Raw genomic sequence first — 56,176 nt, 5'->3', positions numbered from 1 at the left:
CCGCGCTCGCGTTTCTTCTCACCGTCCCGGCCCACGCAGCGGGCTCCGGCATGCCTTGGGAACAGCCGCTGCAGCAGATCCTTGAGTCGGTCCAGGGACCGGTCGCCAAGATCGTCGCGGTGATCATCATCATCACCACCGGCCTGACCCTTGCTTTCGGCGACACGGCAGGCGGTTTTCGCCGGCTGATCCAGATTGTCTTCGGCCTGTCGATCGCCTTCGCGGCATCGAGCTTCTTTCTCTCCTTCTTCTCCTTCGGCGGCGGGGCACTCGTCTGATGGCCACCGGAGAGCAGCATATCGAGGGTTTCGAAGTCCCCGTTCACAGGGCATTGACTGAGCCGATCCTGCTGGGCGGCGCGCCGCGAGCGGTGGCGATCCTCAACGGCACGGTGGCCGCCGCCATCGGACTTGGCCTGCAGCAGTGGATCGCCGGACTGGCGCTCTGGATCGCCGGCCACACGCTCGCGGTCTTTGCCGCTCGCCGCGATCCGGACTTCGCCAGCGTGCTTGTCCGTCATCTTCGCCTGAAAGGGTGGCTTGCATGCTGAACCTTTCGGAGTATCGCGGCAAAGCCGATCGGCTGGCCGATCATCTGCCCTGGGCCGCTTTGGTGGCGCCCGGCATCGTGCTCAATAAAGACGGTAGCTTCCAGCGAACCTTCCGGTTCCGTGGCCCCGACCTTGAAAGCGCGACCGAAGCCGAGTTGGTCGGCATCTGCGCACGAGCCAACAATGCGCTACGAAGGTTGGGCTCCGGATGGGGGTTGTTTTTCGAGGCCGAGCGCGTTGAAGCGCTGGGCTATCCGAGCTCGGCTTTTCCCGATGCTGCCTCATGGCTGGTCGATGAGGAACGGCGCGCGGCCTTCGAGGGCAAGGTCGCGCACTTCGAGAGTCGCTATCATCTGACCTTGGTCTTCATGCCGGCGCCAGATGGCCAGGCGCGGGCGGAAAGCGCACTGGTCGACTCGCATCACTCGGGAGGGGCTAGAGACTGGCGCCAGGAGCTGGCGTGGTTTCGCGACGAGACCGACCGCGTCCTGGATTTGCTGTCCGGCTTCATGCCGGAAGTGCGCGCCCTCGATGATGCCGAGACGCTAACCTATCTGCACGGCACAATCTCGACCTACCGCCATCCGGTCGCCATGCCGGAAACGCCAATGTATCTCGACGGTGTTCTGGTTGACGCGCCGCTTACCGGCGGCCTGGAGCCGATGCTGGGTGAGCAGCATCTGTGCACCCTCACCGTTCTTGGTTTCCCGAACGTCACCCGGCCAGGGATCCTCGACGCGCTCAACCATCAGGATTTCGCCTACCGCTGGATGACGCGCTTCATCCCGCTCGACAAGACGGAAGCCACAAAGACACTGACCCGGTTGCGCCGTCAGTGGTTTGCCAAGCGCAAATCGGTCGCAGCCATCCTGCGCGAGGTCGTGACCAACGAACCCGTCCCTCTCGTCGATAGTGACGCCGACAACAAGGCGCTCGATGCGGATGCCGCCCTTCAGGCATTGGGCGGCGATCACGTCGGCTTCGGCTATCTCACCACAACGGTGACGGTATGGGACCAGGACCGGCAGGCCGCCGCGGAAGAGCTCCGAGCGGTTGAGCGCATAGTCAATGGGCTCGGCTTCACCACGATCCGTGAAAGCATCAACGCGGTCGAGGCGTGGCTCGGCTCGTTGCCCGGTCATGTCTACGCTAACGTTCGCCAGCCGCTCGTTCACACGCTGAATCTTGCCCATGTCATGCCGCTGTCGTCGGCGTGGGCCGGTCCGGTGGACAACGAGCATCTCGCCAACGTGACTGGGACCGAATCCCCGCCGCTTCTCTTCGCAGAGACCAACGGGTCGACACCGTTTCGGCTTTCCACCCACGTCGGCGATGTCGGCCACATGCTGGTCGTTGGGCCGACCGGTGCCGGCAAGTCGGTTCTGCTCGCGCTAGTCGCTCTGCAGTTTCGACGCTATGCCGGGGCGCAGGTCTATGTCTTCGACAAGGGCAATTCGGCTCGTGCGGCAACACTGGCCATGGGCGGAGAACACCACGCGCTGGGCGCGGATGGTGCGCTTGCCTTCCAGCCACTGAGCAATATCGGCGACCAGACTACTCGCAGCTGGGCGGCGGAATGGATCGCCGGCCTCGTTGCCCATGAGAATGTCAGCGTTACGCCGGAGGTAAAGGAGGCGATCTGGTCGGCACTCATCAGCCTTGCGACTGCGCCGGTGCAGGAACGCACGCTGACGGGCCTGTCGGTTCTGCTTCAGTCCAATGGGCTCAAGGCCGCGTTGATGCCCTACACGCTCGACGGTCCCTTCGGCCGGCTGCTCGATGCCGATGAAGATCGGCTGGCTTTGTCGGATGTGCAGTGTTTCGAGACCGAAGAGCTGATGCACAGCCAAGGCGCTGTGCTCCCGGTGCTCACCTATCTGTTCCATCGTCTCGAGGAGCGGTTCGACGGACGGCCGACGCTGCTGATGCTCGACGAGGCGTGGGTCTATCTCGACAACCCTCTCTTTGCCGCCCGCATCCGCGAATGGCTGAAGGTGCTGCGAAAGAAGAACGTCTCCGTCATTTTCGCCACGCAGTCACTTGCAGACATCGCTGCCTCGTCGATCGCGCCGGCAATCATCGAGAGCTGCCCACAGCGCATTTTTCTTCCCAATGACCGTGCCGTGGAACCGCAGGTGCGGGCAGCCTATGAGTGCTTCGGCCTGAACGAGCGGCAAATCGAATTGGTCGCCCGTGCCACACCGAAGCGCCAGTATTATCTGCAGTCGCGCCGCGGCAACCGCCTCTTCGAGCTCGGGCTCGGCCCGATCGCTCTTGCGCTCTGCGGCGCCTCTGATCCGGCCACGCAGACCCTAATCGACAAGGTGCTGTCAGAGCACGGACAGGAGGGCTTTGCCGCCCGGTTTCTGATTGCGCGCGGCCTCGATTGGGCTGCCGAGCTTCTCCAGCAATTCCCTCAACCAGACAAGGAGCAATCGTCATGATGCGGCGCCGCCTTCTCACCAGCCTGATCACCGTTTCCCTGATCGCAAAACCAATGGCCGACTACGTCCAGCCGGCCCACGCCCTGATCGTGTTCGATCCGTCGAATTATGCGCAGAACGTGCTGACAGCGGCACGTTCCCTGGAGCAGATAAACAACCAGATCCAGTCGCTTCAGAACCAGGCGACGATGCTGCAGAACATGGCGCGGCACCTTCAGCGCCTGGATTTTTCTTCCGTGGGCCAGCTCACAGGTTCGCTCCAACGGATCGACGGCCTGATGACCCAGGCCAGCGGCCTGAGCTTCGATCTCGACAAGCTTCAGAACCAGTGGCGTGTGCAATATCCGGAAAGCTACGACGCCACAATCGAGGTCAACGATGTGGCGAGCGCCGCGCGCGAGCGCTGGCAAAACGCCATGCAGGCGTTCCGCCAAACCATGAGCGCGCAGTCGCAGATCGTGGAGAACGTGCGGGCCGACGGCGACCTGCTTACCGATCTCGTCAACCGCAGTCAGGGCGCGGCAGGTGCCCTTGAGGCAAGCCAGGCCACCAATCAGCTGATCGCGCTTTCGACCAAGCAGCAGATGCAGATCCAGACGCTGCTCGCGACCCAGTTCCGGGCTGAAGCCGAAGATGCTGCCCGCAAGGCGCAGTCCGAGGAAGCCGCCCGCGAGACGACGAAGCGTTTCCTGGGCACCGGTACGGCCTATCCCGGCAACTGATCAGCAGTCTTCAAGACAACGAGGAAGACGGCGACATGAATGACCTCGGCGTCATCGATCGCTTTATGCAGACCTTCATCCGCTATATCGACAGCGGGTTCGGTCTGCTTTCGGGCGACGTCGCCTTTCTCACTACCATCCTGATCGGCATTGACATCGCGCTGGCGGGCCTGGTCTGGGCGTTCGGCGGCGAACCCAATATTCTCGGTCGGCTCGTCCGAAAGGTGCTCTATGTCGGCGCCTTCGCATTCATCCTGAACAATTTCAGAAGCCTTGCCGACATCATCTACCGCTCCTTTGCCGGGCTCGGCATCAACGCTTCGTCCGGCAATTTGTCCGCCGACAGTCTCCTGCGGCCAGGCCGCATTGCCGCGGCCGGCTTCGAGGGCGCCTGGCCGCTGCTCAATCAAGCGAGCCAGCTAGTCGGCTTCCCCGAGATCTTTGGCAACGCGCTGACCATCTTCGTGCTGCTTCTCGCCTGGTTCCTGGTCCTCATCGCCTTCTTCATCCTTTCCATCCAGCTTTTCGTCACCATCCTGGAGTTCAAACTCACCACATTGGCCGGCTTTGTTCTGGTGCCCTTCGCGCTCTGGAACCGCTCGGCGTTTCTGGCCGAGCGCGTGCTCGGCAATGTGATCTCGTCGGGCATTAAGGTGATGGTGCTTGCCGTCATCGTCGGCATCGGCTCCACGCTCTTCGGCGAGTTCGCTTCCGCCCTGCAAGGCAAGGAGCCGGACTTGGCCGCGGCCATGTCACAGGTACTGGGCGCGTTGGCGCTGCTTGGGCTCGGCATTTTCGGACCGGGAATTGCCTCGGGTCTTGTTTCCGGCGCGCCGCAGCTTGGCGCGGGAGCCGCACTCGGAACCACCGCGGCGGCCGCCGGATCAACGCTCGTTGCCGGAGGTGCGGCGCTTGCCGGCGCGCGCATGGCAACCGGCGGCGGTCTCGCCGCCGTTCGAGCCGGCACGGCCATGGGATCGGCTGCTTCCACAGCTTGGCAGATGAGGCGTGCAACATCGCCCGAGTCCGGCCTCTCCGGGGTAGCTGCTGGACTGCAGGGCGTTGCCGGCGCAGCTGGCGGCGCCGCGATTCGGGGAATGCGATCTGCAACAGAACCATTCCGGCGCAGCGCCGATGCCGGCCGCGATGCCGCCTGGACCGCGACGGGCGGCACGCCGACCGCATCAATGACCGGAAACCCTGCCGCGTCAGGTGCCAATGCCGCGCCGGCGTGGGCGAGGCGCTTGCGTTCCGAACAGACCGCGCGCGCCCATCGCCACGCCGCCACGCAGGCCGTCCGCGATGGCGATCGGGGTGGAAGCGGCGCCAACCCCTCTCTCAACGATAAGGAAGACTAGATGCTCTTCAAGCGACCTGTTCAGCGTTACGGGAAGACGCCCCACCCCGTCACACCATACCAGAAGGCCGCCCAACTTTGGGACGAGCGCATCGGCACTGCGCGCGTGCAGGCAAGGAACTGGCGCCTGATCGCCTTTGGCTGCCTCGCTCTGGCCATCGGGCTCTCTGGTGGACTCTTGTGGCAGTCGATGCAGGGCCGCGTCGTGCCCTATGTCGTCGAGGTCGACCGCTTCGGTGAGACACGGGCTGTCGCGCCGGCAATCCAAACCTACGAGCCCGACGATGCCCAGATTGCCTGGCATCTCGGCCGCTTCATCCAGAATGTCCGCTCCGTCTCCACCGATGCGGTGTTGGTGCGGCAGAATTGGCTCTCGGCCTACGACTTTGCCACCGACCGTGCAGCCCTCTTTCTCAACGAGTACGCTAAGGCCAATGATCCGTTCGGCAAGATCGGCACGCGCAGCGTCTCGGTGCAGGTGACGAGCGTGGTTCGAGCGTCCGAGAGCTCCTTTCAAGTCAAATGGACCGAGCAGGTCTTTGAGCGCGGCAGCCTCGCCAGCACAACGCGTTGGACCGGGATCCTCACCATTGTGATCCGGCCGCCGAACAATACCGATCAGCTGCGCAAAAACCCGCTCGGCGTCTTCATCAATGCCATCGACTGGTCGCGCGAGCTCGACAGTGCCGCGCAGACTTCCGTTCCCCTAAAGGAGTCCGCCAATGATAAATAGACTCTCGTCGCTCCGCACTGCGCTGGTCCTGTCGACGTCGGCTGCGGTCATCTCCGCCTGTGCCTCGAAGCCGGTGCCGCCACCTCAGATTTCCTATGATGCTGCCAAGTTCCAACCGGCGGCAATCGAGAAGGCGCCGGAGAAGCCCGTCAAGGTCGTGGAAGTGCCGACACCGCTGCCGCTGCCCGGCCAGTTGCAGCCCGAGCCGGGCAAGGCTGCTGAAGACAGGCGCTCGCCTGAAGAACGTGTCGCCGATGCCAACAAGGCGGCGACGCAGCAACCCACCAAATATGGCTATGTGAATGCGGTGCAGGTTTACCCTTTTGCCGAAGGCGCGCTCTACCAGCTCTATGCCGCACCGGAGCGCGTCAGCGATATCGCTCTGCAGTCAGGCGAGAAACTCCAATCCGTGTCGGCCGGCGACACAGTGCGCTGGGTAATTGGCGACACCGTCAGTGGCTCCGGCGATGACCAGCGCACCCATGTGCTGGTGAAGCCCTTCGCGCCAGGACTTGCCACCAATCTGGTGATCACCACGGACCGGCGAAGCTATCACCTGCAGCTTCAAAGCACGGATAAGACCGCCATGGCGGCCATCTCCTGGACTTACAGCGAGGACCAGATCATCGCGCTACGCCGGCGCAATGCGCAGGCCGACGCCGCTATGCCAGTGGCGTCGAATGTGGCTCTCGAAAATATTCGCTTCCGCTATTCGATTACCGGCGACATGCCGCCCTGGAGGCCGACGCGCGCGTTCGATGATGGCAGCAAGGTCTACATCGAGTTTCCGCGCCGCATCGATCAGGGCGAGGCCCCGCCGCTCTTCATCGTCGGTGCTGACGGGGACAACCAGCTCGTCAACTACCGCGTACGGGGCAACTATTACATCGTCGATCGCCTCTTCGCCGCGGCCGAACTGCGCCTCGGCGCCAAGCAGCAGCAGGTGGTGCGCATCAGGAGGACCGACGGCAGGCAAGCGCCGCGGCGGATATTGCTCTTTTCGCGTTCCAGCAGGTGAGGGACGGCCCATGACGGATACTTCCCGCTCCGATGCTCCACCGAAACTCGATCCAGAACAGCTGCAGCTGCGGGCCTCGCCTCGCCGCGCTGTGCGCTTCAAGCGCGGCATTATTGTCGCCATTGCTGCTGTTGGTTCCGGGACCGTTCTAGCCGTCACCATGATGGCGCTGCAAGGACCGGCACTGCGCATCAAAGAGCAGGCTGAAGAGCTTTACAACACCGAGCGGAAGCCAACCGCGGAGGCAATTGAAAGGCTGCCTAAGGACTATTCCGGGATCAAGCCCAAGCCTCCGGTGCTTGGACCACCGCTGCCCGGCGACCTCGGCCGCCCCATCCTTGAGCACCAACGCCAGCTGGGCATCGCGCCGGGCCAGGAGGTTTCGGCGGAGGAGCAGCGCCTTGCACAGCAGGCGATCGAGGCGCGCGAATCGCAAGTCTTCTTCCGGATCGAAAATCGACCCCGGCAAGCGGATGCCGCCGGCAACGGGCAGGGCGGGCGTCCACCCTTTGATGGAACGGCTCCACAATCCGATGCCGCACGCGATTCAGCTTCCGTTGCACCGGCCGAGGGCGACCAAAACAATCAACAGCGCAAGCTCGATTTTGTCAGCCAGCGGAACACAAGTGGAATCTACAATCTGCATGCACTGCAGACGCCGGCTTCGCCGTATCAGCTGATGGCCGGCAGCGTCATCGCAGCGAGCCTGATCACTGGCATCAATTCCGACTTGCCCGGCCTCGTCGTCGCACAGGTCACCGAGAATGTGCACGACACAGTCACCGGCAGCACCTTGCTCATTCCGCAAGGCTCTCGCCTGATTGGCACCTATGACAGCGTTGTTGCCTTTGGACAAAGGCGCGCGCTGCTGGTCTGGCAACGGATACTGCTGCCCGACGGCTCTTCGATCGAAATCGACAATCTGCCGGCGACGGACACCGCCGGCTATGCCGGGCTTGAGGACAAGGTGGATTTCCACACCTGGCAGCTGATGAAAGGCGTTGCGCTGGCCACGTTGCTAGGGGTCGGCACCGAGCTGAGCCTCGGGGAAGACGAAAGCGACCTGGTCAAAGCAATCCGCGAATCCGCTCAGCAGAACGTCAGTCAAGCTGGCCAGCGCATCACCGAGAAGAACCTCAATATTCAGCCCACGATCACCGTCCGCCCTGGTTGGCCACTGCGCGTCATCGTGCACAAGGATCTTGTGCTACGGCCGTACCCGAATTGACTGGAGTCATCATGACCAATCTGAAACTCGGCAAACTTCCGGATCGGACACCTTCGAAGATCACCATAAGCGTAAGTGCAGACCTGAACCAAGCACTGAAGGACTATGCGGCGCTTTATCGTCAGACCTATGGCGAGTCCGAATCGGTAGCGGAACTGATCCCGTTCATGCTGGCGGAGTTCCTGGAGAGCGATCGAGCGTTTGCCAAGGCCAGAAAGGAAGGGCTCCCTGTCGTCGACAAGTCAGAGAAATCGCGGCGGAAGGCAATTTCAGGGTCCGAATAAGTCACAGCGACCAGTGAGTCCGAGGGGGCACCTTTCTAGGCGGGCGAATGCATTCAAGCAACTTGCCGGCGGCAAGCCGAAACATAGGGCACAAAAGACGAGCTGATCTGCCCCGAACCAATGCCGGCTCTGCGCCTTTGACGGCCGTAAAGGTCCACTTCACAGCTTCTTAAAAGCAGATGAGGTGGATGGCTCCCGCTCTAGGCATCTGAGTGCCACAGTGGGTTTGCTGTCAGGCAACCCGAGCAAAGGAGCCATCCGCCATGCAGATTACTACCGTGGGCCTTGATCTGGCCAAGCGCATTTTTCAGGTTCATGCCGTCGACGCGTCTGGGGGCGTTGTCGTGGGCAAGGCCCTGCGGCGGTCGCAAGTCCTGCCGTTCTTCGCCAAGCTGCCGCGCTGCCTGATCGGAATCGAGGCCTGCGGGACGTCACATCACTGGGCTCGAGAACTGACGGAGCTCGGCCATGAGGTCCGCTTGATGCCGCCGAGCTACGTGAAGCCTTATGTGAAGCGCGGCAAGAATGACGCGGTGGACGCGGAAGCGATCTGCGAAGCGGTGACACGCCCGACCCTGCGCTTCGTGGCGATGAAGTCGGCCGAGCAACAGGCGGCCCTTTCGCTTCACCGCACACGCAATCTTCTGGTCAAGCAGCGCACGCAACTGGTGAACATGATCCGCGGCCTGTTGGCCGAGTTCGGCATCGACATTCCCCAAGGTTTGGAGCGGGCGCTCAGGCTGGCGCGCCAGATCGCCGCGAAGGAAGTGGAGCCGGAAGTGCCGGCAATGGCAACGCAGGTTCTCGATCTCCTGTGCGACCAGGTGCTCGACACCCATGCCCGGCTCCAGACCATCGACCGGTCGATCCTTGCCCAACAAAGAACGAATGAAGTGGCACGGCGTCTATCGACCATACCTGGCATTGGCCCGATCGGTGCCACAGCGTTGGCGGCCTCGGTTGCCGATCCGGGTCAGTTCCGCTCGGGTCGAGAGTTTGCCGCCTGGCTCGGGCTGACACCTTCGCAAAACTCGAGCGGCGGAAAGGACCGTCTCGGGCACATCACCAAGATGGGCGACCGGTACCTGAGAAAGCTCCTTGTGATCGGCGCGACCTCCCTGATCCGACGGGCAAGGCATAAGCCCGAGGCTGCGGATCCGCGCCTCCTCGCGTTGCTCGCCAGGAAGCCAGCGCGCGTGGCGAGCGTAGCGATGGCAAACAAGATGGCCCGCGTGGTGTGGGCTATCATGGCGCGCGGCGAAACCTATCAAGCGCGTCATGCTCCGAACCTTGCAGCGTAAGTTGCGCAGAAGACGAGACATTGAAGCAGAAATCAGATCGAGCCGATCAATCGGCTCCATGAGGTTGTAAGAGCGACGCGATGTGATGGCGAGACCGGTCAGGCCGGGAACAGGGATAACCCATGCGATGTCGGAGCATCATAGCCTGCAAAGCAGATTGGGACCTTGTTCGCCGACCCCATCAGGGCCAGCAGCTTCAAACGGCTGCATGAACAGGCCGGACAGAAGACTGCACCCGACCAATGCGCCAGAACGACGAATTACCTCTTGCAATACGGGAGCCATCCACAGAAGACATCGCTGGCGATGCCCTCGAAGTCGACCATGCCCACTTCCGGACGTTGGCTTCTTGTTGGAAGCGGGCATTGGTTGGCAGGGCCAGAACTGCCGCTTGCGGCCCGTCGCGCTTGCCTTCATCAACCACAGATCGAGGCATTTGCGCCTCATGGCGTGCTCGCTTTGTCTGTCGCCTACTGACACCAACAAAACAGGCAGGCCGGGATCAGCCTGCCTGTTACGAGGGCTACTGCGGCGGCCCAAAGGAAGTGAACCGGGTCCAGACACGGCCCAGCGCAGACAGCACACGCTTCAGGAAGGACAGACGCGCGGGGTCGCCGTGCGCGTGGCGTTCGATCTGCTTGCGCATCACCGCTTGCGACGTGGCTGGATCGAAGGCGCGCAGCCACTCAACCTCGCCGACCGTAATGAAGTAATGCGAATTGCAGGGTGCATCGCAGACGGCAATCGAAGGGCGCACCGTCGCCATACCGCCTTGTTCAGTGACCTGGTGGCTGTCGGGCACCAGCAACGAAACACGATGACCACAGCCGCAAGCGCACAGCAGGGCCCCGATCTCGAACTCCTCGCTGTGATAGACGACGCCCGGCACCAAAGGCTTGGGCATGCGCTCGACCGCTTCATAGCGAAATCTCATCTAGACTCCCCCCGCCCGGTCCATTTCGAAGGTTACGGTATCGAAGATTATCGAGGTCGCATCACTCTCCCGGTCCAGCAACCCGAAATGCTGCTTGAACCGGATCACGGCCATGTTGGCATTCAGCGCATTGAGCTCGGGAATCTGCGCCTGCTTGCGATATTCGTCAGCCTTCGCGTTTTCGACCGGCAGACGCACCGTACCCCGATTGTTGTCGAAGGCGGCACGGTCGGTGCCCGTAATGCGCACGAAGCCGCTGAGCCCGACGGCCGAGCGGTTCAGGCCCATGCCGCAATCGACAAAGGGAATGTTGTTCGCACTCAGCCAGTCCACGATCAACAGGCGCGCCGGCCCCTCATCAACCGAGACGAAGACGAAATCGAACTCGCGGAGGCGAATAACATTGTCGGCCGTGATGCGTTCGGCGACCGGCACAATGCCCGCATGCCATTGATCATAGTGCATGGCAAGCGCCTCGACTTTCAGCTTGCCGATGGCGCCGGGGATAAAGCCCGGCCATCTGAAGATCGTGTGGAGATGGACCTTGTCATCATCGAACAGCGCAATCTGCTCAAGATGCGTACGAGCCACTGAATCGAGAATGAAGGAGCCAGTTCCGCCAAGGCCGACGATGGCGACCTTCTTGCCGCGCATGAGCGCTGAGAGATCATTGAGGTGATAGCGCGCGGACATGGTGTCGGGAAAGCGCAGCGGCGAACCCTGCGCGGCCGCCTTGACGGCGATCCCACGTAGGGGTGTAGCCTGAGGATAAGCATTGACCGCCGGCGTCGTGATCGTATCGATGTATGTCTGTACCTTTTCCTCGAACGACTGGTACGCGCGCAGCGCGCCCTGCTCATCCATCAACTTGTAAGAGAAGGAGCAGCTCATGACGAGATCAGGCGTCACCTCAACGGGATTGGGACCGCCGCCAAGCCTGAGCTCGCGTCCCTGCTGGTCGTGGGGTCGGCTGCCGCGCCACCAGGCTTGGTGATCGGCGGGGGGGCCGATGACCGGGCCGGTCAGACCAAGTGGGCAGGCCCAATCGCCGTGCTGCAAGCCGGCCTCGCTGTCGAGGTAGGGCAGACCGTATATAACGAAATAACCGCCCACGAAGTCGATCAGGTATCCCGTCTCGTCCAGATCACGAAGGAAGGGGTTATGATTCACCAGTTCCGGCAACTCGAAAGCGCATTCCATCCTTCACCTTCACCTTCTGACCCGGTGCGAGCGTGCCGCTCGGGTTCTCGACCGGACCGTGGGAGTATTTGACGAGATATTCGTTCGAGGGCTTTCCGCCCTGCCCGAGATAGAGATCGACCACGCGGGCGTAAGTGATCTGTTTGGTGTCGATCTCGTGGTCATCGCCATTAACCAGAATGTCGAAGACCTTCTGGCTGTAGAAATGCTGATCCTGCGTCAGATGGATCGGCGTGTCATCGCGCGGAATGCGCTCATCTTCCTCGTCGCCCGCGACCTCGCGGTAGAGCCTCTCGTGCTGCTTAATGTCGGCCAGCGCATAGAGCGCTTCACCGGTCGTTGGGTTGGGCGAATTGATCGCCACTCGATTGATGTGGATGCGCACGATGTGCGACGCAGCAATGTCCAGCATGACTTATATCCTTTCCCGCCTCTGGCGGCGCTTGCGTTTCGCCCCGACCGGTGGCATTTTGGTGTCCGGCCAGACAACAGAAGGGGTTCGAAAAAAGCCCTGGTCTAATTCACATCAGATCAGAGCCTGTTGTCCACACAGACAACAAATAGCGATTGAAAAAAATTTGTCAAGGAGGGCGAATGCCGGAAACAGCACTGGGTGTGTGGTTGAAAGGCCTAAGGGAAGAAAGAAAGCTGAGCCTAAGGGATCTCGGCCAGCGCAGCGAGGTCGATCACGCCTACATTCACCGGCTTGAAACGGGCGTAAAGGAAGCCCCATCCGAAGACGTTTTGGACAAGCTAGCGACTGCGCTGTCAGCCTCAAAGCGCGATCGCGAAGTTCTGCGCCACCTCGCGCGCCAGGAGAACGTTAATCCGAATATCTTGGAATTTGTCCGTCAGGATCAGAGTATCAGCGCCGAGGAGCTGCAGATGCTTTCCACCGTTGTGAATCGCGGCACGCGCGCGGATTACGCGACCTCGCTCGCGCGCATCAGGCGCATGATGATGGAAGACGATGATGGATGAGTTGTCAGTCGTTTCATCTGCACGGGCGTTTATCAGCAAATGCGGGCCGCTTGCGCAGCCGGTCTCAGTCGATATCTATGCGGCAGCAATCGACGGCACGATCAAAAAGGAAGCCTTGAACGACGGCGAAGATGGCTGGTCGTTCAAGACGCCCAAGGGCAAATACAAGATCTGCGTGAACTGCAATCAGAACAACAGGCGTCAGAGGTTTACCGTCTGCCACGAGGTTGCCCACGCGGTTTTAGACATCGCCCCCGATCATAGCCAGCCAAGCTGGAGTCTCAGCAAGCGGCCCCAAGGCGAGATTTTCTGCGACATTTTCGCCGCCGAGCTACTCCTACCATACAAGCTCTTCAAGCCGCAGGTTGACATGTCGGAAATGGGCATGGCGGCCGTCGGCACGCTGGCCGATGATTTCGATGCCTCGCTTCTTGCCGCCGGCTCGCGTTTCGCAACCTTCTCGAAAAATCTCTGCGCGTTCGTCGTCTCCGAAGGCGGCAAGGTTCGCTACAGCGCCCGCTCGGCAAGTCTACGTCAGGCAAAGGGCTGGGTCAGGCCCGGGGCGCTCCTGCCCGAGGGTTCCTACAGCGCACGAGCACGAGCGGGCGAGAAGCCATCAGGGCCTGAAGAAGCGGAGGCCGATGAGTGGTTCGAAGACTGGGACCGCGATGGCGGCCTATTCGAAGACGTCTTGCATGTTGGTCAATGGGATCAGACCATGACGCTGCTGTGGTACGAAGAGGACGACGCCCCGCCCGCGCGTCTCGAGCGCAAGCAATGGGAGGAACAGACCTACGGCCTGCGTGAGCTTGACGGCAATCTGCCCTGGCCGGGCGGCAGGAAGCGGCGATAGGTGGAGACCTGAGTTTGCTAGGCCAGCGGATCGATCGCCCAATATGCAGACCTTTTCAGCGTCCGGGCAGGATCATTCCCAGACTTTTTGCGCTCCCAATCGAGCGGCCGATATCTTTCTTTCGAGAGAAAAAGCGGTCCGTCGGGTCACGGCCCCATTTTGACATTCAGTCAGACGGTCCCGCAATGCGCCGACGACAATTCTTTCTCTGAGATGCCTCAGTTGGCTCCACTTTGCATTCTGCTGGAGCTTCGTCGAAGAACATTCCTGCCGCTAACCCAAAGGTTATCGTGGAATTTTGCTAGCCACTTTCTTTGACAAGCGGCTTGGTTTCAATCGCTCCTTGAGGATAGGTTCTTCGCTTCAACTTTAGTTGGCGACGCTCTTGATGCCAGATGCGACCGCTGCGTTATCAGCGGATTGGGTTATGCTGTTGAAAAGGACACACGCACTTTCTTTTTTGCGGAAATTGAACCCTAAGCAGGATTTGTCGTTTGCACATTGCAGTATGCAGTCTGGATATCGGAGCGGAGAGGTCCAATAGGCGTTGCCAGAAATTTCCGTTTTTGTGGCGAACACCAAATTCGAGTAGCGCAAATTGCTCTCGACCACTTTTTTTGCGGCCATGATCGACTCTTCGCTTTTGACCAGTAGCGATGCGTCCCCTTTCATGAAACAAGCTCGAAATTTTGTGTTATAAGTAACCGCTAGACACCTGAAGTCGGTGTCGCAGGCGGTTTGACACTGCTCAGAACTCACGTTCCTAATTGGCATATCCGGCAGGTCGTTTCCGATCGCGTCCCACCCGGACACGACAACAAATCCACTATCTGGATCGACCTCTGTCGCAGGAGTTTCTGCGGGGACAGTTGCGGCCTGCTCTCGTGACGAGTCAGGAATGATGTCTGAAGACGCAAATGTGCGACCATCCAGCCACGCGCATCTTGTTGCAAGATCGACGGCGGATGAATCATTAAGGCCGACCAACTGAAGCGTCTGAGCAGCAGCGCCAGGCCCGGCTGGTGGCGCTGTCGGTGCAGAACGAGCTGCCAATGATACATTTACGTCTACGCCGTTCACACTCCGCCGAGAGTAACACCACGCTCGGTCCCAGGTTTGGTCGTTCTCATCCTTGAAGTGGTGACCTGTGATTAACTCCCAAGTGGTGCCTTGGAACTCGACGTTCTTGGTGGCGAACTTGTTGAAGTCGACGGTCACCACGTCAGGCTTGGTAGGGACGTCAGCCTGGGGCGCCTGCTCCTGAGTTGGCTTTGGAGTTGGAACAGGAATAGGCGGCTCATCTTTTGGGGAGGTGAGATCGCTTGGCTGCTCTATGGTCGGCAAAGCCGCCGGCTCCGATTTGTCCCATAGACCAAGATTGATGCCCAGCCCAATCCCGACCGCCGCCACTGCAATGGCTCCGCCAGTCGCCATTCGGCGAAAGGCGGTCGCTCGGGCTGTCTTCTCTTGGGCCGCGGCTTGAGCCTGCAAGGTTGGAATCGCTGACCTTTTGACGGCGAGATCGACGGCTTGCTCAAGCAGGGTGGTATTATGCCGGACGAGCACTTTTGCGACCCTTCATTGATACCGTCACGAGGTCTGAGACCTCAGGCGGCAAATCCTGGTCGAGGGCCTTGCGAAGGACTTCGGGATCATCGGTGAAGAGCGGAACATAGAGGATCTCTTTGACCACCTTTTCCACAGGCACCTCAACCCGCTTCTCAACCTCTTTCTCGACCATAACTTCGACTGGTACCTTAATCGTTCGAATTCGGCGCCACCGCCAACTCAGAAGCATTCTGCGGAGCAGCCTGGAAGTCTTGCTGTCTGAATTGTCCTCTTCTCGGGCGGCAATGCGCTGGAGCGCTAGAGCGACCATTGCCGTAATTGGTCCCGCGAGCGCGGCGATGAGCGCGAGCGAGCCGAACCAAATCACAGAGATTATTCCGGCCTGTGCCTCAGTCACCAGTTCAGGTTTGCTGCCGTACCACCGTGAGGCAATACGGCGGACCTGATCTGTCCGCGCCATTGGGATCCGCTCCTTGGCCAAGGCGCTGAGGGCTTTGGCAATCTGGTCCTGTCTGACCTGGTTTTGCGCCGAGGTGTTTGCCTTGTTGGCTTCTGCCGCCTGGGCATCTGCGAGCCGTTTGCCCGCTTCATCCAATCGACGCTGCCAAGCCGCGGCATCACTATCGCGCGTTTGCTCCAGAGACGAACGCCTATCGACAAGCTTCTGCCTCTGGTCAGTAGTCATAGGAGGGCTATTTGCCCGCAAACGATCGAAATTTTCGCGCAGCGCAGCAATCTCTTGATCGAGCGGCTCAATCCGAGTGTCGAACTTGGTGATAATTTTCGTGCGGGGGTTGGCAAGTTTAGCCACTTCCGATTCTAGCCTGCGTGCCGAGTCGCTGTCGCCTGAATCGCGCGCCATCTTGATACGTTCAACAAAGCTGTCGCGTTGGCGCTCAAACTGATCGACAGCGTCTTTAACTTCGCGATCACGCTGTTGAATCAGCGCCGATCGAACAGCATTTTTCTCATCCACTTGATCGCGAACACGCGAGGCCTCTGGAGTAAGGGCTGTCGTTCCCTCCAATTCCGCATTGGCCTCGGCAATTTGCGACTGAGAGGTCGCACGCGATTTTTCTGCAAGAGAGGTCAGCTGCTCAATTTCGGAACGGGCTTGATCGACCTGATCGGCTCTTCGACCAAGTTCGTCAGCAGAGGCGAGCTTTGTCGCTTCCTGCTCAAGGGCATCAATCTTGTTTACGAGCTCCTCATAACGCAGCTGACGCAATGCGCCTGCCCTCTCCATCCCCATAAAGACAGTTTCGAAAGTGATGCCTGCAAGAACCAGGAGGAAGACCAAGATTATGGGCTTCCAGAGCCAAGACGCGCTGAAAAGCAGTGTAGCTATCGGTATCTTGGTGAGCTCCGCGATTGCCACCATGAGAAAGGGTGCACTGGCGAGCGTCAAATCCATTGCAGTGACAGACTCGCTTGCAGAAAACGCTTGTACGCCTAATGCTACACCTGTCGTAAGACCAATCGCTGCGGCCGCAATCTCTAGGGCCCAGGCACCACGGTAGGTCCACTGGCCATAGCTTGCCAGCTTTTGACTCATCACAGTCTGCATTTTACTCGCCCCCCCGACAGGGCAACATCACGCCTTGATCGCCTGCCAGCATACATTTAACGGTTTTGAAAGTCTTAGTTAAGGCGTCTCTTCTCTCTATTGTCGCAATAACTTTTTCTGCCCTTCAGATATAGAATACCTCGTCAAAAAAATGGGGTTAGCAGACCGCGTCGCCCATGCATGGTTTTCGTTGGATCGGTGTAAGCGGAAAGCCGAACAGGCCGTAGCGCGCTTACTCCGTTACATTTCAGCTAGCAGAGTGTTTCGCATGCGATCCCATCCTTGTCGCGATCGAGTTTTCCGCCCCATGAGCAGTTTTGCAGGTACCAGTTGGCTTCGTCGCAGGAACCGATCTGCTTGCACGTTCTCCGCGGCTCGCAAGAATAGCCGCTCTGCGCGACCAGCTTACGGCTGATGATGCCCAGCGGGCGACTCGACGGCGCCGCGCCGTCGGCGTGCGCAGCGCGCCATTCCCAGGGTGCCTGAAACGTCCCGGCCCACAGGCCGATCTTTGAGGCTTGGGCTTGCGCCTGCTGCCCCCCATAGGCGCCCTGGCTGTAGTGAGGCCAATCCAGCGCCTGGCCGTGCTTGACCATCCAGGCGGCCACGCCCGCGCCGTCGGCGCGCCGACAATCGCCGACAAAGCGGTGGTAGCGGTCCCACGTCACGAATGTGCATTCGAGCGGCCTCGACGCGGCCAGGAAAGTGTCCAGCGCTTCGGCCGATCGCCGGCCGCAAGGATACTCGGCGCCATTCGCATCGCGGCACAGCTGCCGGCCCTCTGGCGCGTCGATGCCGTTGAAGCGGACGCGCTGGCCGTGGATTTCGATCGTATCGCCGTCAATGACGGAAGCGACACCGGTAAGCGAGGCGGGCGCCGCCCTTTGTGGGCTGGCCTTTGATGCATCGTCGCTACGTTGCGCGCCCGACGGCGCCAGGAAGGCGGCCACCGCCGCCGCTGCCGTAAGACCGAGCATTGCCGGCACGCTCGCAAGTTGGCGCCGCCACAGCTTGGCACCGGTGGGTCTCTGCCACCGATTGGATCGATATTTGCGGTATGGCCTGCTCATCCGCTACGCCGACCAGCCCGGCCATGCGCTGTCGACCATGGGCAGGCCGGCGCAATAGTAATCGTCAACGAACCGCCCGGTGGACCGGTCGCGGCAGCGCCAGATAACGCTGTAGTTCTGGCCATAGAATTGGTCCCACGCGACGCCATAGGTTTGTGGTGGCGGTGGCCGGTAATATGTTCCGCCTCCATAGCCGTTGTTGGCAGCGACACCCACAGCTGCGCCGCCGACAGCCGCGATCGCTATGCCTGTCGCGACAGCATTGTCGGTTTGCACAAGCCTGGTGCACCTCTCTGCTGTTGCGCCCCTGCGCACTAGAAGGGCCGCTACCCTGCTACGATACTGTTTGTCCGTGCTGCTGGCGAGAACGTGACATAGCGCAACGGTATTCATTGCCGTGAGATCGCTGTCCGACACGACAGCGGTCGTAGAGCAGCCGCTGACGCACAGGGCTGCACTTGCGATGAGTGCTCCAATTTTCATGTGAATCCCCCAAACAAATATTGGGGCGAGTCCGACCTAGAAGTCCAGAGTTTTGTTTTTCACTTTGCTACGATTCACAGCATGCTGCGGCTAGCTGGCATCCACTGCAACCAACCCTTCCGCCGGTCGTTGACTGATGCTGGGTTGATCTCAGCCACTCCAGAACTTGCCCGCTGGCTCAAAACCGGCAGGCTTTTTTTCCGCGACGCCGGAAGGCTCTATCTCGCCGTATGTTGTGGTACATCGGCACGCCGTCATCGGGCCGTGCCGTTGACCGAGGTGGTCCCTCCGCCATGGTCGGCCGGCGCAGCCTTGACCGTCCGCGCGGGCCATCCCAATCAAGCCCGCTGGCTTCGGTCGGCGGCTTTTTATTTGATGCCCGGCGCCGTCGGCTTGGATCTAGATCCTCGCCAGTGCCGGATTGAAGGTAAGCTGCGGCGGTATGATCGCACTTCGCGCGGGACGGACCATTGGTGTGCAGCAAGAGCGCCGAGTTCATTCGGCCAAGATTCTGCACTAGGCCGAGGTAGGTGAAGGCAGATAGCTATCCGGTAATCGCTGAGATATTGGAGATAATGTTCCCCCATGGAGGTGTGTACCAGTATTATAAGTTTCCAAACTTCATGTACGAACGCCGTGGACGAGCTGCTGTGTGCGCTTGCCGTAAATCGCTTCCGCGAGTTCACAGTCGGAGGTTGGCTAGGACCCTAACGCGAGAGCTTCAACGGCCCCCTTCGCGATGAACTCCTCAACGAGACGCGGTTCACGTCCCTGGCCCAGGCCCGCGCGAGGCTCAATGTATGGCGCGCCGATTACAACGGCGCGCGTCCGCACTCGCACATCGGATGGCAGACACCCAACGAATGTGCATCGACCTTCAACCCGCGACGGTCGCTCGCGCTGCGCAACGTGAAACGCTCCGCGCCAGCACCCGTCGCGTCCACCGGCCATCAGGGCAAATCCACCCCCGGAAACGAACTCACGACTGGATAGAATTGGGGGAAACGTCAGGGCGGCCATAACTTTGCAGTCTTCAGACGCGATGCGGCCTACAACAGCGCTGCCCACCATGCTTGTGGCCCGCGACCCACACGGCTTTTCCCTTCAGATCGTACATTATGCTTCCTTCATGATTACCGATGTCTGCATGACCTTGAGGTCTTCCCGCACCATTTCCGCGGCGAGCTCGCGCACGGATGTCTCATGCACCCAGCCGAGCTTCTCCTTCGCCTTGGTGGCATCGCCCAGGAGAAGATCGACTTCCGTGGGGCGGAAGTAGCGTGGGTCTACCTGGACTAGGCATCTGCCGGTCTCGACATCATAGCCCTTTTCGTCGACTCCCTCACCACGCCATTCGAGCGCGACGCCGACATCTTCGAAAACCCATTCGACGAATTGGCGGACAGGGGTCGTCTTGCCCGTCGCCAGCACGTAATCATCCGGTTGATCCTGCTGCATCATCATCCACATACCACGCACGTACTCACGCGCATGGCCCCAATCGCGTTGAGCATCCAGATTGCCGAGATAAAGCTTGTCCTGCTTGCCGAGGCAGATAGCAGCGGCGGCGCGGGTGATCTTGCGCGTCACAAAAGTTTCGCCGCGCAGTGGGCTTTCATGATTGAAGAGAATGCCGTTGGAAGCATGGATACCATAGGCCTCGCGATAGTTGACCACGATCCAGTAGGCGTAGAGCTTGGCGGCGGCGTAAGGGCTGCGCGGATAAAAGGGCGTTGTTTCGTTCTGCGGTACGGATTGCACGAGGCCGTAGAGCTCTGAAGTCGAGGCCTGATAGAAGCGGGTCTTGTCCTTCAGACCGAGGAGGCGGATCGCCTCAAGAAGTCGCAATGTTCCGATACCGTCGGCGTTTGCTGTGTATTCCGGCGTTTCGAACGACACCTGGACATGGCTCTGAGCGGCCAAGTTGTAAATCTCGTCTGGCTGGGATTCCTGAACTACTCGGATGAGATTAGTCGCATCAGTGAGGTCACCGTAATGCAAAATTAGGCGCGGATCGGGATCGTGCGGGTCTTGGTAGATGTCTTCGATGCGACCCGTGTTGAAGGAAGAGGAACGTCGCTTAATCCCATGAACGACGTAGCCTTTTTCCAGCAGAAGACGGGTAAGATAGGCACCATCCTGTCCCGTTATGCCCGTAACCAGAGAAACTTTCCTGTTCTCGCCCATTTTCTTCCTGCTCTATTATAGTTGAAGTTTCGACTCCGGCTCGCCACACCGCCAGCAAACTGCGGCCCGCCCCATACCCTATGGTAGGATTTCGACAGATGCGGCGCGGAGCTCGTCATTGACAGTGTCAGCCAGCGAGCACACCTGCTCCTGCTTGGAGGCATAGCAAAACAGAGTCTCGCCGCTAACCTGCCTAAGTCGCACATGCGGCCTGAGTGCCGAACTCAGCTCACGGGGTGAGCGACATAGATTTCAATCACGTCGCACCCGATTTGCTCATCAATCAGCGAGTGAGGACGCACGTCCGTTCTCAAGCACGCAGGTCGGTTGCATAGCCGCTCCGCTTCTTCCACGAAGTGGGTGGCCAGTAGAATCGTCTTGCCCTGCGCCAACAGGGCACGTAGCCATTCCCAGATAAAATGGCGGGCATGTGGGTCCAAGCCGACAACTCCACCTTACCGCTCTCTTGCGCTAACCAAGTAATCTTAATCATTGCCTGCTTCAGCGTCTTCTAATGGAAATTGTTTTGATCAGTGAAATCGATTGTTTGGATGAGGTGCATCCATAAAATGGATTGTTTGACAGGGCAGCGCGGCACATCGGCGGCACAAAGTCGTGGGCGCGAGGTTTCGCTCCGCGCGAAGACAAAGTTCGTGGCAGTCGGGGGCTTTGGGCGAACCGCACATTTGAGACGGCGGCGAAAAGCCGGGTAGGGCATTACGTATTGACCTCCAAGGAATTTCGGGCGCGCTAGCCCGAAAACGGTAGCTGGGCTTCAACGATGGGGGGACGAGGCGACCATCAAACTGTGTTTCATACTGTAGGCGATCGCAGTGCGGCGAATTTGAACGGCCGCCTTTGCCAGCCCTCGCCATCGCATCCGGCTACAGGTGCCGAAGATCTTCTCGATCCGAGTACAAATTCTGTGGATCGGTTGGTTCCAGGCGTCGAGCTTTCGGCCTCGTCGCGCCCCCACAGCGGTTGCGACGATGCGCGGCCTTCCACCCTTGGCGCGCACCGCGTCGCCGAGATGATTGCCTCGGTAGGCGCTGTCGGCAAACACTTCGCCGGGATTGTCGGGCAGAACATCAGGAACGGCGTTGCCGTCCTCGGTGTGGGCGCCGTGACGGCGATCTCCTCGACAAGGGCCGTATCGGCGTAGGCACCGAAATGGGCTTTGAAGCAATGAAACGCTGGTCGGCGCTTGTACTTGACCCAATGGCCCTCTTCATCATCTTCGCTGGCCGAGGCGATGATCGCCGCATCGACAGGCGTGCCGATCTTCACCTGGATCGCTGAACTGGCGGGTGATCTGGGCGAACAACAGGGTCATGAACCTCAAGGGCCTGTCGAAAACGGACGAGAGCGGGTTCGCACAGGTGTCGGCTCCGACACCGAGAACCCGCAGAACCGTCGGAACGATCCTCCACATGGCTGCAGACGCCAAAATTCCTCTCTCGGCCGTCGTCGCACAGCATCGCGTGCCAGTCGCTCAGTCCGGCCGGATCGAAAGCTATCCGGTCGACACGAGTTGCGCCATGTTGGCGCACTTGAAAGCGTCAGAGGGCGCTGTGTCGCATCTTTCGATGGGACCGGACGCCATGATGGCCATAAATGACGTGGATGGCCTGCGCCTGACATTCGACGGCTGGCGGGTCCTGCACATCCGTCCTTCAGGAAACGCCCGCAAATGACATGTTACGTTGAGGCAGTTAAGAATTGGACTTGAAAAAGGGACTTTGTGGACTGCCTCGAACGGCTGTTTCGCTTAGCAAAGCGCGGCCTCGCGTCAGCAGAGGCCCATCGTCAAGGAATGCCTTAGTATCCAACACATGGATGGGCCACATCCACGCAATCAATTTTACAGATGTCGCCCGGCGCATTAGAGAACGCTGAATTTAACCGGAAGCGGGAGTACCCGGCGTCAAGATTTGCGAGCGTCACAGAGATAAGGATAGGCAGTGCAGAGGGAGCTCTTCTGCCCCACGCGCAGCCTCTACCAAATCGCCCGGCGTAACGGTCGACTAGTATCGATTAAGAGATCCCAAGCCAGATGCAACCTCGTCTCTGAAACGAAATTTCCGAAAATGCAGGTCAGTGGATTGGTAAAGCGCAGGTTCGTCGTCTCTCAGAGGCGTACGGGGTTCGGTGATTGTCTATGGTCGCTGGCGGCCGCTTGGCGCTACGCTCAGCGGTCGGGACGAACGCTAGCCGTCGACTGGCGCGGGTCCTGCTATCTCGACCAACCCTTCACAAATGCCTTTCCGGTGTTCTTCGAACCGATCAATGACATCGCTGGCGTACCGGCTATTTGCGACGACCGGATCAACGACTTTTCCTTCCCGGGTCCATTCTTCCCGGAGTGGTGGAATAGGCCAGCGATCGACTGCCTTTACCGCCCAGATGAGCAGATTTTCCAAGAGCGCGACGAGTTGGGCGAGCTCTTTCAGGCCGAACACGATGTCGAAGCGAACACAGTAGTGTGTGACGCTTGCTTGATGTGGCGCTGCGATGAGGATGCCGAGCGGCAGGTCTTCCAGAGTGTCAAGCCTCGGTCTGAAATTCAAACACGCATAAATGCCATTTACCAAGAATGTTTTGAGGGGCACAGCATCATCGGGGTTCATGTTCGACATGGTAACGGTGAAGACATCATGGACCATGCGCCCTACTGGGCCGATCCGGAGTTCGCCGTTCGACAAGTGTGCACTGCGGTTGATAAGGCTAAAGCGTTACCGCACCCCAAGCCTGTGCGGCTGTTCTTGTGCACGGACAGCGCGCAAATCCTGGATCACCTGTCGGCCAGGTTTCCCGATCTTCTCACCGTCCCCAAGCATTTCCGATCCGATCAAGACGGCCCCTTACACACTGCAGCACTTGGGATGGACGGCGCAATTTCCGCCCTCGTTGAGATGTATCTTCTCGGGCGCTGCGATACTGTAATTCGGTTTCCTCCGACGAGCGCCTTTACACGATATGCACGCCTTTTCGTACCACGCGTAATTGAGTTCGATCTGAAGGAGCCAAGTCGTTTGATTTTGATAGAAGACAGCCAAAGAATCTCTGGTCTCAGTTAAGACCCGTCACCTGCACAATTCGGCGGATGCAACCAACAGACATAGTTGAATGTCCATTTCTCATCGAGGCCATGGAAGCGTCGTACGATACCGATAGCGTCGTCATCTGAGGCCGTTCGGCAACGCGCCAGAACTTCGCTGTTACTCGGAGGCCGCAGACCAAGCCAGAGCGACGGCGATCGTGACGCTAACGCTCGAAAGGGCGCGGGCAATCACTCCAGAGACGAAATCGAGGTTGTTATATGAAAGTGGTTCCCGTCATCATCAGCGGCGGAGCCGGATCGCGGCTATGGCCCGCCTCAAGGCAATCGCACCCTAAACCTTTCCTCAAAGTGGCAGACGGGCATTCACTGATGCAGCACACTGTGTTGCGCGCCGGTTCGATAAAGGGCGTAGTGGAACTCGTCGCCGTGACATCTGGGGAACACCTCTTCCTTACCAAGGACGACTTCGACGAACTAGAGTCCGTGGTCCTGCCACGCACCTTTCTGCTCGAGCCTGAAGGCCGGGATACGGCCGCAGCCGTTGCGGCAGCCGCCATCCATGCCAAGGCGACGCAAGGCCCTGACGCGATTCTATGCGTCTTCCCAGCCGATCACATGGTTGGCAACCTGCCTGCATTTTTAGACGTCATGTGCCGGGCCATCGAACATGCGAAGCTCGGGCGGATCGCCACATTGGGCATCACCCCAACCAGACCGGACACGGCATTCGGCTATATCGAAGCGGATGGTGAGAAAGTCGTCCGTTTCGTTGAAAAACCGGATCTGGACACAGCCAAAGCCTATGTCGCGTCCAAGCGCTTCTTTTGGAACGCCGGCATTTTCTGCTTTAGCGCACAAACCATGCTCGACGAGATGGCATCGCATTGCCCCGCGGTGATCCAGGCCGTCTCCGACAGCTACGAGAACGGCCGCTTCAGTCAAGGCGAAGGCTTTGCCAAGATCGAACTCGCGCCTGAGCATTTCGGCTCCGCCCCGCGAATCTCGCTCGACTACGCTGTCATGGAGAAGACGAACAAACTTGCCGTGGTTGCCTGCGACATGGATTGGAACGACATCGGATCCTGGAACGCAATGGCCGATTTGATCGCCCCCGACGAAAGCGGGAACAGGATACGCGGCGATGTGCATATGGTCGACACGACCGGCAGCTATGTGAGCTCCGACAAGCGCGTCATCGGCACGGTCGGCGTCAGCGATCTGGTGATCGTCGATTCCCCGGACGCTTTGCTTGTCGCATCCCGCGACCGCGTTCAGGACGTCAAGAAGCTGTTCGAGGGCCTCAAGGCTTCAGGACATGAAGCTCACCTGGTCCATAGCACGGTACACCGGCCGTGGGGTACCTACACGGTTCTTGAGGAAGGCGAGCGCTTCAAGATCAAACGCATCGAGGTGAAGCCCGGTCGGCGGCTGAGCCTGCAGATGCACTATCATCGTTCGGAGCACTGGGTCGTGGTCAGCGGCTCCGCGAAAATCGTCAATGGCGAGCAGGAGTTGTTCCTGGCGACAAACGAATCAGCCTACATCCCCTGCGGCCATAAGCATCGGCTGGAGAACCCAGGCAGAATTGACCTGGTGATCATTGAAGTGCAGAGCGGCGATTATCTCGGCGAGGATGATATCGTTCGCTTCGACGACGTATATGGTCGAACGTAGATTTCACCCGCGTGACGAGAACGGTCAACGTGTCGCTGACTAATTACCACTAGGAAGCCCGTCTGCCCACTTAGGACCGGATGCTTGTGGAATCGGGAATTGACCAAGGCAGCGGCGAATGACCGCAATCGGCATCAGGGGTGGGACAAATCAACCGGAAAAGACCGGAGAGCATAGTAACGCAACACAGTCCCACTGTCGAATAGCCTTTGATATTTCTGACTTTCCAAGCACCCTCAGGGCCCACCAAAATTATATCAATGGCTTATGGCCGACTTCGCTCTGAAGTGGGCCAAATCGACCTCGCTATCCCCGCAGCACTCAGTTCGATTGTTTTCGCATGAAAACGAGCAAGGACAGGGGGAGGGCGATCTTGTGCTGGCTTCTATGTCCAATCTTGCTCCTGTTCGTCGTCAGGTTGTGTGCAGCCACATAGCGCGGCTATCGCGAGGCTGGAAGGCCTCCGATCGATAGGTGCGGCGAACGGCGGCAACGAGGTGCGAATAGGATGGCTGAGCGTATGATCGAGAATACCGCAGTTGCGGTCTAGCGCGAAATGCAGCGTCTGTGACTCATCGGTCATTGCAGCGGGAATCATGACCCTAAGCCGCCCTTCATCAGCCCACCAGCGCCCAGAAGAAGGCGAAGATCCGTCACAATGCCTACCTGTACCAAGGCTTCAAGCAGTTCACCGCGAATGGGAAGACCGCCAGCCATTGCTTCTTCATTTTCGGCCATTCGCTCGCTACGAATGACGACCACATCCTTAACCGCATAGCGCGTGGCAAGTTTCTGGCACCTATGGTGAACCAGCATCCGCGGATAACCAGCGGATCATGAACCACGCGAACGAGCTAGCGGTGCAGCGCAACGAAAAATCGCCGCTTGATGTCGTCTTTTATGATGCTGCTACAGTTCATGTCTGGGGTTTCGGCTTAGAAGCGGAATGACTGCCAACCAGGTCATCGAGCCGGAAACTGACCGGCCGGTCGGCCCAAAAATGACATTCAGTTGCCTCCAGCCTTTCGACACGAGCCACTTCACGATCTCGCGATTGCCAGCTAGCGGCTTGTTGCTCGAGCTGCGCGATCCTAGTCTGTGGTCGCTATGCCTCAGCAATAAGAATCCGGTTCCTAGCCGGGCGGAGGCGCAACGAGATAGCCAGCTCAGGACAAGGAGAGCAAACCATGGTCGCTTTTACCCTCAATGGCGAGGCGCGAACACTCGACGTCGATCCAGAGATGCCGCTGCTCTGGGCGATCCGTGACGGCATCGGACTCACAGGAACGAAATTCGGTTGCGGCCTTGCCCAGTGCGGCGCTTGCACGGTTCACGTTAACGGCATGCCGACGCGCTCGTGCCAGACCGCAGTCGGCGACATCGAAGGAGCCTCGATCACCACCATTGAGGGCGTGTCGGGCAAGATCGGCGAAACGGTCCAGGCCGTGTGGGCCGAGTTCGACGTACCTCAATGCGGCTATTGCCAGTCTGGCCAGATCATGTCGGCCGTGGCCCTCCTGACAGAGACGCCGAAGCCGACGGACGATGATATTGATTCGGCGATGAGCGGCAATCTCTGCCGCTGCGCCACCTATCATCGCATCCGCGCGGCCATCCACGAGACCGCCAACCGGCTGGAGACTTGAGGCATGTTGCAGTTTCTCCCGAAGCATAATGCCGTGGGGCCCACGCGGCGCCAGTTCCTCCTCGGCACGGCCGTCACCACCGCGGGCTTCGCCGTGGGCTACCGGCTAATGATGGCCGCGCCCGCCAACGCACAAACGACGCCTGCAGCGGTCCAGGCGAACCCCTTCCAGACCTATGTCGAGATCACACCGGAGAACCGAATCGTCATCCACTCGTCGCAGTTCGAGATGGGACAAGGCTCCTATTTCGGCATCGCCACCCTGGTTATGGAAGAGCTCGACGGCGCCTGGGCGCAGGTCCACGTGGTCGGCGGATATGGCAATACCGCGCTCTACGGCAATCTCGCCTGGGGCGGGGCCGCGCAGGGAACCGGTGGCTCCACGTCGATGAGCTCGTCGTGGGAGCGCTACCGCAAGGCGGGTGCTGCCGCACGGGCCATGCTGGTGGCGGCCGCGGCGCAGCGGTGGGACGTGCCAGCCGGCGAGATCACAGTCGCTTCCGGGGTCGTGTCGCACGCCTCAGGGATGCAGGCGCGCTTCGGTGACCTGGCTAAAGCCGCAGCGGGAATGCCGGTTCCCGACGACGTGCCGCTAAAGCCGCGCGACAAGTGGGCCCAGATCGGATCGGACAGCCTCAAGCGCTACGATTCCGCCGGCAAGACCAATGGCGCGCAGACCTACACGATCGACCTCAAGATAGATGGACTCAATACGGCCGTTATGATCCATCCGCCGAAGTTCGGCGCTGAGATCGAGAGCTTCGACGCCTCCAAGGCCAAGGCACTCGACGGCATTGTCGATGTCGTCCAGACGCCGCGCGGCATTGCCGTGGTCGGCAGGGACATGTGGACGGCGCTCAAGGGCCGCGATCTCGTGGAGGTGACCTGGAACGAAGAGAAGGCCGAAAGGCGCGGCACGGCCGAGATCATGGCCGAATACACTAAGGCAGCAGACGATCCGGGCGCGGCCACCGCGCGCGACGACGGTAACACTCCCGCAGCGTTGGCCAGTGCTGAGAAAGTCATCCAAGGGCACTACGAATTCCCCTATCTTGTCCATGCTTCGATCGAGCCACTCAACGCGGCCGCCCGAATCAACGAAGACGGCACCATCGACGTCTGGGGCGGACACCAGATGCCCGATCTTTATCAGGCGGCTGCCGCTCAAGTAGGCGGCACCACGCCGGACAAGGTGAGGCTGCACGTGATGAAGACCGGCGGCAGCTTCGGCCGCCGAGCGGTCTCGGACGCAGATCTCATTATCGAAGCTGTTTCCACAGCGCGTGCACTGGGACCCGGCAAGCCAGTGAAGGTGCAGTGGACCCGCGAGAACGACATGCGGGGTGGGCGGTACCGGCCGGTCTATGTGCACGCAGTCAAGGCGGGGCTCGACAAGGAAGGCAATGTCGTCGCTCTCCATGACCACATCGTGGGCCAATCGATCGCGGGCGGTTCGCCCTTTGCGGCGATGATCGAGAACGGCATCGATCCGACCTCCGTGGAGGGCGCCACCAACCTGCCCTATGCGATCCCGAACCTGAAGGTCGAGCTGACCACGACGGACGTGAACATCCCAGTGCTGTGGTGGCGTTCGGTAGGCTCCACCCACACCGCTTACGCAATGGAAACCCTGATTGATGAGCTCGCCGCCGCTGCGAACCGTGATCCGGTCGATTTCCGCTTGTCGATGCTCGGTCACCATCCACGGCATGCCGGCGTGCTGAAATTGGCTGCTGAGAAGGCAGGCTGGGACAAGCCTCTGCCGGAAGGCCGTTTCCGCGGCGTGGCCCTGCATGAAAGCCTCTCGACCTATGTCGCCGAGGTGGTGGAGATCACCTTCAACGATGCAAATGATTTCAAAGTCGACCGCGTCGTCTGCGCGGTAGATTGCGGCACCGCGATAAATCCTGACCAGATCCGCGCTCAGATGGAGGGCGGTATCGGCTTCGGGCTAGGCGCGATCCTCCAGGAGGAGCTGACCCTGACGGGCGGTGTCATAGACCAAGAGAACTACGACACCTATACGCCGCTCAGGATCGAGCAGATGCCGCGCGTCGAGGTGCACATTATGCCGTCCGACGAGCCGCCCACGGGCGTTGGCGAGCCCGGTGTGCCGCCGATCGGCCCGGCCGTCGCCAACGCGCTACGGGCGGCGACGGGCAAGACGATCCGCAAGCTGCCGATCATAAAGAACTTGTCAGCATAGCCGGGAATGACACCATGAAAACGGCCGCGATGAAGATCGCGGTCGTAGGTCGTTTTTGAACGCCTCCTGACAGGCGATCACCTCCATTCGATCAATTTCCGGCGGCTGCCCGGTCCAATATCCGGTTTAGAGACGGTAACCCGTGTTCTGAACGACCGCAGACGGTCGTTGGTGCTGGTAGCACTGAAGAACCGCTTTCGAGACGCAAATGCCGCACGCAAATGTCTCGAAAGGGTCACGCTAGAGACTTTTGTACCACCTATTGCATGTCTGCTATCGCTTTCTGGGCGCGAGAAGCGGCCGGTCCTCTGACGGCCCCATAACAGGACATTGATGTCTTCGCGCTGAGCGTCAGCAGTTGGCTCTACCGCGACCTTTCTCAGGAAGGCTGCACACCGACGCGATCTTCCTTTCACCTTGCGCAAACCTCCCTTCCGAGTGAGGCGTTCAGTGCGTCGGCTTGGTGGACTGAGGCACTTCTGAGTGGGACAACAACATTGAAAAATATTGGAAAAGATTTGAATGCTCTGAAGTCCCACTGATCTCTTACCAATTGATTTTTATGGCTTTCTGAATACCCTCCGGGCCCACCAAAATGTTTGATTTCATTTCGAAAAAGTGGCCTCGGCCCAAAACGTTTTGGGCCCATTATGGGCCCAACAAAAAAGGGCGGCCGATAAGCCGCCCTGCACCGGTCCGATTGAAACCATTCATTTGATGACGCGCAGCGGCATCCGTTGCTTCATGGCGTCGCGTTTCGCCTCCCGCTCGTTGATCGCGCGGGCGATATCGACGGCCATCCGCTTCTTGTTCGCCTCCCGTACGTACGCGTCCGTCACCGTCATCGAGGAATGTCCCATGGCTTCCATAATGGCGCGTGCCTGGATGTTGCATTCGGCGAGATACGTGCCGAAGGTACGCCGGAGCCCATGCAGGGTGTAGCCCTCCGGAATGCCGGCCTGCCTGTTCCAGTGCGCCATCATGCCGGTGAGGCTTTTTTCCGCAAACGGACGCCCATAGGCGTTCCTCAATACCGGTCCACCTTTCGAACGGTCTAGCGGCTCCAGAGCCTGCGCCAGCTTGTCCACGATGGGGATAAACACTTCCCTGCCGCCGTGGCGGTTTCGGTTCTTTTTCTGCCGAAACTCGAAGGCCTCGATCAAAACCAGCGAGCCATCGAACAGTTCGATTTCCTCGCTGACCAGATCTTCCCATTCCAGTGCGGCGATGTCGCCGCGTCTATTCCCGAGCCAGAAGCCGAGGGCGTAGCAGGTGCGCGCCGCCGAGCCGACTGCATGGCGCGACTCGAACTTTTCACGAATGGCCATCGGCCACCCAGGATTGGCCGTCGATTTGGGAATGCGAACGCGAATTGACAGCGAAGGATCGTCCTGCGGCTTGATCCACTTCTCAACGTCAATCGCCACCCAAAGGAGCTTTTTGATCGCTACCAGCAGATGCTTTGCGACTGTCCGTCTGGTGCCAAACACGCCTTCGATAATCGCACGCAGACGGTCGGCATCGAGATGCTCGACCGGCGTGTCGCGCCAGGTGAGCGGATAGGCGGGATCGACCTTCATCTCAAGGAAGCGTTCAATAAGCCGAGCATTCTTGTGCTGGGTGGCTTGGTCGAAGTCCAGCCATTCCATCGTCGATTCAAGCCGGCGGGCAGCATGACCGAAAGTCTTCGGCAACGCCCGTCCAGGCAAGTCGATGATGACGCCCTTTTGACCTTGGCCTTGAGTTGCCCGTTCATAGGCGGCCTCGAATTCTGGATCACCTGGCCGGCCTGGAAGCCGAATTTCGGGTATTCCCTTGCCGCGGTAACGATAGACGAGCTTACCGCTTTTTAGGCGCGACGAGACTCCGGGATATTTGTCATCCTTGAATGGCCGGCCCATTAAGCCCTCCTTCCAGCCTTCTGCTGTTCCAAGCGCCGGGGCACCTCGATCGTCGCCGGAGGCGAAGGGCTTTTGCTCTCCATAGCGATCCGAAGGAGCAACGGGTAGGGGAAACCTCGACCTTGCTCTATGCCCTCGTATGTGCGCTTCGGGATGCCCAACAATTTCGCTGCGCTTTCTGCCGTGAATCCTTCTCTTGCCCGCCAAGCTTTCACATCTCGCGAGAGCTCGTCTTTATCATTGACGTCAACCCGTTTGCTCACATGGAAATCATACTACGTCGACAGCGTATACGCAATCTGCGTAATCATTTACGCCTAGCACTTTTTCCGCTTCGTTCCAAAAGCACCCGGAGACCACTCTCTTTGTCAGGCAAAGACGAAAAGGAGATATCGAGGGTGACACGATCCCAGATCGTGCGACTGTTGACGAGCTTAGGCTTCGGCATGCGGCCATCGCCGACCATCTCGTCAAATAGCGTCGGTCCAACGCCAACGTAGCGCGCTGCTTCCTCGCGAGAGAGACCACGTGGAGGATAAGAAATCGCGTCAGCCTTCACAGCCGTCAACCCGAAAAGTACAACCGGCAGTGGGGTGAAGTCTGGCGAGTCGGTTACGCTGGTCACACCGTTCGTCCGCGGATCCACCAAGCCAGACATCCCGCGCCGCGCCAATTTGGAATGCGACCTTTTCTTACGAATGCACATCGCTGTTAGGAAGATGTCCCCCACGTAGGGTTCGGAAAACGGCGGCAATGGCGTGCAAATCGGAACGGTTGACGTCAGAATGCTTGCCCACCGCTCGCGAACGAGGCTTCGCTCAGGCGCATCGACCGCTGATCTTCGTTTTGGGATTGCATTCGCCATTGTCGCTTAGCCAGCGACGAGCAGTTGGCTATCTTGCATAGCATACGGACCGCCGTGGGCGGGGACAGTCGGTCCCGCGTCCCGTCCTGCGGCCGGCGCCATGCTGACGCTCCTACGGCTGTCCTGTTCACCGCCCGCGACGGGGGCGAATTTCCTCCGTCCTACGCGCGACAATATCCGCTGTTGCGGACGCGCGCAGAACTGCGGTTTATACGCCGTTTTTCCGTTGAGCGCCGGTAGTCGCCGGCGCCGACCGTATCGTCCTGTCAGCAACCGTCTCCGTCAGTGTCACCAGTTACCGAAGCAATCGCTTCGGAGTTGACCGCCTAGAGCGGCTTTCCGGCGCGTACCATGGCACGCGCAATAGCGAGTTCGACTTCAGTCTTGGCATTCTCTTTCTGCGTCATGTTGTCGGCTGCAATGAGTCGCTTTAGCGCCCGCAGTGTCTCACCCCGGGTCCAGCCTACCTCCAACATGCTCTCAATGACTGCCTGAAAGCCGGGCTCCATGGCCTCCTGACAGTCTAGCGCGCGGTCTGCGTAATCATGGTCGTCCAGGTGCCTGGGCGGATTTATCATTCTTCACTCCATGTCCGGCACGTCGCCGTTGGTGAACAGCACTGTCGGCGGTCCATAGTCGCCAAGCGCCGCGTTGGCGTCGCGACTCCATGCTATGACACCGACGTGGTTTGAAGCCAGCGCCTTTGCTGTACGGATCGCGCGGTCCTCGCTCTGCTGGTCGGTCTGGCCGTATGCTGTGAACAGTTCGCCATCCTCGCCGCGGTCGAACGCCACGACAACGATCAGCTTCGGCTTTTTCTGATCTGACACATCGTCGGACACTCAGTGCGTCCTGCCGGAGCGGAGATGCATCTCGATCTTATTGATTACCTTGGTGAGGACATCGACCGCCTGGAGATTAACGGCGAAGTCGAATTACCTTCCGCCGTTTCGAATATCAGAACGCCGACCTTGGTCTCGTCGTCGCTCATCATGCCCATTCCAATGCCCGTCGGCATATAAGGTGGTTTTTCTGACATGGTCTCTCTCCTCAGATGCGGTGTGGCCTCGTCAGCAATTCGGCCATCTGGCCGTGCGACCCGAAGGGGGCCGAGCAGATAGATAGACGATGGCAACCCGTGTTATCCCGTTCAGCACTCTTCGAAATGCATCGACTGGCCGCGCATCATTGCTAGGGTCAGTGCGATTGCAGGATTTGCGGGCGGCTTCTCCATCAGCAAGGAACCATCGAAATCGCGCCACGCCGCCATGCGCAATTCACCGTCATCGGCGGCGGCAGGGTCGAAAACGTGGGCATCATAGGGATCCAGGTCAATCTCAATCGTCCAGTCCTTAAGCGCCTTGCGAGCCATTTCCCCAACCTGGGCGAGATCGCTGGTGAAGAAGGGGATACGGTCGCCATCTTCCGAAAGCGGCTCAACCCGATCCAGCGTCGGTCGCTCAGGCACCCAACCAAGAACAAAGGCAATATCGAAATCGATCTGGCGGTCCGGCCCGGTCGTGGTCTCCAACCGGGTGACAACATCAGGATAGAGCTGCTTGCGCGCCGGCCACGTGTCCGGAAGCGCCTCAGCTTGCAATCTCGTTTGGGGAACGTCGATCAGTTCCATGATCTGATGGCGCGGAACTCTGTCTTCCGGCCAGCCCGCACAACATGCCGCCGTCGCAGCCTCGTCGGCTTCCATCCAAACCGAAGCAGCCTGGTCCTCATCCTCGGTTGGCTTGTCGTCTTCCGGAAAGCCTTTGGAATTTCTTCCGCAGCGCCACCCCGCCATACCATTGACTCTTTATTAGGAAGAGAACAAATGAGGAACATTCGTCAGCATTTCGCGTTCAGGAAACAAATGAGTGCATCGACGCCAATCGCTGCCCTTTCCGATCTCCGGGATCGCATTGCGCATCTCGAAGGCGGGAACACGCGCGCGCGTGCGGTGCTCCCGTTCGGTGTCGCGGCCATCGACAACCATCTGCCCGGGGGCGGCGTGGCGCTTGGTGCTCTCCATGAGGTTGCCGGCGGCGGCAATGGTGCCATCGATGGCGCTGCTGCATCGCTTTTTGCTGCAGGAATTGCGGCCAGGGCGCAGGGCAAGGTGCTGTGGTGAGTGACGCGTCAAGATCTCTTCGCGCCGGCAATCGCCCAGGTCGGACTTCACCCGGACCGCGTGATCTACGTCGAAGCCGGTGACGATAAATCCCTGCTCGCCTGCTTCGAGGAAGGTTTGAGGCATGTCGGGCTTGGGGCTGTGGTTGCCGAGGTTGCCCGGCTGTCGATGACGGCCTCGCGCCGCTTGCAGCTTGCAGCTGAAGGCTCGGGCGCCATGGGGATCGCCATCCGTCGCTGGCGCCGCCAGACTGAAGCTGCCGATTTCGGACAGCCGACGGCTTCGGTCAGCCGCTGGCGAGTTTCTGTCTTGCCATCGAGGCCGCTCCACGTGCCGGGTATTGGCCGGGCGCGATGGCAACTTGAACTGATCAGGTCTCGTGGAGGGGAAACGCTGGATATCGAAGTGGAGGCTTGTGATGCAAAGGGTCGTCTCGCTCTTCCTTCCAAGCTGGTCGACAGATCGGCTCAGAAGGAAATTGGGCGACGTCTCGCCGCCACCGGATAGGCCGTTGGTGCTGGTCGGGCGGCAAGGCAATCGTCGCCTCGTGACCGCAGTCGATCGCGCGGCAGTGGAAGCGGGCTTGCGCGTCGGAATGCCGGCTACGAAAGCGCAGGCCCTCGTGCAGGGGCTGGCGGTCATGGATGCCGCACCCCAAGCCGACGCGGAGGCATTGGAGCGGCTAGCGCTATGGGCATTGCGGCGCTACGCGCCAATCGTCGCGACAGATCCTCCGGATGGATTGGTCTTGGAGACCACGGGCGCCGACCACCTTCATGGCGGTGAACAATTGATGCTGACCGATATGGTCGAACGCCTCGGCCGTGTCGGCTTCTCGGCGCGGGCCGCGATAGCCGATAGCTGGGGTGCCGCTCACGCTATTGCGCGCTACGTCAAGCAGACCGTCAGGGTGGTCGCCGTCAATTCAACCTACGATGCGATCCTTCCTCTGCCCATCGCGGCACTGCGTTTGCCCGATGCAATCGTCAGCGGTCTGCGGGTTTTGGGGTTCGACCGGGTAGGCGAGCTTCTGAAGCAGCCGCGCGCGCCACTGACGCTGCGCTTCGGGCCGGAACTCGGCCGCCGCCTTGACCAGGTTGCCGGGCGCCTTGCCGAACCGATTGAGCCCGTACGGGCAGCCGATGTGGTCGAGGTCAAGCGTGGCTTTGGCGAGCCCATCGGTGCGGCCGAGACGATCGCCCGCTATATTGGCAAGCTTGTTCAGGCGCTATGTGCCGAACTGGAGACCAAAGGGCTCGGCGCGCGGCGGCTCGACCTGCTGCTCTACCGCCTCGACAACCGCGTCGAGGCCATTCGCGTCGGCACGGCCTTGCCGGTCCGCGATGTGAAGAGACTGACGCGTTTGTTATGCGACAAGATCGAGACGGTCGATCCGGGCTTCGGCATCGAGTTGATGCGGCTGTCCGCGCCCTTGGCTGAACCATTGACACCTAAGCAGACTATCTCGTCACTCATCGAGCAACGGGACGCCAACATCTCGGATCTGATCGACATACTCGGCAATCGTGTCGGCGAGGAGAAGCTCTACCGGTTTGCACCAGTTGCCAGCGACGTGCCGGAGCGATCGTTGCGGCGTGTGGCTCCGGCCTCGGTGGAAACCGGCGAGGCATGGCCGGACCATTGGCCGCGCCCGGCCCGTTTGTTTGCCGTGCCGGAACCGATCGAGGCCATTGCGCTGCTGCCGGATCATCCGCCGGCCAGCTTTACCTGGAGAGGCATCCGTCGAAGGATCAAGCGCGCCGATGGCCCTGAGCGAGTTTTCGGCGAGTGGTGGAAGCGCGACGCCGAGCTTGCCGCCGTGCGCGACTACTTCCAGGTCGAGGATGAAGCCGGCGAGCGGTTCTGGATCTATCGCGCCGGCGACGGCGAGGATGAAGCGACCGGCTCGCATCGCTGGTTCCTGCACGGCATCTTCGGATGACTGCACGTTACGTCGAACTGCAATGCACCTCCCATTTTTCCTTTTTGCGCGGCGCCAGCTCCTGCAAGGAATTGTTTGCGCAGGCCGCCATCATGGACATGCCCGCACTTGCCATCTGTGATAGCAACAGCCTGGCCGGCATTGTCCGCGCGCATGAAGCGGCGAAGGCAACAGGTGTCAGGCTGATCGTCGGGTGTCGGCTGGATCTAGCTGAAGAAGTCTCCATCCTGGTTTATCCAACCGACCGCGCATCCTACTCCCGGCTTTGCCGATTGCTGTCGCTGGGCAAGAAGCGTGGCGGCAAGGCGAAATGCGTGCTGCATTGGGCAGACCTTGTCGCGTATGGCGAAGGCCTTGTTGCCGTGTTCATTCCCGATCAAGCTGACGATACATGCTCGCTCTGGCTGCGGCGACTGTGTGAGGCATTCGATGATCGGGCCTATCTGGCGTTGACGTTGCGCCGCCGTCCCAATGACGCTTTGCGGCTGCACGATCTGTCCAACCTTGCCGGACAGGCCGGCGTGCCGACAGTCGTCACCAATGATGTGCTGTTCCACGAGCCGTCACGTCGCATCCTCCAGGATGTCGTCACCTGCATCCGCCACAATGTCACCATTGACGATGCAGGGTTTCGGCGAGAGCGACATGCCGACCGTTACCTGAAACCGCCTGAGGAAATGGCCCGGCTTTTTGGTCGCTACCCCGAGGCGCTCACTCGGACGCTTGAGATCGCCAAGCGCTGCCGGTTTTCACTGGATGAACTTGCTTACCAATATCCCGAGGAGCGCATGCTGCCGGACCTGACGCCGCAGCAGGCGCTGGAGAAGCTGACCTGGGAAGGCGCAACGGAGCGCTTCCCCGAGGGGGTGCCCGACAAGGTTATCGCCACGCTCAAGCATGAATTGCAGCTCATTGAGAAGCTGCAATACGCGCCGTATTTTCTAACGGTGAATTCGATCGTTCGCTTTGCCCGCAGCCAGGACATTCTGTGCCAGGGCAGGGGGTCGGCTGCCAACAGCGCCGTCTGCTACGTGTTGGGCATCACCTCGATCGATCCCGACCGCAATGATCTACTGTTCGAACGCTTCGTCTCGGAGGAGCGCCGCGAACCTCCCGACATCGATGTCGACTTCGAACATGAGCGGCGAGAAATCGTCATGCAATGGGTGTTCGACACCTACGGCCGTGAGCACGCAGCACTTTGCTCGACCGTCATCCGTTATCGCTCGAAGGGCGCCTTGCGCGATGTCGGCAAGGCTCTGGGTCTGCCCGAAGACCTCATCAAGATGCTGTCGTCACAGGTCTGGGGCTGGTCGGACGAAGGCGTCCAACCCAGGCATGCCGAGGAGCTGAACCTCAATCTCGGCGACCGCCGCCTTCGTCTTGCGCTGGATCTGGCCAGGCAATTGATCGGAGCGCCGCGCCACCTGTCGCAGCATCCCGGCGGTTTCGTGCTGACTCGTGACAGGCTGGACGATCTGGTGCCGATCGAGCCGGCGGCGATGAAGGATCGTCAGGTCATCGAATGGGACAAGGACGACATCGATGCGCTGAAGTTCATGAAGGTCGATGTCCTGGCGCTGGGCATGTTGTCCTGCATGAAGCGCGGCTTCGATCTGCTGGCCGAGCACAAGGGAATAGATCTCGATCTCGCTTCGATCCCGGCTGAAGATCCGCGAACTTATGCAATGATCCGCAAGGCCGACACGCTCGGCACGTTCCAGATCGAATCGCGTGCGCAGATGTCGATGCTACCGCGCATCAAGCCGCGGACTTTCTATGACCTGGTGATCGAGGTGGCGATCGTCCGGCCGGGACCGATCCAGGGCGACATGGTGCATCCGTATCTGCGCCGCCGCGAAGGCAAGGAAGAAGTGGTCTACCCCAAGCCTGAGCTCGAAAAAGTGCTCGGAAGAACACTGGGCGTGCCGCTGTTCCAGGAACAGGCGATGCGGGTGGCGATCGAATGCGCCGGCTTCACCCCGGGCGAGGCCGACCAGCTTCGCCGCGCCATGGCGACCTTCAAACACACCGGCGGCGTCTCCAGCTTCGGTGCCAAGCTGATCGGCGGCATGGTGAAGAACGGCTATGAGCGCGAGTTCGCCGAAAAGACCTTCAAGCAGCTGGAAGGCTTCGGAAGCTATGGCTTTCCCGAAAGCCATGCGGCGAGCTTCGCGCTGATCGCCTACGCCTCGTCCTGGATGAAATGCCATCACCCGGATGTATTCTGCGCAGCCCTTCTCAACGCCCAGCCGATGGGCTTCTACGCGCCGGCACAGATCGTTCGCGATGCCCGCGACCATGGCGTCGAGGTGCGTCCGGTCTGCGTCAATGCCTCGCGCTGGGACTGTACGCTCGAGCCCACCGCGGAAGAGGATCGGTTCGCCGTTCGCCTTGGCCTGCGGATGGTCCGCGGTCTTGCCAATGCCGACGCGGCAACGATCGTCACGACACGCGCCGACCAGCCCTTAGCCTCGGTGGATGATCTCTGGTACCGGGCCGGTGTTCCCGCCGCCTCTCTGGTTGAGCTCGCCCAGGCCGACGCGTTCCAATCGTCCCTATCGCTGGCGAGGCGTGAGGCACTGTGGGCGATCAAGGCACTCCGCGACGAGCCGCTGCCGCTGTTTGCGGCCGCCTCCGCACGGGCGCGCCAGACGGTGCCGGAGATACAGGAACCCCTTGTCGCACTGCGCGCCATGACATCAGGCGGTGAGGTGGTCGAGGACTATGGACATGTTGGACTGACGCTGCGCGATCACCCCGTTTCGTTCCTGCGCACAGATCTACGCCGCAAACGCATTGTCTCTTGCCGCGAGGCGATGCAGGCCCGCGACGGTCAATGGGTGGAAGCAGCTGGGCTCGTGCTGGTCCGGCAACGGCCCGGCTCAGCCAAGGGCGTCATGTTCATCACGCTTGAGGACGAGACCGGCATCGCCAATCTAGTAGTCTGGCTGAAGGTCTTCGAGAAATATCGCCGGGTCGTGCTCGGCGCCGGCATGATTGCCGTCTATGGGCGGATTCAGCGCGAAGGCGAGGTGGTCCATCTCGTCGCTCATCGCTTGAGCGATCTTTCCGCCGATCTGGCCAGCGTTGGCGATCGTGATGCTGCCTTCCCGCTGCCGCCTGGGCGCGGCGACGAATTCCATCACGGCAGCCCGACACCGGACCCGCGCGGCATGCCGAAGGCGCCAAAGCCGAGGAACATCATCGATCCCTTATGCCGAACTCGGCATAAGGGGTCTTATCCCGAGTGGGAGACTATGCCGATCAAGCTGTCTAAACCACGGGACTTTCGGTAAAAACGCCGCCGCGGCTCGGCATAGTCAAGGTGTCCGGCGTCGCGAATTTCTCAGTGTGGTCGTATCCCACCCGACGGCTTCTGGGCAGCTAAGCTGGAATAGCGGCCGTTCAGGTGCCCGCCGCACTTCGACGGCAATGCGCCCAATGTCGGCCGTAGAAGTCGATCTTGCCATTGCCCGGAAGCAGACGTCGCCCGAAGCGGGAGTGATCGTGGTTGCGCGACATCTCGAGCACAGACTATCTATCGTGGAGCGTTACGGCGACCCAGCAGCATCGCGATGCCCAATGCCGGAAGCGTCGCCGTCGCGACGGCGAAGAAGACGAATTGCAGCCCGGCCGACCCAGCGACCAAGCCGAGCGCAGGGCTGCCGAAGCCGAGCGCCACGTCGAGGAAGACGGTGTAGAGTCCCATGGCCAGGCCGCGGCTGCGTGGCGGAAGATGGCTTACGGCCTCGGCACCGAAACCGGGATAGACCAGCGAGTAGCCAAGGCCAGTCAGGCCCGCTCCGATGGCGGCGAGAACGGGTCCGGGCGCAAGCCAGATCAGCATCAGCCCTGCCGCCTCGACCGCCACGAAGATCACGGCGACGCGTGCGCCCCCAAGCCTGTCGGGCAGGTGGCCGAAGCACAGCCTTGCCGCGATCAGCGACGCGGCATAAGCGGTGAAGGGAAGCCAGACTGGCTGCCAGCCGCGTTCGGCAAAGAGCAGGGCGCCAAAGGACAGGATCGCGCCATAGCCAAGGCTGCAGAAAGCAGCTCCGACGCCGGGAAGCCAGACCGCTTGCGCCACGCTCGTCCATGCCTGTCGCGCGGCGCTCGCGGCGACGCTGGTGCCACGCATAGGCAGGATGGCAAGCAGCGTCGCAAGCGGCAGGCCGACTGTCGCGAGTCCGATCGCGGCGAAGCCGCTCGCCGCGTAAAGCGCAGATCCGATCGGCGCGCCTAGCGCGAGCGCCGCAAACATCGCCGTGCCCACCCAGGCTATGACCTTTCCGGAGTTCTGTCCGCCCGCAGGGGAGAGGCCCCAGGCGACGCCGCCGGTAATGATGAAGCTCTCCGACGCGCCCAGTACCGCCCGGCCAGCGAAGAGCACCGATGCGGACGCTACCGGCCGGTCGAGCAATGCCAGCGAGCCGAGGTAAATGAACCCCGCCAGGGCAGCGGCAATGAGGCCGACGATGACGGCCCGCTTGCCGCCGCGCCCATCGGCATAATTTCCGGCTCCAATGCGCGACAGCATCGAGGCGACGAACTGGCTGCCCGTCACCAGCCCGACCGCTAAGGGGCCGAAGCCGAGCTGCTGGTGAAGATGCAGCGGCAGGACGGGTAGCGCCAAGCCGATCAGGAGGAAGCCGGCGGAGACAGCCGCCATGATTGGCACCAGTTCCGCTATCGCGCCATTTCGGTCTGAAGTCTGCGCCATTGTGGCCACCGATAATGCTTTGACAGCCGGGCTGTTCCGATCAGTAACGTTCGTAGGTCACGCGCCAGCCTTCGGCCGGATTGTCCGGCGTGAGGACCAATTTGTTGTCCGTGACTTCGAATTTGCGTTTCATGCTCTTCCCGACAAGGTTGCGGACCAGGGAGGACTCGATCGTGATGACGAAGGTCTTGTCCTGGTCGTTGATGGCGACCGGCCCGTAATAGGCTTCGTAGCCATTCGCCGTGTAAGGCGTGTCCGGCGCCTTGGCGTCGGGGTTCTGGGCCTGCACCGAGAGGGTGCCGGCCTCGGTGAAGATGACCTGGCCGGAATATGGCACGGGCTTGAGATTTCCCTCGGCACCGGCCTCGAGCGACCTCATGCGCCATGCGCCGATGATCGGGGACTCTTGGGAGAAAGCCGGTGTCGCGACCGAAAGCGCAAGCGCAAGGGCGGCGATCTTCAATCTCATCGTCATATGACGTTGTTCCTTTTCTGAGTTGTGGGTGCGGACAGGCGGTCCGCCCAATCTTCGCTCAAACCGAAAGCATGACCTTGATAGCGCGCCGCTCGTCCATGGCGCGGTAGCCTTCAGCGACCTCGGCCAACGGCAGCTTGAGGTCGAAGACCTTGCCGGGCTTGATCCTGCCGTTGAGCACACGGTCCATAAGGTCGGGCAGGAAGCGGCGCACAGGCGCCGGGCCGCCCATCATGCGCTTTTGGCCGAAGAATAGTTTTTGGCCGTCGAAGCTCACGCCGTGCGGCACCCCGACATAGCCGATGGTGCCGCCGGGGCGAGAGCAGGCCAGAGCCTGGTCGAAGGATTCCGCCGTGCCGACGCATTCCAGAACGGAGTCCGCGCCGACGCCCTTGGTGAGTTCCTTGATGCGGGCCACACCTTCCTCGCCGCGCTCAGCGACGATGTCGGTGGCGCCAAACTCGCGGGCGAGTTTTTGGCGGCTGGCGTGCCGGCTCATGGCGATGATGCGCTCGGCGCCCATCTCCTTGGCCGCAAGCACGCCCATCAGGCCGACCGCACCGTCGCCGACCACCACCACCGTCGATCCTTCTCGGACCTCGGCTGCGTCGGCCGCATACCAGCCGGTGCCGAGCACATCGGACACAGCCAGCAGGTCGGGGATGAGTTCGGCCGGCGGCACCTCGGCGGTGGCGACCAGTGTGCCATCCGCCAAGGGCACGCGGGCGTAAGGCGCCTGCGCGCCCGACATAAACTCGCGCTGCACACAGGACGACTGGAAGCCGAAGCGGCAATGCGGGCAGGTATTGTCGGAGAGGCAGAACGAGCCGACGACGAACTGGCCGGGACGGACCGTGCGCACCTCTGCGCCGACCTCGACGACGATGCCACAATATTCGTGGCCCATATGCATCGGGCCGTCGACCGGCTGCAGCCCGCGATAGGGCCACAGATCCGAGCCGCAGATGCAGCTTGCCGAGAGCTTGATGATGGCGTCCGTCGGCCGCATGATTTTCGGATCGGCGATTTCCTCGCAGCGGATGTCGCCCGGTTTGTAAAGAAGGGTTGCGAGCATTTTGGTTCCTTTCGAGTGGAGAAGATCAAGCGCCGTAGTCGGCGTCGCTGACATGTTCCAGCCAGTCCACGACCTTGCCGTCCTTGACCTCCTGAAGGGCGATGTGGGTCATGGCGGTCTGAGGCGACGCGCCGTGCCAGTGCTTCTCGCCGGGCGCGAACCAGACGACGTCCCCCGGACGGATTTCCTCGACCGGCCCGCCCTCGCTCTGAACGAGGCCGAGGCCGGAGACGACGATCAGCGTCTGGCCGAGCGGATGCGTGTGCCAGGCGGTGCGGGCGCCGGGCTCGAAGGTCACCTGTGCGCCTTGGACCCGCCCGGCATCGAAGGGATTGAAGAGCGGATCGATCCGCACCGTGCCGGTGAACCAGTCAGGTGGCCCCTTGCCGGAAGGCCTCGTGCCAGCGCGAAGAATGTCCATGGTGATCTCCTTTGCGTCCTCAAATGCGTTCGATGCGAAGCGGGAACTTGCCGCGAATGTGCAGGGCCTGCTCGCCCTCGTCGAAGCGGCCGAGCCTGATCAGCCCGGGATGGCGATAGTCGGCGTAGAACATGGCCAGATTGCCCCAGGGCATAAAATAGCACAGGTCATAGGGCTGCTCGTTGGCGAACGGACCACTTCCCTCCTCTGTCAGCTTGCGCGGCAGATAGGCGATCTTCTCGTTATGCGAGTAGTCCTCGATCTTGAGGTCGAGCGGCAGCATGGAGAAGAAGTCGCGCGCCGACGGATTGTCGTAGAGCGTGGCGGTCATGGTGCGGCCGTTGAAAATCATCCTGATCTTCATGTCAGTGGGCTCCTGGCTGACGGGGGTGTCGCCTTCTTGGCTGGCGGCTGCGCGAGGCAGGGCCGCCACCGCGAGCGCGGCGCCGAGCAATGTCCGGCGGCTGAGCGGCGCACGCTCAATGGTCATGGCAAAGACCTCCGGGCCATATGCGATGCGGCAAGGGCGGCGAGCGCCGATCCGCAGAGCAGCACCGCGCCTAAAGTGAACGCTCCCCACCAGCCGACCGTATCGAAGAGCGTGCCGCCGATCGCGGCGCCGCCTGTAATGGCGAGCTGGATGACTGCCACCTGCAGCCCGCCGCCGGCCTCTGCGTCGTCCGGCAACGTCCGACTGAGCCACGTGCCCCAGCCAACGGGCGCCGCCGTGCCGAAGAAGCCCCAGGCAACGAGCAGCAGCGCTGTGGGAACCGGCAAGGCACCGAGGGCAATGAGCGCAGCCGCCAGCGCGGCCATGACCAGCGGGATGACGATGAGGATGCTGAACAAGCGCGTGCGCAAAAGCCGGCCGACGCACCATGTGCCGAGCACCCCCGCCAGCCCCATCGCCAGCAGGACCGCCGAGAGGGCAGCGATGTCGAGCTGAGTGACGCTCTCGAGGAAGGGCCGCAGATAGGTGAAGAGCGCGAACTGGCCCATGAACAGCATCATGATCGCCGCCATGCCGATGGCGACAGGAAGACGGCCGAGGAGCGCCAGCGGATTGCCTGGACGCTTTCTCCGGCGCGGGGGCAGCGCCGGCAGGCTTATCCACTGCCAAACCAGCGCCAGAAGTCCAAACGGCACGACGAGGAAGAAAGCGCCGCGCCAGCCGACATAGGCGCCAAGAAAACTGCCCAGCGGCGCGGCGATGGTGGCCGCAATGGCATTGCCAGCGTTTAGCATGGCGAGACCCTTCGGAACCATGTCTTGCGGCACGAGGCGCATGACGATCGCGGTCGACATCGACCAGAACCCGCCGATCGCGATGCCGAGCAGCGCCCGGCCGACCATGAGGAACGCGTAGTTCGGCGCGAAGGTGACAGCCAAACCGGACACGATGAGGAGGAGGGTGAAGCCGGTCACGACCAGTCGGCGGTCGATGTGGCGCGTGAGGCCGGCGACCAGCAGGCTGGTCACGACGGCGAAAACGCCCGAAATCGAGATCGCCTGTCCCGCCCGGCCCTCGGTGATGCCGAGATCGGCCGCTAGCGGCGACAGCAGGCTGACCGGCATGAATTCAGACGCGATGAGCACGAAAACACACAGCGCCATCGACAACACCGCGCCCCATGCGGCGCGGTCTTCGACAAGCCTTGTGTCGTACGTCGTTTCCATAATTGGCATCCTTGCAAGGCGACCGGGCGGATCAGCCGCCAATCCCCGTCGCGATGCCAGAAGATATTGCAGAGGAACCCATTCTATTAGACTGAGTAATTCGCATGGACTTATCTGCTCATGATATAAATGTCAGACGGGAGGTGCCCTATGCAGCGCGATGGCATGAAGGATCTGCTCTGGTTCCTGGCGGTCGCCCGGGAGCGCAGCTTCACCAAGGCGGCGGCCAAGCTCGGAACCTCGCAGTCGACCCTGAGCTCGACAATCAAGGAGCTTGAAGCTCGTCTTGGCGTCCGCCTGCTGACACGTACGACGCGGAGCGTCGCTCCGACCGAGGCCGGCGAGCGACTTTTCCAGTCTCTTGTTCCCCGCTTCGAGGAAATCGAAGCCGACCTTGCAAGTCTGGTGGCTTTTCGCGACAAGCCCTCCGGAACGGTCCGTATCACGCTGTCCGACCATGCGCTCCAGACGACGGTCTGGCCGAAGCTGCAGCCCTTGCTCAACGACTATCCTGACGTGTGCGTCGAGCTCTACAGCGACAACGGCATGAAGAACATTGTGGAGGAGCGCTTCGACGCAGGCGTGCGGCTTGGTGAGAGCATCGACAGGGATATGATCGCAGTGCGCATCGGGCCGGATTGGAGGCTCGTGGCCGTGGCTTCGCCGGAGTACTTTTCCCGCCATCCGGTTCCGACCGCACCCCAGGATCTGGTCGATCATGACTGCATTAATATGCGGCAGGCGACGTTCGGCGGATTATATGCCTGGGAATTCGCCAGGGATGGTCGCGACCTTCGTGTGCGGGTGGAAGGCCAACTCACCTTCAATTCGTCCATTCCCATGATCGAGGCTGCGATAAGCGGTTTCGGGATCGCCTATGTCCCGGAAAACCTCGTCAGCCACCACATCGCCAAGGGATGCCTTAGGCTCGTGCTTGACGACTGGAGTCCGCCATTTGCGGGCTATCACCTCTACTACCCGAGCAGGCGACAGCTCTCGCCTGCGATGGCGGTGCTCGTTGAGGCGCTCCGCCATCGCATCTGACCTCAAGACTGTGCCTATGCTCAGAAGCTGACATTGGTAATGGCGATCGATTGCGCTCATAAATAGACTTGCGACAATGGCAGTGCTGGACGCGACGGTCAGCTGTCGAAGGCCAGTGAGCTGGATAGCTCCTCATGGGCGTCGACCTGTTGCTGCAGCAGAGCGAGTTTCTGCCTGACCATGCCAAGAGCATCGGCGCCGGCGATGAACCGACGGGGCAGTTCCGGCTTGTCGACCAGAGTTATCAGCGCCTGCGCGAGTTTGGCCGGGTCGCCGACTTGTTGACCGTTCGCGGCTTTCCAGCCCGTTATCTGCTGGGCGCGACGTTCGCTGTAGTCGCTAACGGATGACGGAGCATATTGAGTGGATTCGTCCGTCAGCAGCTCTGTGCGGAAAAACCCGGGGTTCACGATCATCGTTTCAATGCCAAACGGCGCCACCTCGGCTTGCAGCGACTCGATCCAGCCATCCACGCCGAATTTTGCCGCCGCGTACGCAGAACAGAACTCGAAACCAACCAGACCGGCCGTCGATGAGATTGCAATGACCTTGCCAGAACCCTGCGCGCGCATCACCGGCAGGACTGCACGGGTGACATTCATGGCCCCGGTCAGGGTGGACGCGAGCTGAAGTTCGATATGGGCCGGAGTCAGGTCCTCGAAATAGCCCGCATAGAAGCCCGCGGCATTGTTGACGAGCACGTCCAGGCGACCAAAGCGGTCGAGGGTTGCCTTCACCGCAGCATCGGCGTCGGCCGGCTTGGTCACGTCCAACGTCACGACCAAAAGATTGTCCGACTGGCCGATCGCCTTGGCGACCCGATCGGGGTTACGACCGGTCGCAACGACCTTATCGCCGATGGCTAACACTGCCTTGGCAAAGTCGAGGCCCATGCCTCGTCCAGCGCCGGCAATCATCCATACTCTATTCATAGCCGTATCCTTCCTAGCCAGTATCTTTTCAATTTATGCCGCGTTGGCTTTTGGCACGTCCGTTTCAGCGGTGATCTTGAACCACCCGGTGGCGGACTGAATCACACCCCATAGTTTCGCTGGAATATCGATGCCCGGAACGCTCGACGGCCGGATTTCGGTCCCGATCAGATCCTCGCGGCCGCTCTTTGCCAGCTCGACCCACGCCGGGTTTATCACCAGCCCCTGCCCAACCGCGACGAGCGTGAGGCCTCTGTGCAGGGCGAGTTCGGCCTGCCCAGGCGTTCTGACCTGGCCGGCGGCAACGACCGGAAACCGCCCGCCGGCTCGGCGCGTGATCAGGTCAGCGATGGTGTCGCCCTCGGGTGCCTCTATAGGCTTTGCCTCGAGAACGCTCGTCAGCGATGCGTGGACGTAGTCCACACCTTCGTCGATAAGACATTCAATCAGCTCGTACGTGTCGGCGATACGCAAGCCACCTGACTCGGGTTCCTCGGGTGACACCCGATAGCCCACGAGGAAGGGGCGGTCCGCGTGCGCAGCGACCACTCGCTTTACCTCGCGCACTACGGCGATTGGGAAACGCATCCGATTTTCGAGGGTGCCGCCCCATTCATCGCCACGCTGATTGTAGAGAGGCGAGAAGAAGTTCTGGATCAGAAATCCGTGAGCGCCATGCAGTTCGATGCCATCGAAACCTGCCTCAATGGCCCGTCGTGTCGCCTCGCCAAAGGCGGCAATGATCGCGAGGATTTCGTCATTCGTCAGTGCACGTGTCTTCACGCCGCCCGGATTGAAGGGGCCGGGCGGGACTTCGAGCGCACTGGCGCTGACGACCTCGCCACCGGGTATAAGTGCCGGCACGGCCTTATTCCCGGCATGGAAGATTTGCAGCACGGCCAGGGCCCCGCCGCTTTTGGCCGCTGACGCCAACCGAGAGAGGCTTGGGGTGAAACGGTCGTCATAGGAGGCGAATTCGCCCGAAAAGCCGATGCCGTCGGGCAACACATGGGTGCAGCCTGTGAGCACAAGCCCGACGCCGGTCGCCCGACGCCGGTAGTAGGTGATCTCCGCATCAGAGACCGTTCCGTCGTCGTTGGCCGACCAGGTGGTCATCGGCGCCATGACAATCCGGTTGTCGAGGCTCAACCCGTTCGGAAATTGGAAAGGCTGGAAAATCTGTCGTTTGGTGTCCACAGGCGTTTCCCTTTCGACCCGCGTTTCTTTGTCTCTGAGGGTGAAATAAGGCATGGGACTCGATACGATTAGCCGCTATAATCTGCATGAAGTTAGAAATGGGATTGATAAATGAGGCGCGGAGATTTTAGCGAACTGGCAGTCTTCATCGCCGTAGCGGAGGCAGGCAGCTTCACGCGAGCCGCGGCAAAGCTCGGCCTATCGCAGTCGGCGCTCAGCTACGCTGTCAGAACGCTGGAACAGCGGCTGGGAGTCCGGCTGATCTCACGCACCACACGCAGCCTGTCCGTGACCGTAGCTGGAGAGCGCTTGCTGCGAAGCCTAAGACCGGCCTTCGATCACATCGAAAGCGAGATCGCCGCCGTCACCGCCCTGCGCGACAAGCCCACTGGCTTAATTCGCCTGACGACATTCCGGTATGCTGCCAAATCAGTACTGTGGCCCGTCATCGCCAAACTCCTACTGGAGTATCCGGATATCGAAGTGGAATTGAGCCTGGACGAGGGCCTCGTTGACATCGTTGCAGGCAGATTCGACGCCGGTATCCGGATCGGTGAGCAGGTCCAGAAGGACATGGTGGCAATAAGGATCGGCCCGGACCTGCGCATGGCGGTAGTCGGATCACCGTCGTATTTTGCAAACCGAACGGTTCCAAAGACACCGCGCGAACTTGGGGAACATAGAGGCATCAGCTACCGTCAGAAGACCGGCGGCGGGCTCTTTGCCTGGGAGTTCGAGAAAGACGGGGAGGAACTTGAAGTCAGGATGAATGGCCCACTCGTCATCAATGACGGTGAAATGCTCGAGGCTGCGGCCCTTGACGGGCTCGGTTTAGCATACACGTTTGAAAGCCAGGTTGCTCCGTTCACCGCAGACGGACGCCTTATCCGGGTACTAGAAGACTGGTGCCAACCCTTCTCAGGCTATCACCTCTATTACCCCAGCCGACGCCAGCACACTGCAGCCTTCGCTCTACTTATCGAGGCACTCCGTCTCAAGCCATGACAGGGGCAAAACGAACTCAAACATGCATGCCGCTTGTGAGTTATCCTTCCCTCATATGCACAACCTCGCTGGACGTCCACAATCGGGTTTCCCCCCGCTCAGGCAGAACCGGCGCGCCCTGGCAGCTCGCCCTAGAAAAGTCTGAACTTACCCTGACGGACTGCGTCGCGGTGACGTCCGATTCCAGAATTCAGAGCCTTAAGCCGCCATGCCGCTTCCGGCCCCGCTTAAGCCGAAAAGCAGGTGCTGAATGAACGGGATGTTTCTGGTGCTCCGCAGCCCAGCCTGAAAGACTGACTCGAAGTCGTGAGCTGACTGCCAAGCTTATCGACCCTTGGCCCCCCTAGCCGGGTAGTCTATCATGAGGATCCGAGCAGGGAGGATCGGTGCCGGGCAAGTGGCTGCCCGGCACCGACATTGAGAAATCAAAGCGCATTCAAGAATGCCAGCAACTTGTCGCCCGGCTTGAAGCGCATGCCTTTTTGCCCCTCCATAGTTGTCACCTTCGCCAACGCCGCCTCCTTCAGCGCGAGATGAGCATGGAGGTAGGTCTGTGTTGTTTGAATTGATTCATGGCCAAGCCAAAGCGCAATCACCGCCAGGTCGACGCCGGCCAATAGCAGTTCCATGGCGGCGCTGTGCCGGAGCGTGTGGGGTGAAACGTGTTTTGAACGCAGGGAGCGGTAGGTCTCCGCTGCGACGTTCACGTATTTGGACAACATAAATTGCACAGCATCCGCGCTCATGCGATCTCCGTGGATGGTGGGAAACAGCGCGGTCGCACCGTTGTGCGCTGGTTCAGTCAGCCACTTCTGACGGCCTCCCGTGCCAGTTTGGTCAGCGGGGTGCTTCTCTCTTTCCGCCCCTTGCCGAAGCATCGAATATGCGCGCCGACGCCGAGCTGTACGGCGTCCCGATCGAGGCCGGTAATCTCGGACAGTCTCAAGCCCGTCTGGACTGCCACGAGCAACAGCGTGTAGTCGCGACGGCCTGCCCACGTCGCCTTGTTGCGAGGATAGCCTCGATCTCGGCTCGGCTGAGGAACTCCACTTCCCGGCGGGCGACGCGCTTTGGTGGGATCGCCAGGACACGCTGGATCTGCATGCTATATGCCGGTTCTTCGTAAGCGATGTTCCGACGGCACCTTTCGGGGATCGGCGTGAAGGACGATGTTCGGAGCCTTTGAGGGCTTCGACATATGACGATTTCAGAGCTTACGCTTAAGTCGAACGATTTGGAGCCGGTGCGCCGGTTCGAGGTGTTCACGGGCTCCGGCCGGCGACGCGAGTGGCCTCCAGAGGAGAAGGCGCGGATCGTTGCGGAGAGCTACGAGGCTGGTGAGACGGTTTGTGCTGTAGCTCGCCGATATGCGCTTTCCCCGCAGCAACTGTTTGCCTGGCGCCGAGCTGCGCGTCAGCCCTCGGCAGAGGCGACGGCATCAGAATCTCTGTTCGTTCCTGCGGTGGTTGCAGCGTCCTTGCCGGAACGGGTGGCGCAGCGCCCAGCACGACCACGGAAGCAGAAGACGGTCCGCGACGCCGGCATGATCGAGCTTGAGATCGACGGTGTCGCCATGCGCGTTGGCCGTGGCGCCGATGCCAAGACGGTGGCTGCGGTAATCCGCGCGCTTAAGGCAACGACGTGATTGGGCCGACGGGTGCGGTCAAGGTCATGGTGGCGACAAAGCCGGTCGACTTCCGCAAGGGCGCGGAGGGATTGGCGGCGCTGGTGCGAGAGACGATGGGGGCCGATCCGTTCAGCGGCGCCGTTTACGTCTTCCGGGCGAAGCGGAATGACCGGATCAAGCTGATCTTCTGGGACGGCACTGGCGTCTGCCTCTATGCCAAGCGTTTGGAGGATGGGGAGTTCCGCTGGCCGAAGGTGCATGACGGCATGATGCGGCTGACGGCCGCGCAGCTCTCGGCGCTGCTCGAAGGTCTCGACTGGCGGCGCGTCCATGAGGCGCGCCGGACCCGTGTTCCAGCCCAGGCCGGCTGACCCGCGACGAAGTGAATCAGCCTGGATTCCGCTGTCGCGGGCTGTCGGCGAATATGGTCTGATCCGCTCATGGCGATGACGGCGGACCAGCTTCCCGATGGTCCTGGCGCGCGACGTCGAGAACGCCCGGCTGATCCAGATCATCAAGGAATTGCAGCGCCACCGCTTCGGCCGTCGTGCTGAGACGCTCCCCGAGGATCAATTGCTGCTGGGGCTCGAAGAGGCCGAGCAGATCGAGGCCGCCGGTGACGAAGAGCAGGCACAGACCGCTCATGGCGAACGTCAGGCGCGTGTCGCAAAGCGCCGAGCGAACCGGGGCGTGCTGCCATCCCATCTGCCGCGCGTGGAGATGGTGGTCGACATTGAGGACCATGCCTGCCCGTGCTGCCGCAATGACTTGCACCGGATCGGTGAGGATGTGAGCGAGCGGCTCGATATCGTTCCGGCGCAGCTGCGTGTGATCGTCGTGCGCCGGCCCAAATATGCCTGCCGCGCCTGTGAGGATGTGGTCGTTCAGGCTCCCGCGCCGGCGCGGCTGATCGAGGGTGGTCTTCCGACCGAGGCCACGGTCGCCCAGGTGCTGGTCTCCAAATACGCCGATCACTTGCCGCTCTATCGTCAGGCGCAGATCTATGCCCGGCAAGGCATCAATCTCGATCGCTCCACGCTCGCCGACTGGGTCGGCCGCGCCGCCTGGCACCTGCGTCCGGTGCATGAGCGGCTGCTTGGCAAGCTGAAGACCTCACCAAAACTCTTCGCTGACGAGACCACGGCGCCGGTGCTCGATCCCGGCCGCGGCAAGACCAAGACTGGGCAGCTCTGGGCCTATGCCCGCGATGACCGACCATGGGAGGGGAGCGACCCGCCGGGCGTCGCCTATGTCTATGCGCCGGACCGAAAGGCCGAGCGGCCGATCGCTCATCTCGCAGGATTTGGCGGAATCTTGCAGGTCGACGGCTATGGCGGCTATCGCGTGCTGGCCGAAAAGAGTGGCGTCACGCTCGCCTTCTGCTGGGCACACGTGCGCCGACGCTTCTATGAACTGGCAGCTGCCGGTCCCGCACCGATCGCCAGCGAGGCGCTGAGACGGATCGCCGAGCTCTACAAGATCGAGGACGGCATCCGTGGCCGATCGGCCGAGGAGCGCCGTGCGATGCGACAGGAAAGTAGCCGCGCTATTGTCGCCGATCTCGAACCCTGGTTGCGCGAAAAGCTCGGCCTGATCAGCCAGAAGACAAAGCTCGCCGAGGCGATCCGCTACGCTCTCTCGCGCTGGCAAGGCCTGACCCGCTTCCTCGACGACGGTCGCATTGAGATTGACAGCAACACGGTCGAGCGGTCCATCCATCGCGCTCAACCGCAAGAACGCGCTCTTCGCCGGCTCCGACGGCGGTGCCGAACACTGGGCGGTCATTGCGTCGCTAGTCGAAACCTGCAAACTCAATGGCGTCGAGCCACTCGGCTATCTCGCCGACGTCCTCACTAGGATCGTCAACGGCTATCCCAACAGCCGAATCAACGATCTCCTGCCATGGGCCTACGTCACCGCACCCAATCTCAAGGCCGTGATCTGAGTTCGGGTGATACGCGGCCTCGCGAACTCATTCGGCTAGTTCAAGACGCCCCTGAACTCGCTGCTCGATCGCCTTCAAGAAATGGTCGGACGTCGATGTCCATCCAAAGAGTATCTGCACGAGCGTGATCGAGGCATCATGATTGCTCCTAGAGGCGTCCCAGGCGATGGGCTCGCTAGTGCAATCCGTCAGCAGTATACAGTGATAGTCCCTGAAGAAGGCATCCCGAATTGTCGACTCCACACACACGCTGGTCGTGCATCCTGTCACGATGAGGTGTTTGATGCCTGCGGTCTTCAGAACAGAATCGAGTTCGGTCTCGTAGAAACCGCTGAACCGCGTTTTGTAGAGGACGACATCCCCTGCCTTTGGCTTGAGGTCGTCAACGATATCTGTTCCCCAGGTGTCGCGGATCAGAATCCGGCTCTCGCTACCATCCGGGGCTGTCATGCTCTCACCGACCCCAAAGATCTGGAGATGTCGGATACGGTTGGGGGCGTCCGATGTCCCAAGGTCCGAGAGGTCGGAATAATACCCCATCTTCAGATAGACGATGGGCACTCTCAAATTGCGAGCGGCAGCTATTACGCTGGCAGTAGGGTCGACAGCCCGTTGAATGCCGGAGATATCGATTCCGGCTCTGTCGAACATTCCACCTTTGGAGCCGAAGTCATTCTGCATGTCCACGACGAGAACTGCAGCGTTAGCGGGATCAATTGAAATAGGTTGAGGCTTCGCGTCGATGACAAGTGGCTGCATTTTTATCCTCCCACCAGCATGAGGTGTCGCTCTTTGCGCCCTTGGTTATCATGATCCGCCACCTACATCGCGTCAACAAAGGGGGGAGCTACATCCCTGCTTGGGCGGCCCAGGAACAGCGGTTACGTTGCTTTGTTGGCATGGCACCAATGGAAACGCATGTCGTGTGATTGACGCACCCTGTGGTCGGCGTAAGGCACCAACTCACCGGATGGAACCTTGAAGCCCTTGCTTGTTTCGCGCACTGTGCCATCTGCCATCGGCTCGCAATGCTCGTCCTGGCAGCACCGTTTTTCGTACCAGCTATGTGCCGATGCCGACGGCATTCCGGAAGCGCAGGCTGCGGCGATGATAGCGCCCAACCCGAGTGCGCCGCGCCCGCTCAATGGCCAGATCATGATTTACATTAGGCTTATCTAATATCATGGCGCAATCGCAGGAGCTCGCTTCGTAACATCGGCACCACTCAAACGAATGGCAATTATCTGTCGGAATGCGTTTAGGGTCCATTTCACGGAGACCCACGCTTAGGTCGCGCGGGGGACACAGTAACTTCCCCTTAAAGGCGTCGAGATTGCCACGAGCACCGAAAAGTCAGTTCCTTAGACCTAAAGATCGAGCGATCTGCCAGCGGGTAATCGACCAGATAGCCGCCGACGCCAAATCGTACAGCACCTTGATAGACAGCCAGATTCTCGCCTCAACCACGCTGTCTCTCTTTAGATCCGGGGTCGTCAATGAAGTGAATTTGCTGGCACATGTTCGCGCGCGCTGCCATGACTTCACGAAGCAGGCCGGCACTGCTTCGCAGTAAACCGGACCTTAGGTTCATCACCCGCCCTCTGCCTCGCCGTAGGGGCTCGGGTTGGTGTCGGGCGTATAGATCAGTCCAACGCGCTGGCCGCCGCACTTGGCGCATTTCAGCTTCGGAATGAGTCGTCCGCCATCGCTGGCGCATCCGGGCCGAGCTTGGCCCTCAGCTTCTCCAGACCAAGCGGCTGGTTATGGTGGCATCGCGGATTGTGGCAGAACGCAGTGAGCCGTGTCTTCGAGTCAATCAGAGTTTGCGGGGTCCAGCCTTTTGCCACGCCCCTATCCCCGGAACCGTTCGGTGGTCCATCGGATCTTCCCGCCGACCTTGATCGGCTTATGGATCACCAGGGGCTTGGGCAGATGTTCCGGATGCACCTCAAGCAGAGTGACCTTCACCGATCACGAGCTTTATGCTTTCATGACCACGAAGCCGAACGCGCTGATCGCCCCAATCCACGAGAAGGCGATGCCGGTGATCCTGACCACGCGAGAGGACATCGAGACTTGGTTGACCGCGTCATGGTCGGAAGCGAAACGGCTGCAGCGGACGGCGCCGGACGACGCCCTCGTGATCGTGGAGAAGCCGGCCACACAGATCAAAGTTCCGCTGCAGGCGCCTGCACAAGGGTCGCTGCTTTGAAAGCATCCCGATGAGCGACGAGCTGATCCGCCTTCCCGGTGCAATAGAGCCCGTCGTACGTCCGGGCATTCAGCATCATAGGTGCGAGCATCCCGACTGCGGCAAGGATGCAGGATGGGGCTTCGCCAAGCCGAGGCAGCCATCGCATTGGTTCTGTTTTGAACACCGCGCCGACGGCGAAGCATATCTCTGAGGAGCTCGAAGCGCTACCTCGGCTCGTAGCGCAGCACTACGGCGCCTGTGCTGAGCTCTCGCCGGTCAACGAGTTTCAACTCGATGTATTTGGAGAGCCCGGCGAACAACGTGGGCCCATGACCCGCAAGTCTGGGCTGCACCACGAATTCGTACTCATCGATCAGACCCAGCTCCGCCAGGGCCATCGGGAGTTTCACGCCGCCCGTGAACAGCGCCTTCCCCGGCTGCTCCTTGAGCTTCTGTACGGCCTCGCCTAGGTTTCCGCTCAGCAGCTCCGCGTTCCAATCGACCCGGTCGAGCGTGTTCGAAACGACGTACTTCTTCATCGGGTCGATAGTGCGCGCGAAAGGTTCCGTCCAGTCGGGCGGCGTTATTGTCCGCGTCGCCAGCCGCCACGCCCCTTCCATCATTTGGTAGGTGACGCGGCCGAAGAGCAGAGCGTCGGCCCGGCCGATGCTCTCGGTGGCGTGGCGATGTATCGCGCGCACTGTCGTCTGCTGCAGTGCCTCGTCCGCCGGTATGGCGTTGTGGTCGCAGCAACCATCGAAGGTGACGTTGATGGAGTAGAGAAGCGGTCGCATTACGGTCGTTGCCCCCTTGATGCCCGTGCCGCGATGGCCAGGTGGTCATGCACCGAGCCGCCTTGACGACCGCCACGCGGGCGCCAGACTCCCCACCATGGACGAGAATTATGTCTACGGGGAAAGACCCGGCCTGCAGCTCGTACGCATGGCTATCGAGATGACCTGCCCGGCTGGCGTGCTGCCGAGCGAGGAAGCCGTGAACTGCCTCTACCGGCGCATAAAGACAGGCAAAGCCGAGCCCGCCCAGCGCGAAATTGGCGCCATAGATCTGCCAGAGCGAAGTGGCGAAGGACATCGCGGCAAGCGCTATCACCATACCTGCCGAGCCGATGAACAGCAGCTTTCTGGTATTCAGGCGATCGGACAACCGGCCCCAGAACAGCCCGCCCAAGGCCATGCCGACGCTTGACAGCGTGTAGGCAAGGCTAATATCGGCTCGCGACCAGCCAAACTCCGCCTCAAGCGGCCTGACAAAAACGGATGTCGGCGCGAGGGCTACCAAATCCGAACGCCATGGCAGTCGTAGCACCGGCCGCAGCCAACAGGCCGCGCAGCCGCATTGTGTTACCCCGAACCTCGCTGTTTCCAGCCGGTGGTGATTGACGATTCGACATGTTTCTGCCCTCAGAACATCTTCGAAGCTGTCATCGTCCAGCGGTATGGAAGCAGGCGTGTGCATCAGCGTAGAAACTCCGGACCCGGCCGTGGAAACGGCCCACTTTGGACCTGCAATCTACCCGACAGGAGGGGCTGATACCGAGATCAGGCCTAATCGAGAATGGTAAATCCCCAGAACCAGACGAGGCGGGCAGTGATCGGATAGCCGGCGCCGTCTGACAGACGTTGCAGATACGCGGTCTCTGATGTAATTTAGCACTTGATCAAGTGAGAAATATGCCCGCTGCCGCGACGGCTTTTCTCCCTTTTTTGTCCCGGCAGATTGCATGCTCTCTAACGGACCTGGCTACCCCATGCGGTGTTCTTGTGGTCGCGAGGTAACAGCGTTTATGGGGTTGCCATGCTCCGACTTTGCGCAATCGTCGCAGCCTTCCTCCTTGCGAGCTTCACGACTTTTGACGCTTGCGCCGACCGAAGGGTCGCTTTTGTCATCGGCAATTCGGACTACCGACAATTCCCCGCGCTCAAGAACCCGGTCAAGGATGCCGA

The 56,176-nt window shown here is 60.7% G+C and carries 54 protein-coding genes and 6 pseudogenes (2 of these 60 only partly in view); 33 read left to right on the top strand and 27 right to left on the bottom strand.

The window, feature by feature from the left end:
• The 10 genes from NKH17_RS23800 to NKH17_RS23755 all read left to right on the top strand — a co-directional run.
• On the top strand, positions 1-278 hold the 3' portion of the coding sequence (locus NKH17_RS23800) for a TrbC/VirB2 family type IV secretion system protein (RefSeq protein WP_023680310.1). 31 nt of this gene lie to the left of the window's left edge; 278 of the gene's 309 nt are visible here — the last part of the coding sequence; the start codon falls outside the window, past its left edge; its stop codon occupies positions 276-278.
• Positions 278-550: a VirB3 family type IV secretion system protein gene (locus NKH17_RS23795; protein ID WP_023680309.1), complete on the top strand. Its 273-nt coding sequence runs from the start codon at positions 278-280 to the stop codon at positions 548-550. Before NKH17_RS23800 ends, NKH17_RS23795 begins: the two co-directional genes overlap by 1 nt.
• A complete protein-coding gene (gene trbE, locus NKH17_RS23790) occupies positions 544-2,994 on the top strand; it encodes a conjugal transfer protein TrbE (RefSeq protein WP_352473680.1) in 2,451 nt (816 codons plus the stop codon). Before NKH17_RS23795 ends, trbE begins: the two co-directional genes overlap by 7 nt.
• Positions 2,991-3,716, top strand: a complete 726-nt coding sequence (gene trbJ, locus NKH17_RS23785) for a P-type conjugative transfer protein TrbJ (RefSeq protein ID WP_352473678.1) — start codon at positions 2,991-2,993, stop codon at positions 3,714-3,716. The genes trbE and trbJ overlap by 4 nt, the downstream gene beginning before the upstream one ends.
• A gap of 35 nt (positions 3,717-3,751) precedes the next feature.
• Positions 3,752-5,074, top strand: a complete 1,323-nt coding sequence (trbL, locus tag NKH17_RS23780; protein WP_352972460.1) for a P-type conjugative transfer protein TrbL — start codon at positions 3,752-3,754, stop codon at positions 5,072-5,074.
• Positions 5,075-5,806 carry a conjugal transfer protein TrbF gene (gene trbF, locus NKH17_RS23775; RefSeq protein ID WP_352900644.1) on the top strand — a complete coding sequence of 244 codons (732 nt, stop codon included), beginning with the start codon at positions 5,075-5,077 and terminating at the stop codon, positions 5,804-5,806.
• Positions 5,796-6,824 carry a P-type conjugative transfer protein TrbG gene (gene trbG, locus NKH17_RS23770; protein ID WP_352864846.1) on the top strand — a complete coding sequence of 343 codons (1,029 nt, stop codon included), beginning with the start codon at positions 5,796-5,798 and terminating at the stop codon, positions 6,822-6,824. The genes trbF and trbG overlap by 11 nt, the downstream gene beginning before the upstream one ends.
• A 10-nt stretch (positions 6,825-6,834) precedes the next feature.
• On the top strand, positions 6,835-8,052 hold the full coding sequence (locus NKH17_RS23765) for a TraB/TrbI/VirB10 family type IV secretion system protein (protein WP_352864849.1): 1,218 nt from the start codon (positions 6,835-6,837) through the stop codon (positions 8,050-8,052).
• An 11-nt stretch (positions 8,053-8,063) separates the two neighbouring features.
• Positions 8,064-8,336, top strand: a complete 273-nt coding sequence (locus tag NKH17_RS23760; RefSeq protein WP_352473672.1) for a DUF2274 domain-containing protein — start codon at positions 8,064-8,066, stop codon at positions 8,334-8,336.
• A 263-nt stretch (positions 8,337-8,599) separates the two neighbouring features.
• The gene (locus NKH17_RS23755; protein ID WP_352972457.1) at positions 8,600-9,637 is read left to right on the top strand and encodes an IS110 family RNA-guided transposase; all 1,038 of its coding nucleotides are present in this window, start codon (positions 8,600-8,602) and stop codon (positions 9,635-9,637) included.
• A 523-nt stretch (positions 9,638-10,160) separates the two neighbouring features.
• On the opposite strand, the gene NKH17_RS23750 is transcribed toward NKH17_RS23755, so the two are convergent.
• Genes NKH17_RS23750 through NKH17_RS23740 form a run of 3 tightly spaced genes read right to left on the bottom strand, consistent with a single transcriptional unit; the run spans position 10,161 to position 12,183 of the window.
• Entirely contained in the window at positions 10,161-10,571 is a 411-nt protein-coding gene (locus tag NKH17_RS23750) for a ubiquitination-like system serine protease family protein (protein WP_352467836.1), read from the bottom strand.
• Complete coding sequence (locus NKH17_RS23745) at positions 10,572-11,771, bottom strand: ThiF family adenylyltransferase (protein ID WP_352473671.1); 1,200 nt, start codon at positions 11,769-11,771, stop codon at positions 10,572-10,574.
• The gene (locus tag NKH17_RS23740; RefSeq protein WP_352467834.1) at positions 11,731-12,183 is read right to left on the bottom strand and encodes a multiubiquitin domain-containing protein; all 453 of its coding nucleotides are present in this window, start codon (positions 12,181-12,183) and stop codon (positions 11,731-11,733) included. The genes NKH17_RS23745 and NKH17_RS23740 overlap by 41 nt, the downstream gene beginning before the upstream one ends.
• A gap of 182 nt (positions 12,184-12,365) precedes the next feature.
• Here NKH17_RS23740 and NKH17_RS23735 point away from each other — a divergent pair, with 182 nt between their 5' ends.
• Both NKH17_RS23735 and NKH17_RS23730 read left to right on the top strand, forming a co-directional pair.
• Complete coding sequence (locus NKH17_RS23735) at positions 12,366-12,752, top strand: helix-turn-helix domain-containing protein (protein ID WP_352467833.1); 387 nt, start codon at positions 12,366-12,368, stop codon at positions 12,750-12,752.
• Positions 12,753-12,867: 115 nt separating this feature from the next.
• The gene (locus NKH17_RS23730) at positions 12,868-13,605 is read left to right on the top strand and encodes an ImmA/IrrE family metallo-endopeptidase (RefSeq protein ID WP_352972455.1); all 738 of its coding nucleotides are present in this window, start codon (positions 12,868-12,870) and stop codon (positions 13,603-13,605) included.
• Positions 13,606-13,974: 369 nt separating this feature from the next.
• Here the strand turns inward: NKH17_RS23730 and NKH17_RS23725 are convergent, their stop codons facing one another.
• The 4 genes from NKH17_RS23725 to NKH17_RS23710 all read right to left on the bottom strand — a co-directional run bounded on the left by NKH17_RS23725 (position 13,975) and on the right by NKH17_RS23710 (position 18,087).
• A complete protein-coding gene (locus NKH17_RS23725; RefSeq protein WP_352972453.1) occupies positions 13,975-15,171 on the bottom strand; it encodes a PAN domain-containing protein in 1,197 nt (398 codons plus the stop codon).
• The gene (locus tag NKH17_RS23720; protein WP_352474457.1) at positions 15,155-16,741 is read right to left on the bottom strand and encodes a hypothetical protein; all 1,587 of its coding nucleotides are present in this window, start codon (positions 16,739-16,741) and stop codon (positions 15,155-15,157) included. Before NKH17_RS23720 ends, NKH17_RS23725 begins: the two co-directional genes overlap by 17 nt.
• Before the next feature lie 251 nt (positions 16,742-16,992).
• Positions 16,993-17,691 carry a thermonuclease family protein gene (locus NKH17_RS23715; RefSeq protein WP_352467051.1) on the bottom strand — a complete coding sequence of 233 codons (699 nt, stop codon included), beginning with the start codon at positions 17,689-17,691 and terminating at the stop codon, positions 16,993-16,995.
• Positions 17,692-17,814: 123 nt separating this feature from the next.
• On the bottom strand, positions 17,815-18,087 hold the full coding sequence (locus tag NKH17_RS23710) for a hypothetical protein (RefSeq protein ID WP_352467052.1): 273 nt from the start codon (positions 18,085-18,087) through the stop codon (positions 17,815-17,817).
• Positions 18,088-19,008: 921 nt separating this feature from the next.
• Here NKH17_RS23710 and NKH17_RS23705 point away from each other — a divergent pair.
• A pseudogene (locus NKH17_RS23705) lies at positions 19,009-19,287 on the top strand (integrase core domain-containing protein); the annotation flags it as partial.
• 123 nt (positions 19,288-19,410) lie between these two features.
• Here NKH17_RS23705 and gmd read toward each other — a convergent pair.
• Positions 19,411-20,481: a GDP-mannose 4,6-dehydratase gene (gmd, locus tag NKH17_RS23700; RefSeq protein ID WP_352972451.1), complete on the bottom strand. Its 1,071-nt coding sequence runs from the start codon at positions 20,479-20,481 to the stop codon at positions 19,411-19,413.
• 141 nt (positions 20,482-20,622) lie between these two features.
• Positions 20,623-20,924, bottom strand: a pseudogene (locus NKH17_RS23695) (nodulation factor ABC transporter ATP-binding protein NodI); the annotation flags it as partial.
• A gap of 482 nt (positions 20,925-21,406) precedes the next feature.
• Between NKH17_RS23695 and NKH17_RS23690 the strand changes: the two are divergent.
• The 7 genes from NKH17_RS23690 to NKH17_RS23660 all read left to right on the top strand — a co-directional run bounded on the left by NKH17_RS23690 (position 21,407) and on the right by NKH17_RS23660 (position 29,067).
• Positions 21,407-21,643 (top strand): hypothetical protein, encoded by a 237-nt coding sequence (locus NKH17_RS23690; RefSeq protein WP_352914037.1) that lies wholly within the window; start codon positions 21,407-21,409, stop codon positions 21,641-21,643.
• Between the two features lie 169 nt (positions 21,644-21,812).
• On the top strand, positions 21,813-22,175 hold the full coding sequence (locus NKH17_RS23685) for a hypothetical protein (protein ID WP_156937465.1): 363 nt from the start codon (positions 21,813-21,815) through the stop codon (positions 22,173-22,175).
• Positions 22,176-22,568: 393 nt separating this feature from the next.
• Complete coding sequence (locus tag NKH17_RS23680) at positions 22,569-23,558, top strand: nodulation protein NodZ (RefSeq protein ID WP_023680057.1); 990 nt, start codon at positions 22,569-22,571, stop codon at positions 23,556-23,558.
• A gap of 242 nt (positions 23,559-23,800) precedes the next feature.
• Complete coding sequence (locus tag NKH17_RS23675; RefSeq protein WP_031212902.1) at positions 23,801-25,216, top strand: mannose-1-phosphate guanylyltransferase/mannose-6-phosphate isomerase; 1,416 nt, start codon at positions 23,801-23,803, stop codon at positions 25,214-25,216.
• Between the two features lie 648 nt (positions 25,217-25,864).
• On the top strand, positions 25,865-26,056 hold the full coding sequence (locus tag NKH17_RS23670) for a hypothetical protein (protein WP_352565414.1): 192 nt from the start codon (positions 25,865-25,867) through the stop codon (positions 26,054-26,056).
• A 347-nt stretch (positions 26,057-26,403) separates the two neighbouring features.
• Complete coding sequence (locus tag NKH17_RS23665) at positions 26,404-26,862, top strand: (2Fe-2S)-binding protein (RefSeq protein WP_352467057.1); 459 nt, start codon at positions 26,404-26,406, stop codon at positions 26,860-26,862.
• Between the two features lie 3 nt (positions 26,863-26,865).
• Entirely contained in the window at positions 26,866-29,067 is a 2,202-nt protein-coding gene (locus NKH17_RS23660; RefSeq protein WP_352474459.1) for a xanthine dehydrogenase family protein molybdopterin-binding subunit, read from the top strand.
• 710 nt (positions 29,068-29,777) lie between these two features.
• Here NKH17_RS23660 and NKH17_RS23655 read toward each other — a convergent pair.
• The 4 genes from NKH17_RS23655 to NKH17_RS23640 form a co-directional block, all read right to left on the bottom strand.
• Entirely contained in the window at positions 29,778-30,968 is a 1,191-nt protein-coding gene (locus NKH17_RS23655; RefSeq protein WP_352509241.1) for a tyrosine-type recombinase/integrase, read from the bottom strand.
• On the bottom strand, positions 30,968-31,183 hold the full coding sequence (locus NKH17_RS23650) for a helix-turn-helix domain-containing protein (RefSeq protein WP_352651234.1): 216 nt from the start codon (positions 31,181-31,183) through the stop codon (positions 30,968-30,970). The genes NKH17_RS23655 and NKH17_RS23650 overlap by 1 nt, the downstream gene beginning before the upstream one ends.
• Positions 31,184-31,275: 92 nt before the next feature.
• Positions 31,276-31,527 (bottom strand): hypothetical protein, encoded by a 252-nt coding sequence (locus tag NKH17_RS23645; RefSeq protein WP_352651232.1) that lies wholly within the window; start codon positions 31,525-31,527, stop codon positions 31,276-31,278.
• 887 nt (positions 31,528-32,414) lie between these two features.
• Positions 32,415-32,675 (bottom strand): hypothetical protein, encoded by a 261-nt coding sequence (locus NKH17_RS23640; RefSeq protein WP_352900618.1) that lies wholly within the window; start codon positions 32,673-32,675, stop codon positions 32,415-32,417.
• A gap of 24 nt (positions 32,676-32,699) precedes the next feature.
• Between NKH17_RS23640 and NKH17_RS23635 the strand changes: the two genes are divergently transcribed.
• On the top strand, positions 32,700-32,855 hold the full coding sequence (locus tag NKH17_RS23635) for a hypothetical protein (protein ID WP_352651218.1): 156 nt from the start codon (positions 32,700-32,702) through the stop codon (positions 32,853-32,855).
• 128 nt (positions 32,856-32,983) lie between these two features.
• Here the strand turns inward: NKH17_RS23635 and NKH17_RS23630 are convergent, their stop codons facing one another.
• A complete protein-coding gene (locus NKH17_RS23630; RefSeq protein ID WP_352651216.1) occupies positions 32,984-33,463 on the bottom strand; it encodes a hypothetical protein in 480 nt (159 codons plus the stop codon).
• 234 nt (positions 33,464-33,697) lie between these two features.
• Here NKH17_RS23630 and NKH17_RS23625 point away from each other — a divergent pair.
• The 3 genes and pseudogenes from NKH17_RS23625 to NKH17_RS23615 all read left to right on the top strand — a co-directional run bounded on the left by NKH17_RS23625 (position 33,698) and on the right by NKH17_RS23615 (position 39,196).
• A pseudogene (locus tag NKH17_RS23625) lies at positions 33,698-34,462 on the top strand (ImuA family protein).
• Positions 34,374-35,897, top strand: a complete 1,524-nt coding sequence (locus NKH17_RS23620; protein WP_352972447.1) for a DUF6504 family protein — start codon at positions 34,374-34,376, stop codon at positions 35,895-35,897. The pseudogene NKH17_RS23625 and the gene NKH17_RS23620 overlap by 89 nt, the downstream one beginning before the upstream one ends.
• A complete protein-coding gene (locus tag NKH17_RS23615; RefSeq protein ID WP_352900611.1) occupies positions 35,894-39,196 on the top strand; it encodes an error-prone DNA polymerase in 3,303 nt (1,100 codons plus the stop codon). The genes NKH17_RS23620 and NKH17_RS23615 overlap by 4 nt, the downstream gene beginning before the upstream one ends.
• Positions 39,197-39,438: 242 nt before the next feature.
• Here NKH17_RS23615 and NKH17_RS23610 read toward each other — a convergent pair whose 3' ends face one another.
• The 6 genes from NKH17_RS23610 to NKH17_RS23585 are packed head-to-tail and all read right to left on the bottom strand — an operon-like array spanning position 39,439 to position 44,268.
• Positions 39,439-40,620, bottom strand: coding sequence for an arabinose transporter (locus NKH17_RS23610; protein ID WP_352972444.1), 1,182 nt, complete (start codon positions 40,618-40,620; stop codon positions 39,439-39,441).
• Between the two features lie 40 nt (positions 40,621-40,660).
• Positions 40,661-41,095 (bottom strand): lipocalin-like domain-containing protein, encoded by a 435-nt coding sequence (locus NKH17_RS23605; RefSeq protein ID WP_352603727.1) that lies wholly within the window; start codon positions 41,093-41,095, stop codon positions 40,661-40,663.
• 58 nt (positions 41,096-41,153) lie between these two features.
• Positions 41,154-42,170 (bottom strand): zinc-dependent alcohol dehydrogenase family protein, encoded by a 1,017-nt coding sequence (locus tag NKH17_RS23600; protein ID WP_352756651.1) that lies wholly within the window; start codon positions 42,168-42,170, stop codon positions 41,154-41,156.
• A gap of 25 nt (positions 42,171-42,195) precedes the next feature.
• A complete protein-coding gene (locus tag NKH17_RS23595; RefSeq protein ID WP_352756649.1) occupies positions 42,196-42,591 on the bottom strand; it encodes a (R)-mandelonitrile lyase in 396 nt (131 codons plus the stop codon).
• Positions 42,592-42,610: 19 nt separating this feature from the next.
• Positions 42,611-43,081, bottom strand: a complete 471-nt coding sequence (locus tag NKH17_RS23590) for a cyclophilin-like fold protein (RefSeq protein ID WP_352756647.1) — start codon at positions 43,079-43,081, stop codon at positions 42,611-42,613.
• Positions 43,078-44,268, bottom strand: coding sequence for an MFS transporter (locus tag NKH17_RS23585; RefSeq protein ID WP_352900604.1), 1,191 nt, complete (start codon positions 44,266-44,268; stop codon positions 43,078-43,080). The genes NKH17_RS23590 and NKH17_RS23585 overlap by 4 nt, the downstream gene beginning before the upstream one ends.
• 150 nt (positions 44,269-44,418) lie before the next feature.
• On the opposite strand from NKH17_RS23585, the gene NKH17_RS23580 reads away from it, so the two are divergent.
• Positions 44,419-45,312 carry a LysR family transcriptional regulator gene (locus NKH17_RS23580; protein ID WP_352756643.1) on the top strand — a complete coding sequence of 298 codons (894 nt, stop codon included), beginning with the start codon at positions 44,419-44,421 and terminating at the stop codon, positions 45,310-45,312.
• Positions 45,313-45,410: 98 nt separating this feature from the next.
• Here the strand turns inward: NKH17_RS23580 and NKH17_RS23575 are convergent, their stop codons facing one another.
• Together NKH17_RS23575 and NKH17_RS23570 are read right to left on the bottom strand one after the other, a co-directional pair.
• A complete protein-coding gene (locus tag NKH17_RS23575; RefSeq protein WP_352900601.1) occupies positions 45,411-46,244 on the bottom strand; it encodes an SDR family oxidoreductase in 834 nt (277 codons plus the stop codon).
• A gap of 33 nt (positions 46,245-46,277) precedes the next feature.
• Positions 46,278-47,495: an NADH-dependent flavin oxidoreductase gene (locus tag NKH17_RS23570; RefSeq protein ID WP_352906494.1), complete on the bottom strand. Its 1,218-nt coding sequence runs from the start codon at positions 47,493-47,495 to the stop codon at positions 46,278-46,280.
• 57 nt (positions 47,496-47,552) lie between these two features.
• Between NKH17_RS23570 and NKH17_RS23565 the strand changes: the two genes are divergently transcribed.
• The gene (locus NKH17_RS23565) at positions 47,553-48,446 is read left to right on the top strand and encodes a LysR family transcriptional regulator (protein ID WP_352756638.1); all 894 of its coding nucleotides are present in this window, start codon (positions 47,553-47,555) and stop codon (positions 48,444-48,446) included.
• A gap of 425 nt (positions 48,447-48,871) precedes the next feature.
• Here NKH17_RS23565 and NKH17_RS23560 read toward each other — a convergent pair whose 3' ends face one another.
• Complete coding sequence (locus NKH17_RS23560) at positions 48,872-49,324, bottom strand: tyrosine-type recombinase/integrase (RefSeq protein WP_352900598.1); 453 nt, start codon at positions 49,322-49,324, stop codon at positions 48,872-48,874.
• Positions 49,249-49,410, bottom strand: a complete 162-nt coding sequence (locus tag NKH17_RS23555) for a site-specific integrase (protein WP_352900595.1) — start codon at positions 49,408-49,410, stop codon at positions 49,249-49,251. The genes NKH17_RS23560 and NKH17_RS23555 overlap by 76 nt, the downstream gene beginning before the upstream one ends.
• A 234-nt stretch (positions 49,411-49,644) precedes the next feature.
• Here NKH17_RS23555 and tnpA point away from each other — a divergent pair, with 234 nt between their 5' ends.
• From tnpA to NKH17_RS33465, 5 genes and pseudogenes are all read left to right on the top strand, one after another.
• Positions 49,645-50,091, top strand: a complete 447-nt coding sequence (tnpA, locus tag NKH17_RS23550; RefSeq protein ID WP_352900594.1) for an IS66-like element accessory protein TnpA — start codon at positions 49,645-49,647, stop codon at positions 50,089-50,091.
• Positions 50,088-50,444, top strand: coding sequence for an IS66 family insertion sequence element accessory protein TnpB (gene tnpB / locus NKH17_RS23545; RefSeq protein ID WP_352900591.1), 357 nt, complete (start codon positions 50,088-50,090; stop codon positions 50,442-50,444). Before tnpA ends, tnpB begins: the two co-directional genes overlap by 4 nt.
• A 69-nt stretch (positions 50,445-50,513) precedes the next feature.
• Positions 50,514-50,733: pseudogene (locus NKH17_RS33470) on the top strand (transposase domain-containing protein); the annotation flags it as partial.
• Positions 50,734-50,793: 60 nt separating this feature from the next.
• Positions 50,794-51,930, top strand: coding sequence for an IS66 family transposase (tnpC, locus tag NKH17_RS23540; RefSeq protein ID WP_502910622.1), 1,137 nt, complete (start codon positions 50,794-50,796; stop codon positions 51,928-51,930).
• Positions 51,857-52,018: a transposase domain-containing protein gene (locus NKH17_RS33465; RefSeq protein WP_502910621.1), complete on the top strand. Its 162-nt coding sequence runs from the start codon at positions 51,857-51,859 to the stop codon at positions 52,016-52,018. Before tnpC ends, NKH17_RS33465 begins: the two co-directional genes overlap by 74 nt.
• Positions 52,019-52,045: 27 nt before the next feature.
• Here the strand turns inward: NKH17_RS33465 and NKH17_RS23535 are convergent, their stop codons facing one another.
• Positions 52,046-52,777, bottom strand: a complete 732-nt coding sequence (locus tag NKH17_RS23535; RefSeq protein WP_352480687.1) for a cysteine hydrolase family protein — start codon at positions 52,775-52,777, stop codon at positions 52,046-52,048.
• Positions 52,778-53,987: 1,210 nt separating this feature from the next.
• Here NKH17_RS23535 and NKH17_RS23530 point away from each other — a divergent pair.
• Positions 53,988-54,230 (top strand): annotated as a pseudogene (locus NKH17_RS23530) (SOS response-associated peptidase family protein); the annotation flags it as partial.
• A 206-nt stretch (positions 54,231-54,436) separates the two neighbouring features.
• Here NKH17_RS23530 and NKH17_RS23525 read toward each other — a convergent pair.
• Together NKH17_RS23525 and NKH17_RS23520 are read right to left on the bottom strand one after the other, a co-directional pair.
• Positions 54,437-55,006 (bottom strand): dihydrofolate reductase family protein, encoded by a 570-nt coding sequence (locus NKH17_RS23525; RefSeq protein ID WP_352902933.1) that lies wholly within the window; start codon positions 55,004-55,006, stop codon positions 54,437-54,439.
• A 262-nt stretch (positions 55,007-55,268) separates the two neighbouring features.
• Positions 55,269-55,688 (bottom strand): annotated as a pseudogene (locus NKH17_RS23520) (MFS transporter); the annotation flags it as partial.
• Positions 55,689-56,027: 339 nt separating this feature from the next.
• Here NKH17_RS23520 and NKH17_RS23515 point away from each other — a divergent pair.
• Positions 56,028-56,176, top strand: partial view of a caspase family protein gene (locus NKH17_RS23515; protein WP_352902935.1) — the beginning only. 2,401 nt of this gene lie beyond the right edge of the window; only the first 149 of its 2,550 coding nucleotides appear in the window; the start codon lies at positions 56,028-56,030; its stop codon lies beyond the right edge, outside the window.

This window comes from Mesorhizobium sp. M1334 (assembly GCF_040317995.1).
Lineage (GTDB): Bacteria > Pseudomonadota > Alphaproteobacteria > Rhizobiales > Rhizobiaceae > Mesorhizobium.
The sequence above is the reverse complement of the archived record's forward strand: the minus strand, read 5'-3'. Positions and strand labels throughout refer to the sequence as shown.

Excerpts from the sequence above, each read along its gene's own strand:
- tnpC (WP_502910622.1), top strand. The coding sequence starts at position 50,794 with ATGGTGGTCGACATTGAGGACCATGCCTGCCCGTGCTGCCGCAATGAC.
- NKH17_RS23560 (WP_352900598.1), bottom strand. The coding sequence starts at position 49,324 with ATGCTTCGGCAAGGGGCGGAAAGAGAGAAGCACCCCGCTGACCAAACT.
- NKH17_RS23675 (WP_031212902.1), top strand. The coding sequence starts at position 23,801 with ATGAAAGTGGTTCCCGTCATCATCAGCGGCGGAGCCGGATCGCGGCTA.
- NKH17_RS23735 (WP_352467833.1), top strand. The coding sequence starts at position 12,366 with ATGCCGGAAACAGCACTGGGTGTGTGGTTGAAAGGCCTAAGGGAAGAA.
- trbL (WP_352972460.1), top strand. The coding sequence starts at position 3,752 with ATGAATGACCTCGGCGTCATCGATCGCTTTATGCAGACCTTCATCCGC.
- NKH17_RS23600 (WP_352756651.1), bottom strand. The coding sequence starts at position 42,170 with ATGCTCGCAACCCTTCTTTACAAACCGGGCGACATCCGCTGCGAGGAA.
- NKH17_RS23660 (WP_352474459.1), top strand. The coding sequence starts at position 26,866 with ATGTTGCAGTTTCTCCCGAAGCATAATGCCGTGGGGCCCACGCGGCGC.
- NKH17_RS23565 (WP_352756638.1), top strand. The coding sequence starts at position 47,553 with ATGAGGCGCGGAGATTTTAGCGAACTGGCAGTCTTCATCGCCGTAGCG.
- NKH17_RS23605 (WP_352603727.1), bottom strand. The coding sequence starts at position 41,095 with ATGACGATGAGATTGAAGATCGCCGCCCTTGCGCTTGCGCTTTCGGTC.
- tnpA (WP_352900594.1), top strand. The coding sequence starts at position 49,645 with ATGACGATTTCAGAGCTTACGCTTAAGTCGAACGATTTGGAGCCGGTG.
- NKH17_RS23570 (WP_352906494.1), bottom strand. The coding sequence starts at position 47,495 with ATGCCTTATTTCACCCTCAGAGACAAAGAAACGCGGGTCGAAAGGGAA.
- NKH17_RS23615 (WP_352900611.1), top strand. The coding sequence starts at position 35,894 with ATGACTGCACGTTACGTCGAACTGCAATGCACCTCCCATTTTTCCTTT.
- trbE (WP_352473680.1), top strand. The coding sequence starts at position 544 with ATGCTGAACCTTTCGGAGTATCGCGGCAAAGCCGATCGGCTGGCCGAT.
- NKH17_RS23750 (WP_352467836.1), bottom strand. The coding sequence starts at position 10,571 with ATGAGATTTCGCTATGAAGCGGTCGAGCGCATGCCCAAGCCTTTGGTG.
- NKH17_RS23745 (WP_352473671.1), bottom strand. The coding sequence starts at position 11,771 with ATGGAATGCGCTTTCGAGTTGCCGGAACTGGTGAATCATAACCCCTTC.
- trbG (WP_352864846.1), top strand. The coding sequence starts at position 5,796 with ATGATAAATAGACTCTCGTCGCTCCGCACTGCGCTGGTCCTGTCGACG.
- NKH17_RS23740 (WP_352467834.1), bottom strand. The coding sequence starts at position 12,183 with ATGCTGGACATTGCTGCGTCGCACATCGTGCGCATCCACATCAATCGA.
- NKH17_RS23595 (WP_352756649.1), bottom strand. The coding sequence starts at position 42,591 with ATGGACATTCTTCGCGCTGGCACGAGGCCTTCCGGCAAGGGGCCACCT.
- NKH17_RS23720 (WP_352474457.1), bottom strand. The coding sequence starts at position 16,741 with ATGCAGACTGTGATGAGTCAAAAGCTGGCAAGCTATGGCCAGTGGACC.
- NKH17_RS23610 (WP_352972444.1), bottom strand. The coding sequence starts at position 40,620 with ATGGCGCAGACTTCAGACCGAAATGGCGCGATAGCGGAACTGGTGCCA.
- NKH17_RS23620 (WP_352972447.1), top strand. The coding sequence starts at position 34,374 with ATGCAAAGGGTCGTCTCGCTCTTCCTTCCAAGCTGGTCGACAGATCGG.
- NKH17_RS23590 (WP_352756647.1), bottom strand. The coding sequence starts at position 43,081 with ATGACCATTGAGCGTGCGCCGCTCAGCCGCCGGACATTGCTCGGCGCC.
- gmd (WP_352972451.1), bottom strand. The coding sequence starts at position 20,481 with ATGGGCGAGAACAGGAAAGTTTCTCTGGTTACGGGCATAACGGGACAG.
- NKH17_RS23685 (WP_156937465.1), top strand. The coding sequence starts at position 21,813 with ATGAACCTCAAGGGCCTGTCGAAAACGGACGAGAGCGGGTTCGCACAG.
- NKH17_RS23525 (WP_352902933.1), bottom strand. The coding sequence starts at position 55,006 with ATGCGACCGCTTCTCTACTCCATCAACGTCACCTTCGATGGTTGCTGC.
- NKH17_RS23755 (WP_352972457.1), top strand. The coding sequence starts at position 8,600 with ATGCAGATTACTACCGTGGGCCTTGATCTGGCCAAGCGCATTTTTCAG.
- NKH17_RS23580 (WP_352756643.1), top strand. The coding sequence starts at position 44,419 with ATGCAGCGCGATGGCATGAAGGATCTGCTCTGGTTCCTGGCGGTCGCC.
- NKH17_RS23630 (WP_352651216.1), bottom strand. The coding sequence starts at position 33,463 with ATGGAACTGATCGACGTTCCCCAAACGAGATTGCAAGCTGAGGCGCTT.
- NKH17_RS23535 (WP_352480687.1), bottom strand. The coding sequence starts at position 52,777 with ATGCAGCCACTTGTCATCGACGCGAAGCCTCAACCTATTTCAATTGAT.
- trbF (WP_352900644.1), top strand. The coding sequence starts at position 5,075 with ATGCTCTTCAAGCGACCTGTTCAGCGTTACGGGAAGACGCCCCACCCC.
- NKH17_RS23680 (WP_023680057.1), top strand. The coding sequence starts at position 22,569 with ATGCAGGTCAGTGGATTGGTAAAGCGCAGGTTCGTCGTCTCTCAGAGG.
- NKH17_RS23575 (WP_352900601.1), bottom strand. The coding sequence starts at position 46,244 with ATGAATAGAGTATGGATGATTGCCGGCGCTGGACGAGGCATGGGCCTC.
- NKH17_RS23795 (WP_023680309.1), top strand. The coding sequence starts at position 278 with ATGGCCACCGGAGAGCAGCATATCGAGGGTTTCGAAGTCCCCGTTCAC.
- NKH17_RS23635 (WP_352651218.1), top strand. The coding sequence starts at position 32,700 with ATGCATCTCGATCTTATTGATTACCTTGGTGAGGACATCGACCGCCTG.
- NKH17_RS23760 (WP_352473672.1), top strand. The coding sequence starts at position 8,064 with ATGACCAATCTGAAACTCGGCAAACTTCCGGATCGGACACCTTCGAAG.
- NKH17_RS23765 (WP_352864849.1), top strand. The coding sequence starts at position 6,835 with ATGACGGATACTTCCCGCTCCGATGCTCCACCGAAACTCGATCCAGAA.
- NKH17_RS23585 (WP_352900604.1), bottom strand. The coding sequence starts at position 44,268 with ATGGAAACGACGTACGACACAAGGCTTGTCGAAGACCGCGCCGCATGG.
- trbJ (WP_352473678.1), top strand. The coding sequence starts at position 2,991 with ATGATGCGGCGCCGCCTTCTCACCAGCCTGATCACCGTTTCCCTGATC.
- NKH17_RS23655 (WP_352509241.1), bottom strand. The coding sequence starts at position 30,968 with ATGGGCCGGCCATTCAAGGATGACAAATATCCCGGAGTCTCGTCGCGC.
- NKH17_RS23665 (WP_352467057.1), top strand. The coding sequence starts at position 26,404 with ATGGTCGCTTTTACCCTCAATGGCGAGGCGCGAACACTCGACGTCGAT.